The organism is Klebsiella electrica (assembly GCF_006711645.1).
In the GTDB taxonomy this organism is placed as follows: Bacteria; Pseudomonadota; Gammaproteobacteria; order Enterobacterales; family Enterobacteriaceae; genus Klebsiella; species Klebsiella electrica.
This window is the reverse complement of sequence record NZ_CP041247.1, coordinates 4,468,074-4,525,744: the sequence shown is the minus strand read 5'-3', so window position 1 is coordinate 4,525,744 and position 57,671 is coordinate 4,468,074. Positions and strand designations below refer to the sequence as shown.

General features: G+C 56.2%; 51 protein-coding genes, 2 pseudogenes and 1 other annotated feature (2 of these 54 cut by a window edge). Of the genes and pseudogenes, 41 read left to right on the top strand and 12 right to left on the bottom strand.

What is annotated here, in order from left to right:
- From Electrica_RS21580 to deoD, 6 genes are all read left to right on the top strand, one after another.
- On the top strand, positions 1-652 hold the 3' portion of the coding sequence (locus Electrica_RS21580) for a patatin-like phospholipase family protein (protein ID WP_100682647.1). The gene continues 422 nt to the left of window position 1, outside the view; the window shows 652 of its 1,074 coding nt (coding positions 423-1,074); its start codon lies beyond the left edge, outside the window; the stop codon is at positions 650-652.
- Positions 649-1,428 (top strand): TatD family hydrolase, encoded by a 780-nt coding sequence (locus Electrica_RS21575; protein ID WP_100682646.1) that lies wholly within the window; start codon positions 649-651, stop codon positions 1,426-1,428. Before Electrica_RS21580 ends, Electrica_RS21575 begins: the two co-directional genes overlap by 4 nt.
- A 494-nt stretch (positions 1,429-1,922) precedes the next feature.
- Entirely contained in the window at positions 1,923-2,702 is a 780-nt protein-coding gene (gene deoC / locus Electrica_RS21570; protein WP_131049520.1) for a deoxyribose-phosphate aldolase, read from the top strand.
- A gap of 156 nt (positions 2,703-2,858) precedes the next feature.
- Positions 2,859-4,181 (top strand): thymidine phosphorylase, encoded by a 1,323-nt coding sequence (deoA, locus tag Electrica_RS21565; RefSeq protein ID WP_141965353.1) that lies wholly within the window; start codon positions 2,859-2,861, stop codon positions 4,179-4,181.
- Positions 4,182-4,233: 52 nt separating this feature from the next.
- On the top strand, positions 4,234-5,457 hold the full coding sequence (gene deoB / locus Electrica_RS21560) for a phosphopentomutase (RefSeq protein WP_131049522.1): 1,224 nt from the start codon (positions 4,234-4,236) through the stop codon (positions 5,455-5,457).
- A 105-nt stretch (positions 5,458-5,562) separates the two neighbouring features.
- Positions 5,563-6,282 carry a purine-nucleoside phosphorylase gene (gene deoD, locus Electrica_RS21555; RefSeq protein WP_100682665.1) on the top strand — a complete coding sequence of 240 codons (720 nt, stop codon included), beginning with the start codon at positions 5,563-5,565 and terminating at the stop codon, positions 6,280-6,282.
- A 130-nt stretch (positions 6,283-6,412) separates the two neighbouring features.
- On the opposite strand, the gene lplA is transcribed toward deoD, so the two are convergent.
- Together lplA and Electrica_RS21545 are read right to left on the bottom strand one after the other, a co-directional pair.
- The gene (gene lplA, locus Electrica_RS21550; protein ID WP_141965352.1) at positions 6,413-7,429 is read right to left on the bottom strand and encodes a lipoate--protein ligase LplA; all 1,017 of its coding nucleotides are present in this window, start codon (positions 7,427-7,429) and stop codon (positions 6,413-6,415) included.
- 11 nt (positions 7,430-7,440) lie between these two features.
- Positions 7,441-8,082 (bottom strand): YtjB family periplasmic protein, encoded by a 642-nt coding sequence (locus tag Electrica_RS21545; RefSeq protein WP_131049524.1) that lies wholly within the window; start codon positions 8,080-8,082, stop codon positions 7,441-7,443.
- 103 nt (positions 8,083-8,185) lie between these two features.
- Here Electrica_RS21545 and serB point away from each other — a divergent pair, with 103 nt between their 5' ends.
- The 3 genes from serB to nadR all read left to right on the top strand — a co-directional run bounded on the left by serB (position 8,186) and on the right by nadR (position 11,923).
- A complete protein-coding gene (serB, locus tag Electrica_RS21540) occupies positions 8,186-9,157 on the top strand; it encodes a phosphoserine phosphatase (protein WP_131049525.1) in 972 nt (323 codons plus the stop codon).
- A 10-nt stretch (positions 9,158-9,167) separates the two neighbouring features.
- On the top strand, positions 9,168-10,550 hold the full coding sequence (radA, locus tag Electrica_RS21535; protein WP_004857671.1) for a DNA repair protein RadA: 1,383 nt from the start codon (positions 9,168-9,170) through the stop codon (positions 10,548-10,550).
- 140 nt (positions 10,551-10,690) lie between these two features.
- Complete coding sequence (nadR, locus tag Electrica_RS21530) at positions 10,691-11,923, top strand: multifunctional transcriptional regulator/nicotinamide-nucleotide adenylyltransferase/ribosylnicotinamide kinase NadR (protein ID WP_100682638.1); 1,233 nt, start codon at positions 10,691-10,693, stop codon at positions 11,921-11,923.
- Positions 11,924-12,024: 101 nt separating this feature from the next.
- Here nadR and ettA read toward each other — a convergent pair whose 3' ends face one another.
- Positions 12,025-13,692 (bottom strand): energy-dependent translational throttle protein EttA, encoded by a 1,668-nt coding sequence (ettA, locus tag Electrica_RS21525; RefSeq protein ID WP_141965351.1) that lies wholly within the window; start codon positions 13,690-13,692, stop codon positions 12,025-12,027.
- 233 nt (positions 13,693-13,925) lie between these two features.
- Here ettA and sltY point away from each other — a divergent pair, with 233 nt between their 5' ends.
- Together sltY and trpR are read left to right on the top strand one after the other, a co-directional pair.
- Positions 13,926-15,863: a murein transglycosylase gene (gene sltY / locus Electrica_RS21520; protein ID WP_141965350.1), complete on the top strand. Its 1,938-nt coding sequence runs from the start codon at positions 13,926-13,928 to the stop codon at positions 15,861-15,863.
- A 153-nt stretch (positions 15,864-16,016) separates the two neighbouring features.
- Positions 16,017-16,343, top strand: coding sequence for a trp operon repressor (gene trpR, locus Electrica_RS21515; RefSeq protein WP_015585187.1), 327 nt, complete (start codon positions 16,017-16,019; stop codon positions 16,341-16,343).
- On the opposite strand, the gene yjjX is transcribed toward trpR, so the two are convergent.
- The gene (gene yjjX, locus Electrica_RS21510; RefSeq protein ID WP_131049527.1) at positions 16,330-16,845 is read right to left on the bottom strand and encodes an inosine/xanthosine triphosphatase; all 516 of its coding nucleotides are present in this window, start codon (positions 16,843-16,845) and stop codon (positions 16,330-16,332) included. The two genes, trpR and yjjX, sit on opposite strands and share 14 nt — an antisense overlap.
- 113 nt (positions 16,846-16,958) lie before the next feature.
- Between yjjX and gpmB the strand changes: the two genes are divergently transcribed.
- Positions 16,959-17,606 carry a 2,3-diphosphoglycerate-dependent phosphoglycerate mutase GpmB gene (gene gpmB, locus Electrica_RS21505; RefSeq protein ID WP_141965349.1) on the top strand — a complete coding sequence of 216 codons (648 nt, stop codon included), beginning with the start codon at positions 16,959-16,961 and terminating at the stop codon, positions 17,604-17,606.
- Here gpmB and robA read toward each other — a convergent pair.
- Positions 17,603-18,472, bottom strand: a complete 870-nt coding sequence (gene robA, locus Electrica_RS21500) for an MDR efflux pump AcrAB transcriptional activator RobA (RefSeq protein WP_131049528.1) — start codon at positions 18,470-18,472, stop codon at positions 17,603-17,605. The genes gpmB and robA overlap by 4 nt on opposite strands.
- 211 nt (positions 18,473-18,683) lie before the next feature.
- Between robA and creA the strand changes: the two genes are divergently transcribed.
- Positions 18,684-19,157, top strand: a complete 474-nt coding sequence (gene creA / locus Electrica_RS21495; protein WP_004857687.1) for a protein CreA — start codon at positions 18,684-18,686, stop codon at positions 19,155-19,157.
- A gap of 86 nt (positions 19,158-19,243) precedes the next feature.
- Here creA and arcA read toward each other — a convergent pair whose 3' ends face one another.
- Positions 19,244-19,960, bottom strand: a complete 717-nt coding sequence (gene arcA, locus Electrica_RS21490) for a two-component system response regulator ArcA (protein ID WP_100682632.1) — start codon at positions 19,958-19,960, stop codon at positions 19,244-19,246.
- Between the two features lie 95 nt (positions 19,961-20,055).
- Between arcA and yjjY the strand changes: the two genes are divergently transcribed.
- From yjjY to Electrica_RS21455, 7 genes are all read left to right on the top strand, one after another.
- Positions 20,056-20,196 (top strand): YjjY family protein, encoded by a 141-nt coding sequence (gene yjjY / locus Electrica_RS21485; protein WP_049268126.1) that lies wholly within the window; start codon positions 20,056-20,058, stop codon positions 20,194-20,196.
- Positions 20,197-20,591: 395 nt separating this feature from the next.
- Positions 20,592-21,278, top strand: a complete 687-nt coding sequence (locus Electrica_RS21480; RefSeq protein ID WP_141965348.1) for a tRNA/rRNA methyltransferase — start codon at positions 20,592-20,594, stop codon at positions 21,276-21,278.
- Positions 21,279-21,490: 212 nt separating this feature from the next.
- On the top strand, positions 21,491-21,559 hold the full coding sequence (thrL, locus tag Electrica_RS21475; RefSeq protein WP_071824685.1) for a thr operon leader peptide: 69 nt from the start codon (positions 21,491-21,493) through the stop codon (positions 21,557-21,559).
- Positions 21,498-21,615: a sequence feature (Thr leader region), on the top strand. (Overlaps the previous gene by 62 nt.)
- Positions 21,616-21,640: 25 nt before the next feature.
- Positions 21,641-24,103, top strand: a complete 2,463-nt coding sequence (gene thrA, locus Electrica_RS21470; RefSeq protein WP_141965347.1) for a bifunctional aspartate kinase/homoserine dehydrogenase I — start codon at positions 21,641-21,643, stop codon at positions 24,101-24,103.
- A gap of 1 nt (position 24,104) precedes the next feature.
- The gene (gene thrB / locus Electrica_RS21465) at positions 24,105-25,034 is read left to right on the top strand and encodes a homoserine kinase (RefSeq protein WP_131049531.1); all 930 of its coding nucleotides are present in this window, start codon (positions 24,105-24,107) and stop codon (positions 25,032-25,034) included.
- A 3-nt stretch (positions 25,035-25,037) separates the two neighbouring features.
- Positions 25,038-26,324, top strand: coding sequence for a threonine synthase (thrC, locus tag Electrica_RS21460; protein ID WP_100682628.1), 1,287 nt, complete (start codon positions 25,038-25,040; stop codon positions 26,322-26,324).
- 225 nt (positions 26,325-26,549) lie between these two features.
- Positions 26,550-26,831: a DUF2502 domain-containing protein gene (locus Electrica_RS21455; protein WP_100682627.1), complete on the top strand. Its 282-nt coding sequence runs from the start codon at positions 26,550-26,552 to the stop codon at positions 26,829-26,831.
- Positions 26,832-26,872: 41 nt separating this feature from the next.
- Here Electrica_RS21455 and yaaA read toward each other — a convergent pair whose 3' ends face one another.
- A complete protein-coding gene (yaaA, locus tag Electrica_RS21450; protein ID WP_141965346.1) occupies positions 26,873-27,649 on the bottom strand; it encodes a peroxide stress protein YaaA in 777 nt (258 codons plus the stop codon).
- Positions 27,650-27,726: 77 nt separating this feature from the next.
- Positions 27,727-29,157 carry an alanine/glycine:cation symporter family protein gene (locus Electrica_RS21445; RefSeq protein ID WP_141965345.1) on the bottom strand — a complete coding sequence of 477 codons (1,431 nt, stop codon included), beginning with the start codon at positions 29,155-29,157 and terminating at the stop codon, positions 27,727-27,729.
- A 203-nt stretch (positions 29,158-29,360) separates the two neighbouring features.
- On the opposite strand from Electrica_RS21445, the gene tal reads away from it, so the two are divergent.
- The 3 genes from tal (at position 29,361) to Electrica_RS21430 (ending at position 32,443) form a co-directional block, all read left to right on the top strand.
- A complete protein-coding gene (gene tal / locus Electrica_RS21440; protein ID WP_141965344.1) occupies positions 29,361-30,314 on the top strand; it encodes a transaldolase in 954 nt (317 codons plus the stop codon).
- 110 nt (positions 30,315-30,424) lie between these two features.
- Positions 30,425-31,012, top strand: coding sequence for a molybdopterin adenylyltransferase (gene mog, locus Electrica_RS21435; protein WP_100682623.1), 588 nt, complete (start codon positions 30,425-30,427; stop codon positions 31,010-31,012).
- 120 nt (positions 31,013-31,132) lie between these two features.
- A complete protein-coding gene (locus tag Electrica_RS21430) occupies positions 31,133-32,443 on the top strand; it encodes an MFS transporter (RefSeq protein ID WP_100682622.1) in 1,311 nt (436 codons plus the stop codon).
- Between the two features lie 47 nt (positions 32,444-32,490).
- Here Electrica_RS21430 and satP read toward each other — a convergent pair whose 3' ends face one another.
- Positions 32,491-33,057, bottom strand: a complete 567-nt coding sequence (satP, locus tag Electrica_RS21425; RefSeq protein WP_100682621.1) for an acetate uptake transporter — start codon at positions 33,055-33,057, stop codon at positions 32,491-32,493.
- A 440-nt stretch (positions 33,058-33,497) separates the two neighbouring features.
- Here satP and dnaK point away from each other — a divergent pair, with 440 nt between their 5' ends.
- The 4 genes from dnaK to nhaR all read left to right on the top strand — a co-directional run bounded on the left by dnaK (position 33,498) and on the right by nhaR (position 38,985).
- A complete protein-coding gene (gene dnaK, locus Electrica_RS21420; RefSeq protein WP_004857708.1) occupies positions 33,498-35,414 on the top strand; it encodes a molecular chaperone DnaK in 1,917 nt (638 codons plus the stop codon).
- An 87-nt stretch (positions 35,415-35,501) separates the two neighbouring features.
- Positions 35,502-36,635 (top strand): molecular chaperone DnaJ, encoded by a 1,134-nt coding sequence (gene dnaJ, locus Electrica_RS21415; protein WP_100682620.1) that lies wholly within the window; start codon positions 35,502-35,504, stop codon positions 36,633-36,635.
- 222 nt (positions 36,636-36,857) lie between these two features.
- A complete protein-coding gene (gene nhaA / locus Electrica_RS21410; RefSeq protein ID WP_141965343.1) occupies positions 36,858-38,033 on the top strand; it encodes a Na+/H+ antiporter NhaA in 1,176 nt (391 codons plus the stop codon).
- A gap of 52 nt (positions 38,034-38,085) precedes the next feature.
- Entirely contained in the window at positions 38,086-38,985 is a 900-nt protein-coding gene (gene nhaR / locus Electrica_RS21405; RefSeq protein WP_100682618.1) for a transcriptional activator NhaR, read from the top strand.
- Between the two features lie 62 nt (positions 38,986-39,047).
- Here nhaR and rpsT read toward each other — a convergent pair whose 3' ends face one another.
- Complete coding sequence (gene rpsT / locus Electrica_RS21400; protein ID WP_003018940.1) at positions 39,048-39,311, bottom strand: 30S ribosomal protein S20; 264 nt, start codon at positions 39,309-39,311, stop codon at positions 39,048-39,050.
- Between the two features lie 330 nt (positions 39,312-39,641).
- Between rpsT and ribF the strand changes: the two genes are divergently transcribed.
- The 6 genes from ribF to rihC all read left to right on the top strand — a co-directional run bounded on the left by ribF (position 39,642) and on the right by rihC (position 46,442).
- Positions 39,642-40,580 carry a bifunctional riboflavin kinase/FAD synthetase gene (ribF, locus tag Electrica_RS21390; RefSeq protein WP_100682617.1) on the top strand — a complete coding sequence of 313 codons (939 nt, stop codon included), beginning with the start codon at positions 39,642-39,644 and terminating at the stop codon, positions 40,578-40,580.
- Positions 40,581-40,624: 44 nt separating this feature from the next.
- Positions 40,625-43,441: an isoleucine--tRNA ligase gene (gene ileS / locus Electrica_RS21385; protein ID WP_100682664.1), complete on the top strand. Its 2,817-nt coding sequence runs from the start codon at positions 40,625-40,627 to the stop codon at positions 43,439-43,441.
- A complete protein-coding gene (lspA, locus tag Electrica_RS21380; protein ID WP_100682616.1) occupies positions 43,441-43,941 on the top strand; it encodes a signal peptidase II in 501 nt (166 codons plus the stop codon). The genes ileS and lspA overlap by 1 nt, the downstream gene beginning before the upstream one ends.
- A gap of 118 nt (positions 43,942-44,059) precedes the next feature.
- On the top strand, positions 44,060-44,509 hold the full coding sequence (gene fkpB / locus Electrica_RS21375) for an FKBP-type peptidyl-prolyl cis-trans isomerase (protein WP_100682663.1): 450 nt from the start codon (positions 44,060-44,062) through the stop codon (positions 44,507-44,509).
- Between the two features lies 1 nt (position 44,510).
- Positions 44,511-45,461 carry a 4-hydroxy-3-methylbut-2-enyl diphosphate reductase gene (gene ispH / locus Electrica_RS21370; protein WP_032689538.1) on the top strand — a complete coding sequence of 317 codons (951 nt, stop codon included), beginning with the start codon at positions 44,511-44,513 and terminating at the stop codon, positions 45,459-45,461.
- Between the two features lie 66 nt (positions 45,462-45,527).
- Positions 45,528-46,442 carry a ribonucleoside hydrolase RihC gene (rihC, locus tag Electrica_RS21365; protein WP_141965342.1) on the top strand — a complete coding sequence of 305 codons (915 nt, stop codon included), beginning with the start codon at positions 45,528-45,530 and terminating at the stop codon, positions 46,440-46,442.
- Here the strand turns inward: rihC and Electrica_RS21360 are convergent.
- Positions 46,403-46,714 (bottom strand): annotated as a pseudogene (locus Electrica_RS21360) (LysR substrate-binding domain-containing protein); the annotation flags it as partial. The gene rihC and the pseudogene Electrica_RS21360 overlap by 40 nt on opposite strands.
- Positions 46,715-46,781: 67 nt before the next feature.
- Between Electrica_RS21360 and Electrica_RS21355 the strand changes: the two are divergent.
- A complete protein-coding gene (locus Electrica_RS21355) occupies positions 46,782-47,786 on the top strand; it encodes an IS110-like element IS5075 family transposase (RefSeq protein WP_000427614.1) in 1,005 nt (334 codons plus the stop codon).
- A 243-nt stretch (positions 47,787-48,029) separates the two neighbouring features.
- Here Electrica_RS21355 and Electrica_RS21350 read toward each other — a convergent pair.
- Positions 48,030-48,677, bottom strand: a pseudogene (locus Electrica_RS21350) (LysR family transcriptional regulator); the annotation flags it as partial.
- Positions 48,678-48,769: 92 nt separating this feature from the next.
- Here Electrica_RS21350 and Electrica_RS21345 point away from each other — a divergent pair.
- From Electrica_RS21345 to kefC, 7 genes are all read left to right on the top strand, one after another.
- Positions 48,770-49,399, top strand: coding sequence for an alanyl-tRNA editing protein (locus Electrica_RS21345; protein WP_141965341.1), 630 nt, complete (start codon positions 48,770-48,772; stop codon positions 49,397-49,399).
- 261 nt (positions 49,400-49,660) lie between these two features.
- Positions 49,661-50,482: a 4-hydroxy-tetrahydrodipicolinate reductase gene (gene dapB / locus Electrica_RS21340; protein ID WP_004857752.1), complete on the top strand. Its 822-nt coding sequence runs from the start codon at positions 49,661-49,663 to the stop codon at positions 50,480-50,482.
- A 458-nt stretch (positions 50,483-50,940) separates the two neighbouring features.
- Positions 50,941-52,089: a glutamine-hydrolyzing carbamoyl-phosphate synthase small subunit gene (gene carA, locus Electrica_RS21335; protein WP_100682611.1), complete on the top strand. Its 1,149-nt coding sequence runs from the start codon at positions 50,941-50,943 to the stop codon at positions 52,087-52,089.
- Positions 52,090-52,105: 16 nt separating this feature from the next.
- Positions 52,106-55,330: a carbamoyl-phosphate synthase large subunit gene (carB, locus tag Electrica_RS21330; RefSeq protein WP_131049209.1), complete on the top strand. Its 3,225-nt coding sequence runs from the start codon at positions 52,106-52,108 to the stop codon at positions 55,328-55,330.
- 170 nt (positions 55,331-55,500) lie between these two features.
- A complete protein-coding gene (locus Electrica_RS21325; RefSeq protein WP_100682609.1) occupies positions 55,501-55,734 on the top strand; it encodes a YgdI/YgdR family lipoprotein in 234 nt (77 codons plus the stop codon).
- Between the two features lie 217 nt (positions 55,735-55,951).
- Complete coding sequence (kefF, locus tag Electrica_RS21320; RefSeq protein WP_131049210.1) at positions 55,952-56,482, top strand: glutathione-regulated potassium-efflux system oxidoreductase KefF; 531 nt, start codon at positions 55,952-55,954, stop codon at positions 56,480-56,482.
- On the top strand, positions 56,475-57,671 hold the 5' portion of the coding sequence (gene kefC, locus Electrica_RS21315; RefSeq protein ID WP_141965340.1) for a glutathione-regulated potassium-efflux system protein KefC. 669 nt of this gene lie beyond the right edge of the window; only the first 1,197 of its 1,866 coding nucleotides appear in the window; the start codon lies at positions 56,475-56,477; the stop codon falls past the right edge of the window. Before kefF ends, kefC begins: the two co-directional genes overlap by 8 nt.

The following is a 57,671-nucleotide window of genomic DNA, read 5'->3' as shown; positions in this document are numbered from 1 at the left end:
CGATGATTATACGCCAGACTATTTTGCTCCCACCCAGGCCACGTGGCTCGATCTGATCCGCGCCTCCAGCGCGATCCCCGGTTTTTATCGCAGCGGCGTCATGCTGGACGGCATCAGCTATCTGGATGGCGGCGTCAGCGATGCGATTCCCGTGCAGGAGGCGGCCCGACGCGGGGCGCAAACCATCGTGGTTATCCGCACGGTGCCTTCGCAGATGTTCTATACCCCCCAGTGGTTTAAGCGAATGGAGCGTTGGCTGGGGGAAAGCAGTCTGCAGCCGTTTGTGAACCTGGTCCAGCACCACGAGGCCACCTATCGCACGACCCAACAGTTTATTGAGAAGCCGCCGGGTAAGCTGCGAATCCTGGAAATCTATCCGCAGAAACCGCTGAAAAGCATGGCGCTGGGAAGCCGTTTACCGGCGCTGCTGGAGGACTACAAGACCGGGCGGCAGTGCGGGCGTTATTTCCTCGCGACGGTCGGCAAGCTGCTGGCCGACCGTCCGCCGCTGGTGCGTCATTTGCCGCGTGTCGCGCAGCCCGCCTCGGTCGTGGTGCCGGCGGCTTCCGTCGCCAACGATTCTCACCCGGCGACCTTTGTGACCGCCCCGCAGGCCAATGACGCCCACTTTGATAACGAGGATCTGGCATGACGTGGCCGTTTATCGATACGCATTGTCATTTTGATTTTCCGCCCTTCGCTGACCATGCGGCCGACAGTCTTGCCCGGGCGGCGCAAGCCGGCGTCACGCAGATAATTGTTCCGGCCATTGAAGCGGAAAATTTCCCCCGCGTATTAGCGCTGGCGGAGCAGCATGCGGCGCTTTATGCCGCCGTGGGACTGCATCCCATTGTGATTGAACGGCATGATGAGCGCAGCCTTGAGCTGCTGGAAGCGTGCCTGCGCCAACGCCACCGGAAGCTGGTCGCCGTGGGGGAGACGGGGCTCGATCTGTATCGTGACGATCCGCAGTTTGAGCGCCAGCAGGTCATGCTGGAGGCACAGCTGCGGCTGGCGAAGCGTTACGATCTGCCGGTGATTCTGCACTCCCGACGCACTCACGATACGCTGGCGATGCTGTTGAAAAAACATGCGCTGCCGAGAACCGGCGTGGTGCATGGTTTTGCGGGAAGCCTGCAGCAGGCGGAACGCTTTGTGCAGTCAGGATATAAAATTGGCGTCGGCGGGACCATAACCTACCCGCGAGCCAGCAAAACGCGTGATGTGATGGCGCGTCTGCCGCTATCGGCGCTGCTGCTGGAAACGGATGCGCCGGATATGCCGCTCAATGGTTTTCAGGGGCAACCAAATCGGCCAGAACAGGTGGCCCGTGTCTTTGCCTCGTTATGTGAACTGCGGCAGGAACCTGCGGATGTTATTGCGAATGCGTTGATACACAATACGAAAGCGTTGTTCTATACCCTGTGACACGGCTGGCGTAGCGCACTCTCAGCGATGTCGCTCGGGCGTCAGCCGCGACTAAGACGTTGCGGCATCATCGTGGGCTGACTGCCTTATGACCTGGATATCCTCTCTTCTGAACCCCTTCTTGTCATAATGTTATAATTCCATCATTTTTAACTTTCATTGAATTTGTTATTTTTCAATTTATTATGTTTGAAATTTTATTTTTAGCACAAAATGCACCCGCTTTAATCGAGAGGTTTTGTGTTTTTATGTTATTATTCTAACACTCTCTCGCATCTGAGGATTCTGATTATGCTTAAAGTAAACCAGGCGTTCTGAAGCGTAATACTGCACCTTGAAAGGTGATAAGGATCACATTTCAGCTATGCAAATTCCAGGTGAGTTTTCATTAACTGTGATGAATGTCGAAGTGTAACGGCGAGGTGATGTTACAATAGTAACAGACTCGCAAGGTGAGAAACTATTGAACCGGCAATAAGCCGTCGGAGTGAGAAATGACTGATTTATCTACAAGCAGCCTGCGCGCGTTGAAACTGATGGACCTGACTACGCTGAACGACGATGACACCAATGAAAAGGTGATCGCTCTGTGCCATCAGGCAAAAACGCCGGTAGGCAATACCGCGGCCATCTGCATCTATCCGCGTTTTATCCCGATCGCTCGTAAGACGCTGAACGCGCAAGGCACCCCGGATATCCGTATCGCCACGGTGACCAACTTCCCGCATGGTAACGATGATATCGCTATCGCGCTGGCGGAAACCCGTGCGGCCATCGCTTACGGCGCGGATGACGTTGACGTGGTATTCCCGTACCGCGCGCTGATCGCAGGTAACGAGCAGGTCGGATTCGATCTGGTGAAAGCCTGTAAAGAGGCCTGCGCGGCGGCCAACGTGCTGTTGAAAGTGATAATCGAAACCGGTGAGCTGAAAGAAGAAGCGTTAATTCGTAAAGCTTCTGAAATTTCTATTAAAGCCGGGGCGGATTTTATCAAAACCTCGACCGGTAAAGTCCCGGTAAACGCGACGCCGGAAAGTGCACGTATCATGCTGGAAGTGATCCGCGATATGGGCGTGCAGAATACCGTTGGCTTTAAGCCTGCGGGCGGCGTCCGCAGCGCTGAAGATGCACAGCAGTTCCTCGCTATTGCCGACGAAATGTTCGGCGCCGACTGGGCGGATTCTCGCCACTATCGTTTTGGCGCCTCCAGCCTGCTGGCAAGTCTGCTGAAAGCGCTGGGTCACGGCGACGGTAAGAGCGCCAGCAGCTACTAAGGCGTAACGGCGACAAAACCGTAGCCCGGATGAGGCGCAGCTGCGCCGATTCCGGGAAATCCCCGGCGTCGCGACGCCCGGCCGGGCTACAGGATCTTAGCGCGGGCGCAGATTGCGCCGCCCGCCGAATTTGACCTTATTCCTCAGGAGGTTACCTTGTTTCTCGCCCAGGAAATTATTCGTAAAAAACGTGATGGCCATGCGCTGAGCGATGACGAAATTCGCTTTTTCATCAACGGGATCCGCGATAACACCGTTTCTGAAGGGCAGATCGCGGCGCTGGCGATGACCATCTTTTTCCACGATATGTCTATGCCAGAACGCGTCTCGCTAACTATGGCAATGCGGGATTCAGGAACCGTTCTGGACTGGAAAAGCCTCAATTTGAACGGCCCGATTGTCGATAAACACTCTACCGGCGGCGTGGGCGATGTGACTTCGCTGATGCTTGGCCCGATGGTTGCCGCCTGCGGCGGCTATGTGCCGATGATCTCCGGGCGCGGTCTCGGTCATACCGGCGGCACCCTCGACAAACTGGAAGCCATTCCAGGTTTCGATATCTTCCCGGATGACACCCGTTTCCGCGACATTATTAAAGATGTTGGCGTCGCCATCATTGGGCAGACTAGTTCGCTGGCCCCTGCCGACAAACGTTTCTATGCCACCCGCGATATTACCGCGACGGTGGATTCCATCCCGCTCATCACCGCCTCGATTCTGGCGAAAAAACTGGCCGAAGGCCTGGATGCGCTGGTGATGGACGTCAAAGTAGGCAGCGGCGCCTTTATGCCGACCTACGAACTCTCCGCAGCGCTTGCCGAAGCGATCGTTGGCGTTTCCAACGGCGCCGGCGTGCGGACTACCGCGCTGCTGACCGATATGAACCAGGTGCTGGCATCCAGCGCCGGTAATGCCGTCGAAGTCCGTGAAGCGGTCCGCTTCCTGACCGGCGAATACCGTAATCCGCGTCTGTTTGATGTGACCATGGCGCTGTGCGCCGAAATGCTGATTTCCGGCAAGCTGGCCGAGGATGACGCCGACGCGCGGGCGAAACTGCAGGCGGTGCTGGACAACGGCAAAGCGGCGGAACTCTTTGGCCGGATGGTCGCCGCGCAAAAAGGGCCGACCGATTTCGTCGAGAACTACGATAACTATCTGCCCACGGCCATGCTGAGCAAAGCGGTCTTCGCTGATGGCGAAGGATTTGTCGCGGAAATGGACACTCGTGCGCTGGGGATGGCGGTGGTGTCGATGGGCGGCGGTCGTCGCCAGGCATCCGACCCGATTGACTACAGCGTCGGCTTTACCGACATGGCGCGCCTGGGCGACAGCGTTGACGGGCAGCGTCCGCTCGCGGTTATCCACGCCAAAGACGAAACCAGCTGGCAGGAAGCGGCGAAAGCCGTCAAAGCGGCAATTAAACTGAACGATAAGGCGCCGAAAGAAACCCCGACGGTCTATCGCCGAATCACCGAATAACGGTATACTGATCTGATCGCTTTTTTGCAGCGCAAAAGGTACGGAGAATAATATGAAACGTGCATTTATTATGGTGCTGGACTCTTTCGGCATCGGTGCGACTGAAGATGCCGCTCGCTTTGGCGACGTCGGCTCAGACACGATGGGCCACATTGCTGAAGCCTGCGCTAAGGGCGAGGCTGACCACGGCCGCAAAGGCCCGCTGAATTTGCCTAACCTGACCCGTCTGGGTCTGGTGAAAGCGCATGAAGGCTCTACCGGTAAAATTGCCGCCGGTATGGACGGTAATGCGGAAGTCATTGGCGCCTATGCCTGGGCGCATGAGCTCTCTTCCGGTAAAGATACGCCGTCCGGCCACTGGGAAATCGCCGGGGTGCCAGTTCTGTTCGAATGGGGCTACTTCAGTGACCATCAGAACAGCTTCCCGCAGGAGCTGCTGGATAAACTGGTTAAACGCGCGAATCTGCCGGGCTATCTCGGCAACTGCCACTCCTCCGGGACGGTGATTCTGGATGAGCTTGGCGAAGAGCATATGAAAACCGGCAAGCCGATTTTCTATACTTCCGCTGACTCCGTGTTCCAGATTGCCTGCCACGAAGAGACCTTTGGTCTGGATAAACTCTACGCGCTGTGCGAAATCGCGCGTGAAGAACTGACTGAAGGTGGTTATAACATTGGCCGCGTTATCGCGCGTCCGTTTGTGGGTGATAAACCGGGTCACTTCCAGCGTACCGGCAACCGTCACGATCTGGCCGTTGAACCGCCAGCGCCGACCGTATTGCAAAAGCTGGTTGACGAAAAAGATGGCCACGTGGTTTCCGTCGGGAAAATCGCCGATATCTATGCCAACTGCGGGATCACGAAAAAAGTGAAAGCGACCGGCCTGGATGCGCTGTTTGACGCGACCATCAAAGAGATGAAAGAAGCGGGTGATAAGACCATCGTTTTCACTAACTTCGTGGACTTCGACTCTTCCTGGGGCCACCGTCGCGATATCGCCGGTTATGCTGCGGGTCTGGAACTGTTCGACCGTCGTCTGCCGGAACTGATGGCGCTGGTGGGTGAAGATGACATTCTGATCCTGACCGCTGACCACGGCTGTGATCCGAGCTGGCAGGGCACTGACCACACGCGTGAGCACATCCCGGTCCTGGTCTACGGCCCGAAAGTTAAACCGGGCTCGCTGGGCCACCGTGAAACCTTCGCCGATATCGGCCAGACGCTGGCGAAATATTTTGGTACGTCCGACATGGAATATGGCAAGGCCATGTTCTGATGTCATTGCCGGGTGGCGGCTGCGCCTTACCCGGCCTACAAAACCGTAGGCGCGGATCGCTGCGCGCCACCGGGCAAAAAAAATTCAAATGAAAAGGAACTGAAGATGGCAACTCCTCATATTAATGCAGAAATGGGTGATTTCGCTGACGTCGTGTTGATGCCGGGCGACCCGCTGCGCGCGAAGCACATCGCGGAAACTTTCCTTGAAGACGTGCGCGAAGTGAACAACGTGCGCGGTATGCTGGGCTTTACCGGCACCTATAAAGGCCGCCAGATCTCCGTCATGGGTCACGGCATGGGTATCCCGTCCTGCTCCATCTACACCAAAGAGCTGATCACCGATTTCGGTGTGAAGAAGATTATCCGCGTGGGTTCCTGCGGTGCGGTACGTGCGGATGTGAAACTGCGTGATGTGGTGATTGGCATGGGCGCGTGCACCGACTCCAAAGTCAACCGTCTGCGTTTTAAAGATCACGATTTTGCTGCGATCGCTGACTTCGATATGGTGCGTAACGCGGTGGATGCCGCGAAAGCGCTGGGCGTTGATGCCCGCGTTGGTAACATCTTCTCCGCAGACCTGTTCTATACGCCGGATCCGTCCATGTTCGACGTGATGGAAAAATACGGCATCCTGGGCGTGGAAATGGAAGCCGCCGGTATCTATGGCGTAGCGGCGGAGTTCGGGGCGAAAGCGCTGACTATTTGCACCGTATCCGATCATATTCGTACGCATGAGCAGACGACTGCGGCTGAGCGTCAGACGACGTTCAACGATATGATCAAAATCGCGCTGGAATCCGTTCTGCTGGGCGATAAAGCGTAAACGTTGCATTGCCCGGTGGCGCTGCGCTTACCGGGCCTACTAAACTGAGCGGAATCTGTACACATTCACGTGCTGAGCGGGGCAGAATTTGTAGGCCGGATAAGGCGTAGCCGCCATCCGGCTTTTTTCATCAGCGCACCGCGCCGGCAATCCACGCCGACAGCTCCCGCAGCTCTCTCTCCTGCTCCGGGAAATCGACTAATAATCCTTCACAGATCTGCTGCAGCATGTCAGCCCGATACGGGCAGCCCTGCAATCGCGTAGCCAGCGCCTCCAGCGGTGCCGGATTCAGGCTATCGGTAAAGACCTGCGTACGGGTGATATGCCCTTTCTCAACGTCGAAGTGCAGCTCCACGCCGCCCCAGACAAAGCGCTCATCCAGCAGGTGGGAGAAGGCCGGCGCCTGACCAAAATTCCATGCCCAGCTGCTCTGGCGGGCGAAGGTTTCGGCAAAGTTCGGCAGATCCGGCGTCTTATCGGGTGAAATCACTTCCGCGGCGACGCGCTCGCCGTAGTAGGCGAAAAAGGCTTCTTCAATCGCTGAGCAGACCTGCTGGTGCGTAATACCCGGCAGCAGCTCAACCAGGTTGGCCACACGGCCGCGTACCGAGGTGATGCCTTTCGCCTGCAGCTTCTTTTTATCCGGATTGAGATAGTTTGCCAGACGACTTAAATCGGCATTCAACAGCAGCGTGCCGTGGTGAAAACCGCGGTCAAGGGTTTCGCGATAGGCCGAACCGGAGATTTTACGATCGCCTTCGGCAGTGTTAACGACCAGGTCATTGCGCCCGGATGCTTCCGCGGTGACGCCCAGCGCCGCCAGCGCCGCCAGCACAATCCGCGTGGAGACGGTCTTATCGTACTCGGGTTTCCCCGCCATGAAGGTAAAACAGGTGTTCCCGAGGTCGTGAAATACCGCGCCGCCGCCGCTGCTGCGGCGGGCCAGGCGGACGTTATCCTCTTCCATCCGGCGGGTGTTGCACTCTTTCCACGGGTTTTGCGCCCGGCCAATGACCACCGTGTCGGCATTGCGCCACAGGAACAGCACGCGCTGGGTGGCGGGCATCTGGCGGAAAATACACTCTTCAACCGCGAGGTTGAACCACGGGTCCGTGGAGTCTGAGAGCAGCAGGCGTAGCGTCGACATCAGCGATTTCCTTATTCTGATTCATCTTTATCTTCGTCCTGCACCGGCTTATTGGCGGTGAGCAGGAAGGGCGATTGCTGCCAGCGGGTGCGCTTGCCCTGCAGCAGCGTGCGGGTCAGCACTACGCCGATAGCCAGCGACAGCAGCAGCATTAGACGTAAAATATTGGTGGTATTATCCACCTGTTGCGCCTCGGTGGCTAACGTATGGGTATCCAGCGTCAGGCGCAGGTAGCCAAGCGGCCCGTTTTTACCCTGAATCGGCTCCACGATTTGCTGATTGAAGTAGCCGCCCGCTTTTTTGCCGTCCAGCGCCAGCCTGTCGCGCACATTGACCCCTTCGCCCGAGCGGGCGACCAGATCGCCCTGGTCGTCATAGACTCCGGCATCGAGGACCCGGCTCTGGCGGGTGAGCCGCTCCAGCAGCTCACCGATCCGTTTTTCATCGGGCGTCTCGCTGCGCATCATTGGCGCCAGATTCAGCGTAACCTGCTGCGCAAGGGTGCGAGCCAGTTCTTCTAACTGCGGATTACGTTGCTTTTGGCTGTTCTGGCTGAACCACGACGCTCCCTGCATCAGGGCAACGAGAAGCGCGAGGCAGATAAGAACAATGACGGCGCGATGCAGTCGGAATTTCAGTTTTGCGCGTACCATATTCCACCTTTAATATTTACAGCTTAATGTTGCCAGAAGCGCTGGTTACAAGGTAGCCTCATGCGTTATTTTCCTGGCCTGAATAAAGAAATGTGGAGCCGTAATGCCAAACAGTTTGACCTGGTGCGATCTGCCCGAAGATGTTTCCCTGTGGCCTGGATTACCGCTTTCGTTGAGCGGTGATGAGGTCATGCCGCTGGATTATCATGCCGGACGCAGCGGCTGGCTGCTCTACGGGCGCGGCCTTGATAAACGCCGGCTGACGGACTGGCAGCGTGAGCTGGGGGCGGCGCTGGTTATCGTTGCCGCCTGGGTTGTCGAAGATTATCAGGTTATTCGTCTGGCGGGCTCTCTGACGCTGCGGGCAACCCGACTGGCGCACGAAGCGGGGCTGGATGTCGCTCCGCTGGGGAAAATTCCGCATCTGCGCACGCCCGGGCTGCTGGTGATGGATATGGATTCTACGGCGATTCAAATCGAGTGCATTGACGAAATCGCCAAACTGGCCGGCACCGGCGAAATGGTGTCGGAAGTGACTGAACGCGCGATGCGCGGCGAGCTGGATTTCACCGCCAGCCTGCGTCAGCGGGTGGCGACGTTGAAAGATGCCGATGCCAGTATTCTGCTGCAGGTGCGTGAATCGCTGCCGCTGATGCCGGGGCTGGCGCAGCTGGTGCTGAAGCTGGAGACGCTGGGCTGGAAAGTCGCGATTGCCTCCGGCGGGTTTACCTTCTTCGCCGAATACCTGCGCGACAAGCTGCATCTTGACGCCGTGGTCGCCAATGAGCTGGAGATTATGGACGGCAAGCTGACCGGGAACGTCATCGGCGATATTGTCGATGCCAAATATAAAGCCGCCACGCTGAGAAAACTGGCGGAAAAATATGCAATCCCGCCGGCACAGACCGTGGCAATCGGCGATGGCGCCAACGATCTACCGATGATCAAAGCGGCGGGACTGGGGATCGCGTATCATGCTAAGCCAAAAGTGAATGAGCAGGCGGAAGTCACCATCCGTCACGCTGACCTGATGGGGGTCTTCTGTATTCTCTCCGGCAGCATGAATCAAAAGTAAGAGGTAACACGTGGCGAAAGCTCCAAAACGCGCATTTGTCTGTAATGAATGTGGTGCGGATTACCCGCGCTGGCAGGGGCAGTGCAGCGCCTGTCATGCCTGGAATACCATCACCGAGGTGCGTATTGCCGCTTCGCCGCAGGTGGCGAGAAACGAGCGTCTGACGGGCTACGCCGGGAATGCCGGCGCGTCGAAGGTGCAAAAACTGTCGGAGATCAGCCTTGAGGCGCTACCGCGTTTCTCCACCGGTTTTAAAGAGTTTGACCGCGTGCTCGGCGGTGGCGTGGTGCCGGGCAGCGCCATTCTGATTGGCGGCAGTCCGGGGGCAGGTAAATCGACGCTGCTGCTGCAGACGCTGTGCCGACTGTCGGAAAACATGAAAACGCTGTACGTTACCGGGGAAGAGTCGTTGCAGCAGGTGGCGATGCGCGCGCACCGCCTGGGGCTGCCGACCGCTAACCTCAATATGCTCTCCGAAACCAGCATTGAGCAAATTTGCCAGATAGCCGATGACGAAAAACCGCAGCTGATGGTTATCGACTCGATCCAGGTGATGCATATGGCCGATGTGCAGTCGTCGCCGGGCAGCGTCGCTCAGGTACGCGAAACGGCGGCTTATCTGACGCGCTTTGCCAAAACGCGCGACGTGGCGATCATTATGGTCGGCCATGTGACCAAAGATGGCTCGCTGGCCGGACCGAAGGTGCTGGAGCACTGTATCGACTGTTCGGTGCTGCTGGATGGCGACGCCGATTCTCGCTTTCGGACCCTGCGCAGCCATAAAAACCGCTTTGGCGCGGTGAATGAGCTGGGGGTATTCGCGATGACCGAGCAGGGGCTGCGTGAAATCAGCAACCCTTCGGCGATTTTTCTCAGCCGCGGCGATGAAGTGACTTCCGGCAGCTCGGTGATGGTGGTCTGGGAAGGCACCCGTCCTCTGCTGGTGGAGATTCAGGCGCTGGTCGATCATTCCATGATGTCTAACCCGCGTCGCGTTGCGGTCGGGCTGGAGCAGAACCGTCTGGCGATTCTGCTGGCGGTGCTGCATCGTCACGGCGGCCTGCAGATGGCCGATCAGGATGTCTTTGTTAACGTCGTGGGCGGGGTGAAGGTGGCGGAAACCAGCGCCGACCTGGCGCTGCTGCTGGCGATGGTTTCCAGCCTGCGCGATCGTCCGCTGCCGCACGATCTGGTGGTATTTGGTGAAGTGGGGCTGTCCGGCGAAATCCGTCCGGTGCCCAGCGGCCAGGAGCGCATTTCCGAGGCGGCGAAACATGGTTTTCGTCGCGCCATCGTCCCGGCGGCCAACGTGCCGAAAAAAGCACCGGAAGGGATGCAAATCTTTGGTGTGAAAAAGCTTTCCGACGCGCTAAGCGTGTTTGACGACTTATAATTAAATACCCGCCGCCTGTCCGGCGGCAGAGGGCTGGCGGCGTAGGGCCGTATGAACGGCTGAATTGTCCCGGTTTATCGCCGTCTGCCGCCCGCAACCAACAGGGTATTTCTTCAGTTTTGCTAAAGCAGGAGGCTCTCGTGTCATCTTTCGACTATCTCAAAACCGCGATTAAGCAAAAGGGCTGTACGCTGCAACAGGTCGCGGAAGCCAGCGGAATGACCAAAGGCTATTTGAGCCAGCTGCTGAATGCCAAAATCAAAAGCCCAAGCGCGCAGAAGCTGGAAGCCCTGCACCGTTTTCTTGGCCTGGAATTCCCGCGTCGGCAAAAGAGCGTCGGCGTGGTATTTGGTAAGTTTTATCCGCTGCATACCGGGCATATCTATTTGATTCAGCGCGCCTGTAGCCAGGTGGACGAGCTGCATATCATTATGGGCTATGACGATCCCCGGGATCGCCAGCTGTTTGAAGACAGCGCGATGTCGCAGCAGCCGACGGTGCCAGATCGCCTGCGCTGGCTGCTACAAACCTTCAAATATCAGAAAAACATCCGCATTCATGCGTTTAATGAAGAGGGGATGGAACCTTATCCCCACGGCTGGGACGTGTGGAGCCGCGGGATCCGCGCATTTATGAGCGATAAAGGGATTCAGCCGAACTGGATCTACACCTCGGAAGAGGCCGATGCGCAGCAATATCTGCAGCATCTGGGGATCGAAACCGTGCTTATCGATCCGAAACGGACCTTTATGAGCATCAGCGGTGGGCAGATTCGTGAAAACCCGTTCCGCTACTGGGAGTACATCCCGACGGAAGTGAAACCGTTTTTCGTACGTACGGTGGCCATTCTGGGCGGCGAATCGAGCGGGAAATCGACGCTGGTCAATAAGCTCGCGAACATCTTTAACACCACCAGCGCCTGGGAGTATGGTCGTGATTACGTCTTCTCGCACCTCGGCGGCGATGAGATGGCGCTGCAGTATTCCGATTATGACAAAATTGCACTGGGCCACGCGCAGTATATTGATTTCGCGGTTAAATATGCCAATAAGGTGGCGTTTATCGACACCGATTTCGTCAGCACCCAGGCATTTTGCCTGAAGTATGAAGGGCGCGAACATCCCTTTGTTCAGGCGCTGATCGACGAGTACCGTTTTGACCTGGTGATTCTGCTGGAGAACAATACCCCGTGGGTCGCCGATGGCTTACGGAGTCTCGGGAGCTCGGTGGATCGCAAGGAGTTCCAGACGCTGCTGGTGTCGCTGCTCAAAGCCAATGAGATTGATTTTGTGCATGTGAAAGAGTCGGATTACGACATGCGCTTCCTGCGCTGCGTTGAGCTGGTCAAACAGCTGATGGGTGAACCGGGCTAAGCACATTCAGGGGCGTTCTGGCGCTTAGCATAAAAAAACGGATGGCCTGGGCCATCCGTTTTTCGTCATCCCGAAACCACCTCCTGGGAGGTGGCGATGGATTACTTCGCAATACGCTTGTACTTGATACGTTTTGGCTCCAGCGCATCGGCGCCGAGGGTGCGTTTCTTGTACTCTTCGTACTCGGTGAAGTTACCTTCGAAGAATTCGACTTTACCTTCATCCTGGTAATCCAGAATATGGGTCGCGATACGGTCGAGGAACCAACGGTCGTGCGAGATAACCATCGCGCAGCCCGGGAACTCCAGCAGGGCGTTTTCTAACGCGCGCAGGGTTTCGATATCCAGGTCGTTGGTTGGTTCATCGAGCAGCAGCACGTTACCGCCAACCTGCAGCAGCTTCGCGAGGTGCAGACGACCGCGTTCACCGCCGGAGAGTTCGCCCACGCGTTTACCCTGGTCGACGCCTTTAAAGTTAAAGCGACCGACGTAGGCGCGGCTAGGCATTTCGGTGTTGCCGATCTTCATGATATCCAGCCCGCCGGAGACTTCTTCCCAGACGGTTTTGCTGTTATCCATCGCGTCGCGGAACTGATCGACGGAAGCCAGCTTCACGGTTTCACCCAGGGTGATGGAACCGGCATCTGGCTGTTCCTGACCGGACATCATGCGGAACAGGGTCGATTTACCGGCGCCGTTAGGGCCGATAATCCCGACGATGGCCCCTTTCGGTACCGAGAAGGTCAGATCGTCAATCAGTACGCGGTCGCCGTAAGACTTACGCAGGTTGCTGACTTCAACAACTTTATCTCCCAGACGGGCTCCAGGCGGAATAAACAGTTCGTTGGTTTCGTTACGCTTCTGGTATTCGACGTTGTTAAGCTCTTCAAAGCGCGCCAGACGGGCTTTGCCCTTCGACTGACGGCCTTTCGCGCCCTGACGTACCCACTCCAGCTCTTTCTCAATGGATTTACGGCGCGCCGCTTCCTGAGAGGCTTCCTGCGCCAGACGCTGATCTTTCTGCTCCAGCCAGGAGGAGTAGTTGCCTTCCCACGGAATCCCTTCGCCGCGGTCCAGTTCGAGGATCCAGCCGGCCACGTTATCAAGGAAGTAACGGTCGTGGGTAATCGCCACCACGGTCCCTTCGAAGTCATGCAGGAAGCGCTCCAGCCAGGCCACGGATTCAGCATCCAGGTGGTTGGTCGGTTCGTCGAGCAGCAGCATGTCTGGTTTTTCCAGCAGCAGGCGGCACAGCGCCACGCGGCGGCGTTCCCCCCCGGACAGGTTGGCGATTTTCACCTCCCAGTCCGGCAGACGCAGGGCATCGGCCGCACGTTCCAGCTGCACGTTCAGGTTATGGCCGTCGTGAGCCTGAATGATCTCTTCGAACTTGCCCTGCTGCGCCGCGAGTTTATCGAAGTCGGCATCTGGCTCAGCGTATTTGGCATACACCTCATCCAGGCCTTTCAGCGCGTTAACCACTTCGGCTACCGCTTCTTCTACCGACTCACGTACGGTCTGCTCCGGGTTCAGCTGCGGCTCCTGCGGCAGATAGCCAATTTTCAGGCCAGGCTGCGGGCGGGCTTCACCTTCGATGTCGGTATCAATGCCGGCCATAATACGTAACAGGGTAGATTTACCGGCGCCGTTCAGACCGAGAACGCCGATCTTCGCGCCAGGGAAGAAGCTCAGGGAGATATTTTTCAAAATATGACGTTTCGGCGGAACCACTTTGCCGACACGATGCATGGTATAAACGAATTGAGCCACGGTGGACTTCGCCTCTTTTATTTTGATGAATAGTTTTCAAAGGCGAAGTGTAGCCTTTTTCACGCGTTAAGCCCAGCGAGGCGATGGGATTCACAGAAGAGTAAAAAAATGTCCAGGACGTGGCACGTTTGGCGTTGTCTGGTTAGCATATCTATAGCGACACCGGGACATTTAAAAAGCGGCATGATGCTGCTCAGATGTAGTGAGATGTACTTTTAACAGAGGAAGAGCTTGTGGAAAAAGCCAAAACGATGGCATGGCGTCTTCTGGCGGCCAGCGCGAGTTTGCTGACGCTCAGCCAGCTGGCGCATGCGGATTCACTGGATGAACAGCGCAGTCGCTACGCTCAAATTAAGCAGGCATGGGATAGCCGGCAGATGTCCGTTGTCGAACAGCTCATGCCTACGCTGACCACCTATCCGCTGTACCCCTATCTGCAGTACCGGCAGATCACTGACGATCTGATGAACCAGCCGGCGCTGGTGGTGAAAAACTTCATTGAAGCGAATCCGACGCTGCCGCCGGCGCGTACCCTGAAATCGCGCTTTGTTAATGAGCTGGCGCGCCGTACCGACTGGAGCGGACTGCTGGCGTTCAGCCCGGAAAAACCCGCCACCACCGAAGCGCAATGTAATTACTACTACGCGAAGCTGAGCGTGGGCCAGGCGCAGGAGGCCTGGGACGGCGCGAAAACGCTGTGGCTGACCGGCAAGAGCCAGCCAAATGCCTGTGACGCGCTGTTTAGCGCCTGGCGCGATTCCGGTAAGCAGGATCCGCTGGCCTGGCTTGAGCGTATTCGCCTGGCCATGAAGGCGGGCAACACCGCGTTGGTCAACGTGCTGGCCCAGCAGATGCCGCCTGAATATCAGACGATTTCGTCAGCGGTTGTGGCGCTGGCTAACGATCCGAACACCGTCATGACCTTTGCCCGCACCACCGGCGCGACGGATTTTACCCGCCAGATGGCGGCGGTGGCCTTCGCCAGCGTGGCGCGCCAGGATGTCGAAAACGCCCGGCTGATGATTCCGTCGCTGGTGCAGGCGCAGAAGCTCAATGAAGACCAAACCCAGGAGTTGCGGGATATTGTTGCCTGGCGCCTGATGGGCAACGATGTGACCGAAGAGCAGGCTATCTGGCGCGATGACGCGATTATGCGTTCGCAATCCACCGCGTTAGTGGAGCGCCGGGTGCGGATGGCGCTGGGAGCGGGGGATCGCCACGGGCTGAATACCTGGCTGGCCCGTCTGCCGATGGAAGCGAAAGAGAAAGATGAGTGGCGCTACTGGCAGGCGGATCTGCTGCTGGAGCGCGGGCGCGATGACGAAGCGAAAGCGATTCTCCGTTCGTTGATGCAGCAGCGTGGTTTCTACCCGATGATTGCCGCCCAGCGTCTGGGAGAGGATTTCACCTTCCGGATCGATAAGGCGCCAGCGAATCTCGATCCTGCGCTGACCTCCGGGCCGGAAATGGCCCGGGTACGCGAGCTGATGTACTGGAATATGGACAATACCGCTCGCAGCGAATGGGCAAATCTGGTGACCAGCCGGACGAAAGATCAGCAGGCGCAGCTGGCGCGCTATGCATTCAACCAGCACTGGTGGGATCTCAGCGTCCAGGCGACCATCGCCGGGAAGCTGTGGGACCAGCTGGAGGAACGTTTCCCGCTGGCCTACAACGATCTCTTCGCGCGCTATATCAGCGGTAAAGCTATCCCGCAGAGCTATGCGATGGCGATTGCTCGCCAGGAGAGCGCATGGAACCCGAAAGTTCGCTCTCCGGTTGGCGCCAGCGGCCTGATGCAAATCATGCCGGGGACGGCGACCCATACGGTGAGTATGTTCAGTATCCCAGGCTACAGCAGTCCGTCGCAGCTGCTGGATCCCGAGACCAATATCAATATCGGCACCAGCTATCTGCAGTATGTTTATCAGCAGTTTGGCAATAACCGCATCTATGCTTCCGCGGCCTACAATGCAGGCCCTGGGCGGGTTCGAACCTGGCAGGGCAATAGCGCAGGGCGAATTGATGCGGTGGCGTTTATCGAGAGTATTCCGTTCTCGGAAACGCGGGGTTACGTGAAGAACGTGCTCTCCTACGATGCCTATTATCGTTACTTTATGGGGCAGAAAGCAGCAATGCTCAGCGATGCGGAGTGGCAGCAGCGGTACTAATCTCCGGCGGATTACGCGTGACAAAACGGGCCAGCCACTGCGCTGTTGCGCGAAATCCATAGAGTATTGCCCGGAGTATGTTATGCTTTGTACTCGTTAATGAGTACATCAGACAGGCGGCCCTGGTCGCCTGTCGCAACATGGCGGCGTAACATGACCCAACAATCCCCTTATTCAGCGGCTGTAGCCGAACAGCGTCATCAGGAATGGCTTCGCTTTGTGGCGTTACTCCAGCAGGCGTACGCCGACGATCTGCATCTGCCATTGCTGCAATTAATGCTGACGCCAGACGAGCGCGAGGCGCTGGGCACGCGCGTGCGGATCATTGAAGAGTTGCTGCGTGGCGAGATGAGCCAGCGCGAGCTGAAAAGTGAACTCGGCGCCGGGATTGCCACCATTACCCGTGGCTCTAACAGTCTGAAATCCGCGCCGCCCGAGCTGCGACAGTGGCTGGAACAGGCGTTGCTTAACGGTAAATAAGGTTATGGAACGGGCTTAATGCCAGTACCACCGCCTGGTGGTAGACGCTGCTGCGCGTGAGCTTCCCGGCGGTAAAGACGCCGATAGCCCCTTCTTTACGACCAATTTCATCAATGCCGGTATGCTGCGACATCACCGGCCCTAATGCTTCGCCGGCACGTACTTTTTCCAGAATCACCGCCGGTAGCGGCAGCGTCGCCGAGCGCGCTTCGCCGCGCTGATGACGATCCTCAATCACTATCCAGCTAAAGGTGCTGTCGTCGTCGATCCCGGCCTCAATGGCGACCCAGAAGTCGGCATTTGGCTGCACGGCGCGCGCATTGGCGACCCTGTTTCGTGCGCCAGCGCGCGTTTCCTCGTTACCAAACGGCTGTTCCGGCACACCACTCTCGACGGCGACGGACTCAATGTGGCAGGATCCTTCGCCGAAGATCTCGTTAAAAGCCTGTAGAATTGCCTGAATTTTGGCGGGATTAGTGGTAGCTGAGACAACATGGTGCATAATCAAACAACTCAGAATAAATTTACGTCATCGCAGTATACTCCAAATCGTTTTCGTTGCCGCGCGCGACGCCGGCAGCCGAAATTGTGAAGAGCACAGAACGGAAAAATAGCATGTTACAGGTACACCTTGTTCGCCATGGCGAAACGCAGTGGAACGCCGAGCGGCGCATTCAGGGCCAGTCAGACAGCCCGTTAACGCCTCACGGCGAGCTCCAGGCCTGGCAGGTCGGCGAACGCGCCAGAACGCTGGGCATTACGCATATCATTGCCAGCGATTTGGGGCGTACGCGCCGGACGGCAGAGATTATCGCGGAAGCCTGCGCCTGCGATGTCATCCTTGATTCACGGCTGCGTGAGCTGGATATGGGGATTCTTGAGAAACGCCATATCGACTCGCTGAGCGAGGAGGAAGAAGAGTGGCGTCGTCGGTTGGTTGATGGCACCCCGGATGGCCGTATCCCGCAGGGAGAATCGATGCTGGAGCTGAGCGAGCGTATGCACGCGGCGCTGGCGTCCTGCCTGGAACTGCCTGCCGGAAGCCGGCCGCTGCTGGTGAGCCACGGTATTGCGCTGGGCTGTCTGGTCAGTACGATTCTGGGGCTGCCGGCACATGCGGAACGCCGCCTGCGTCTGCGTAACTGCTCGATTTCACGCGTTGATTATCAGCAGAGTCTGTGGCTGGCATCGGGCTGGGTGGTGGAAACCGCGGGAGATGTGTCGCATCTTGACGCCCCCGCTCTGGATGAACTGCAGCGTTAACGACGAATCGGGATCAGGTATTCGCAACGCAGCTGAATCGGCGTGGCTTGATCCCGGCTATTATCCTCAGGGAAGAAGCGTTCGATATCCAGACCTTTGCGGCGGGTCAGGTTCAGCATTGGCATGCAGGTGCCATACACCGTCAGGATAAACTCCTGCAGCCCGCTTGCTAAGCCTTCATAAGCGAACATCACGTACTCGCCACCTTCCAGAGTGATCGGCTGGGAGTTGTGCAGGTGGCCGTTAGCCATCTCCGGCGTCAGCGCAGTGGTGTAGAAGACCTCTTGCTCGTCATCTTTCTCGAGGCTTGGACGCGGTTCGTGCAGACCGTACAGCGTGGGCGGAATCGACGGCGAATTGCCGAGGAAATCACGCCAGAACTGAACGCGCATCTGGTTACGAAAGTCGGAGATTTCCTCCAGCTTACAGGTGTAGCTTTGGGTGATGCCGATCAGTTGGGTATTGCTCAGGGTGACGAACTCATACTGCGGCATCGTGAATTCGCCGAGGCGCAGCGGGGGACGCATCCCGTAAGAGCTCCAGTCAGGAGAGCGGCGATACAGCGCCGGCGTTAACGAAAACTGCTTTTTAAACGCGCGGGTGAAGGTCTGCTGCGAGTCAAAACGATACTGGAGCGCGATGTCGAGAATCGGGCGGGCGGTCAGGCGCAGGGCGACCGCTGATTTTGATAAACGGCGAGCGCGAATATAGGCACCGATGGCTTGGCCGGTTACGTCTTTAAACATTCTTTGCAAATGCCACTTGGAATAACCCGCCTTGGCTGCCACATTATCTAGTGAGAGCGGTTGATCCAGGTGACCTTCCAGCCAGCTAAGGAGATCGCGAATAATCCCTGCTTGATCCATAAAATGTCCTCATCCTTAAACTCAGGTGCCTGCTTACTAAGGTAGCGGATAATAGCATTTTTTGATGTTTTAGCATTCAGTGTTTTTTTTGCCTGTAAATGCGATTTGTCAGCAGGCGTTTTAGCTGTTTTGGTAACGCGGTGATCTATAAACCTTTTTCCGCTGAGTCTGGAATCATCACTTAGCTAAATTTTAATAAAATGGTAATAATATGAAATACAAGAGGTTAGTTGCGGGGCTGCTTTTACTGGCGGGATGTCAGGTTGCGCAGGCGGAACAAATTGGTTCCGTAGATACCGTATTCAAATTCTTTGGCCCGGATCATAAAATCGTCGTTGAGGCCTTTGACGATCCGGATGTTCAGAACGTGACGTGCTATATCAGCCGGGCGAAAACCGGTGGGATTAAGGGCGGTCTGGGCCTGGCGGAAGATACGTCAGATGCGGCGATTTCTTGCCAGCAGGTGGGGCCTATCGAACTGAACGATAAAATCAAAAACGGTAAGTCACAGGGCGACGTGGTTTTCCAGAAACGTACCTCGCTGGTGTTTAAAAAGCTGCAGGTGGTCCGTTTTTACGATAGCAAACGTAATGCGCTGATCTATCTGAGCTATTCGGATAAAGTCGTCGACGGTTCACCGAAGAATGCGCTCAGCGCCGTGCCAATCATGCCGTGGAATAAATAACGCGGCGCCTCGTGGCATCTGATTTGCACATAAAAAAACGGCGCATTAAGCGCCGTTTTTACGTTGCGGGAGCAGGAAAACGACTGTTATTCCTGCAGGTCGCCGCAGAAGCGATAACCTTCGCCGTGAATCGTGGCGATGATTTCCGGTGTATCCGGAGTCGACTCAAAATGCTTACGAATGCGACGGATGGTCACGTCAACGGTACGGTCGTGCGGCTTAAGCTCACGGCCGGTCATTTTCTTCAGCAGTTCAGCACGTGACTGGATCTTGCCCGGGTTCTCGCAGAAGTGCAGCATCGCGCGGAATTCACTGCGCGGCAGCTTGTACTGCTCACCGTTTGGGCTGACCAGCGAACGGCTATTGATATCCAGTTCCCAGCCGTTGAACTTATAGCTTTCTACGCTGCGACGCTCTTCGCTTATGGTACCCAGATTCATGGTACGGGAGAGGAGGTTGCGTGCGCGAATGGTCAGTTCACGGGGGTTAAACGGTTTAGTGATATAGTCATCAGCGCCGATTTCGAGGCCCAGAATCTTATCAACTTCGTTATCGCGGCCGGTAAGGAACATCAGCGCGACGTCAGCCTGTTCGCGCAGTTCACGCGCTAACAGAAGACCATTTTTACCTGGCAGGTTGATATCCATGATCACCAGGTTGATATCATTTTCAGACAGGATCTGATGCATTTCCGCGCCATCGGTCGCTTCGAACACATCATAACCTTCTGCTTCGAAAATACTTTTTAACGTGTTGCGTGTTACCAACTCGTCTTCAACGATAAGAATGTGCGGGGTCTGCATGTTTGCTACCTAAATTGCCAACTAAATCGAAACAGGAAGTACCAAAGTCCCTGACCTGCCTGGTACATGTCGCAAATTAACATGTCCGGCGTAACATGACTAAAGTACGTAATTGCGTTCTTGATGCACTTTCCATCAACGTCAACAACATCATTAGCTTGGTCGTGGGTACTTTCCCTCTGGACCCGACGGTGTCAAAAACGGCTGTCATCCTAACCATTTTAACAGCAATATAACAGGCTAAGAGAGGCTGAACACCCCATAAAACTACGCTTCGTTGACATATATCAAATTCAATTGTAGCACGTTAACAGTCTTGTGAAATCATTGTATTGAAATGCTATTTATCGTCACAAATCTTACACCGCTCAAATGGTTGCGCTGGTAAATTGATAAACACGTTGAATCCAACGATCGTTCAGCGCGGTTTCGATAAATATCATTGGCAAACATATGGATAAATGCGTTCTGTTAACATACTCCGCCCCATGGTCCGTTGGAAACAGTTTAGGCTTTTTTATGGGGAATAATGCGCAATTTTAGTGATTTTTGTTGCAGATTTGTAAATTTTCGCCGCGTAAAATGGGGATAGTTTCATTTTCGCCGCGTGAGAGAGTAGAAGAGAGCCACCATGCATGTATCGATTGTATTAGTCGCCCCGGCGAGGGCAGAAAACGTTGGCGCGGCGGCACGCGCGATGAAAACCATGGGTTTTCGCGATCTGCGTATCGTTGATAGCGATGCCCATCTTCAGCCTGCGGCGCGATGGGTTGCGCATGGTTCCGGAGATATTCTCGATAATATAAACACTTATCCAACGCTGGAACAGGCGCTGCATGACGTCGACTTTACCGTCGCCACAACGGCCCGCAGCCGGGCGCGTTTCCATTACTACGCCACGCCGCAGCAACTGCTGCCGCTGATGGCGGAGAAAGCCGCGTGGATGAACCACGCGGCGCTGGTCTTTGGGCGGGAAGATTCCGGGCTGACTAACGAAGAGCTGGCTCTTGCCGATGTGCTGACAGGTGTGCCGATGGTGGCCGACTATCCTTCGCTTAACTTAGGGCAGTCGGTGATGGTCTACTGCTATCAATTGAGCGCTTTGGTTCAGCAGACGCCGTCAGTTTCTGCCAGCGTCGATGAAAATCAGCTGCAGGCATTGCGTCTGCGGACGCTCGATTTATTGACCCGCCTGGGCGTGTCTGAAGACGTCAAACTGACCGACTGGCTCCAGCAGCGAATTGGGCTTTTAGAGCAGCGAGACACGGCAATGTTGCACCGGTTGCTGCACGATATTGAAAAAAACCTGCCAGATTAAAGTTCTGCTATAAGTTTTAAATATGGTTATATCTGCCAGTATCAAGCGCTGCATATCGCAAATTCAGGTGAATTGTCAGATCATTGTGGCGCATTGACCCGATACGGCGAAGTGGGTGAAATGTAAAAATTCGTTGACTTAAACCGGCAGATACTTTAACCAATATAGGCACAGGACACAGACAGATAAAAATTACAGAGTACACAACATCCATGAAACGCATCAGCATGATGACAACCATTATCACCATCACCATTACCACAGGTAACGGTGCGGGCTGACGCGTACAGGAAAGACAGAAAAAAGCCCGCACCTGAACAGTGCGGGCTTTTTTTTCGACAAAAAATCTAGGGGTAACAACCATGCGCGTGTTGAAGTTCGGCGGTACATCAGTGGCAAATGCAGAACGTTTTCTGCGGGTTGCCGATATTCTGGAGAGCAATGCCAGGCAGGGGCAGGTAGCAACCGTCCTGTCTGCCCCGGCGAAAATTACCAACCATCTGGTCGCGATGATTGAAAAAACCATCGGTGGCCAGGACGCGCTCACCAATATCTCCGACGCTGAACGCATTTTTGCTGAACTGCTGCAGGGCCTCGCCGACGCGCAACCGGGGTTCCCGCTGGTGCGGCTGAAAGCCTTCGTCGCGCAAGAGTTTGCCCAGATTAAACATGTGCTGCATGGTATCAGCCTGCTTGGTCAGTGCCCCGATAGCGTCAACGCCGCGTTGATTTGCCGCGGCGAGAAGCTGTCTATCGCCGTGATGGCGGGCCTGCTGGAAGCTCGCGGCCACAAAGTTAGTGTGATTAACCCCGTCGAAAAACTGCTGGCCGTTGGCCATTATCTCGAATCCACCGTCGATATCGCTGAATCGACCCGCCGCATTGCCGCCAGCCAGATTCCGGCCGACCATATGGTGCTGATGGCCGGGTTTACCGCCGGTAACGAAAAAGGGGAGCTGGTGGTGCTGGGGCGCAATGGCTCTGACTACTCTGCCGCCGTGCTGGCCGCCTGCCTGCGCGCCGACTGTTGTGAAATCTGGACCGATGTCGATGGGGTATATACCTGCGACCCGCGTCAGGTTCCCGATGCGCGTCTGCTGAAGTCGATGTCATATCAGGAAGCGATGGAGCTCTCCTACTTCGGGGCTAAAGTTCTGCATCCGCGCACCATTGCCCCTATCGCTCAGTTCCAGATTCCCTGCCTGATTAAAAATACCGGTAATCCGCAGGCACCAGGTACGCTGATCGGCGCCAGCCTTGATGAAGATGGTCTGCCGGTCAAAGGCATTTCTAACCTCAATAATATGGCGATGTTTAACGTCTCTGGTCCGGGGATGAAAGGCATGGTCGGTATGGCCGCCCGCGTGTTTGCCACCATGTCCCGCGCCGGGATTTCAGTGGTCCTGATCACCCAGTCCTCTTCTGAATACAGCATCAGCTTCTGCGTACCGCAAAGCGACTGCGCGCGCGCAAAACGGGTGATGGAAGAAGAGTTCTACCTGGAGCTGAAAGAGGGCCAGCTGGAGCCGCTGTCGATCATGGATCGTCTGGCGATTATCTCCGTGGTGGGCGACGGTATGCGCACGCTGCGCGGGATCTCGGCGAAGTTCTTCGCCGCGCTGGCTCGCGCGAATATCAATATTGTGGCGATTGCCCAGGGCTCTTCCGAGCGTTCTATTTCCGTGGTGGTCAGCAATGATGATGCGACCACCGGGGTGCGCGTGACCCACCAGATGCTGTTCAACACCGATCAGGTGATTGAAGTCTTTGTTATCGGCGTCGGCGGCGTCGGCGGCGCGCTGATTGAACAGATTAAGCGTCAGCAGGGCTGGCTGAAGAACAAACATATCGACCTGCGCGTCTGCGGCGTGGCGAATTCACAGGCCCTGCTGACTAACGTGCACGGGCTGAATCTCGAAAACTGGCGCGCGGAACTGGCCGAAGCGAAAGAGTCGCTGAACCTGGGCCGCCTGATTCGCCTGGTCAAAGAGTACCATCTGCTGAACCCGGTTATCGTCGACTGTACTTCCAGTCAGGCGGTCGCCGATCAGTACGCCGATTTCCTGCGCGAAGGTTTCCACGTGGTGACGCCGAACAAAAAGGCCAATACCTCCTCGCTGGATTACTACCATCAGCTGCGTCATGCCGCCAGCAGCTCGCGCCGCAAATTCCTCTACGACACCAACGTTGGCGCCGGTCTGCCGGTGATTGAAAACCTGCAAAACCTGCTGAATGCCGGCGATGAGCTGCTGCACTTCTCCGGTATTCTTTCTGGCTCTCTGTCGTTTATTTTCGGTAAGCTGGATGAGGGCATGAATCTCTCCGAAGCAACAACCCTGGCGCGCGAGATGGGGTATACCGAACCGGATCCGCGCGACGATCTTTCTGGCGTCGATGTTGCGCGTAAGCTGCTGATTCTGGCCCGTGAAACCGGCCGTGAGCTGGAGCTGTCCGATATTGTCGTCGAACCGGTATTGCCTGCACAATTTGATGCCAGCGGCGACGTTGAGAGCTTTATGGCGCGCTTGCCTTCGCTGGATGACGAGTTTGCTTCCCGGGTTGCTCAGGCGCGTGATGAAGGTAAAGTCTTGCGTTACGTCGGTAACATCGAAGAGGATGGGACCTGTCGCGTGAAAATTTCCGCTGTTGACGGTAACGATCCGCTGTTCAAAGTGAAAAATGGCGAAAACGCCCTGGCCTTTTACAGCCATTATTATCAGCCGCTGCCGCTGGTGCTGCGCGGCTATGGTGCAGGTAACGACGTCACGGCGGCCGGTGTGTTTGCTGACCTGTTGCGCACCCTGTCATGGAAGTTAGGAGTTTAAGATGGTCAAAGTATATGCCCCGGCTTCCAGTGCCAATATGAGCGTCGGGTTTGATGTGCTGGGCGCGGCGGTGACGCCGGTTGATGGCACTTTGCTGGGAGACAACGTTTCGGTTGCGGCGGCGGACAGCTTCAGCCTGCAAAACGTCGGCCGCTTTGCCAGCAAGCTGCCCTCTGCGCCGCAGGAGAACATTGTTTACCAGTGCTGGGAGCGTTTTTGCCAGGAGATCGGCAAAAAAGTTCCGGTGTCGATGGTGCTGGAAAAAAACATGCCGATTGGTTCTGGCCTCGGCTCCAGCGCCTGCTCTGTCGTCGCCGCGCTGGTGGCGATGAATGAATTCTGCGGTAAGCCTCTGAATGAGACGCGTATGCTGGCGCTGATGGGGGAGATGGAAGGGCGTATTTCCGGCAGTATCCACTATGACAACGTCGCGCCTTGTTACCTGGGCGGCATGCAGCTGATGATTGAAGAGAATGGCATTATCAGCCAGCAGGTACCGGGGTTTGACGAATGGCTGTGGGTGCTGGCTTATCCGGGCATTAAAGTGTCGACGGCGGAAGCACGTGCCATCCTCCCGGCGCAGTATCGCCGCCAGGACTGTATCGCTCACGGTCGTCACCTGGCGGGCTTTATTCATGCCTGCTACACCCGCCAGCCGCAGCTGGCAGCGAAATTGATGAAAGATGTGATTGCCGAACCGTATCGCACTAAACTGCTGCCGGGCTTCAGTGAAGCGCGTCAGGCGACGATGGAGATCGGTGCGCAGGCGTGCGGTATCTCTGGCTCCGGCCCGACGCTGTTTGCCCTGTGCGATAAGCCGGAAACCGCGCAGCGCGTTGCGGACTGGCTGGGCACGCATTATCTGCAGAATCAGGAAGGCTTCGTTCATATTTGCCGGCTGGATACGGCGGGCGCACGAGTAGTGGGATAACCAATGAAACTCTATAATTTAAAAGATCATAACGAACAGGTCAGCTTTGCGCAGGCCGTTACGCAGGGGCTTGGCAAGCAACAGGGGCTGTTCTTTCCGCACGATCTGCCGGAATTTAGCCTGACTGAAATTGACGACATGCTGGAGATGGATTTGGCCTCCCGCAGCGCCAGAATTCTGTCGGCTTTTATTGGCGACGAGATCCCGCAGGAGATCCTCAAAGAGCGTATCGCCGCCGCTTTCACCTTCCCGGCTCCGGTCAGTAAGGTGCAGGATGATGTCGGCTGTCTGGAGCTGTTCCACGGCCCGACGCTGGCGTTTAAGGATTTCGGCGGTCGCTTTATGGCGCAGATGCTGACCCACATTGCCGGCGATAAACCGGTGACGATTCTGACCGCTACCTCCGGTGATACCGGCGCGGCGGTTGCACATGCGTTTTACGGCCTGCCGAATGTCAAAGTCGTTATTCTGTATCCGCGCGGCAAGATCAGCCCGCTGCAGGAAAAACTGTTCTGCACCCTGGGCGGCAACATTGAAACCGTGGCGATAGATGGCGATTTCGATGCCTGCCAGGCGCTGGTGAAACAGGCCTTTGACGATGAAGAGCTGAAGGTCGCTCTGGGCCTGAACTCCGCGAACTCCATCAATATCAGCCGTCTGCTGGCGCAGATTTGCTACTACTTCGAAGCGGTGGCCCAACTGCCGCAGGAAGCCCGCAACCAGCTGGTCATTTCCGTGCCGAGCGGTAACTTTGGCGATCTGACCGCTGGTCTGCTGGCGAAGTCTTTAGGTCTGCCGATTAAGCGCTTTATTGCCGCCACCAACGCCAATGACACCGTGCCGCGCTTCCTGCAGGACGGCAACTGGGCGCCGAAAGCGACTCAGGCGACGCTGTCTAACGCCATGGACGTCAGCCAGCCGAACAACTGGCCGCGCGTGGAAGAGCTGTTCCGTCGCAAAGTCTGGCGCCTGAACGAGCTGGGCTATGCGGCCGTCGACGATGAAACCACCAAACAGGCGATGCGTGAGCTGAAAGCCATTGGCTACACCTCAGAGCCGCATGCGGCTATCGCCTGGCGCGCGCTGCGCGACCAGCTGCAGCCGGGCGAATACGGTCTGTTCCTCGGTACCGCGCACCCGGCGAAGTTCAAGGAGAGCGTAGAAGAGATCCTCCAGCAGACGCTGCCGCTGCCGAAAGAGCTGGCCGATCGCGCCGACCTGCCGCTGCTGTCGCATAATCTGCCGGCGGATTTCGCCGCGCTGCGCCAACTGATGATGGGCAAAGCATAAGGGCCTTTTATCGCCGTATGATGTTCTCAGGCCGGGCCTTTGCGCCCGGCTTTTTTATTGGTGAAAATGGAGAAACTATGCAGAAAAAAAGCAGGGAAAATGGGTGAATGACCAATAAATGCCAGGCATCAGAGATTAGGATTGCGGAGAATAACCCGCGCTGTCGCTCAGGGGTAATCTTTGATTATCGCCCCCATGCGGGGACTGTTAATGAAGGGGAAACCGATGTCAACGCTGAAGTCTGTGATCCTTGCGCTTTCGATGTCGCTGGTGGCTCCCGCTGTGGTTCACGCATCGGAGATCACGCTGGTGCCGGCAGTCAAACTGCAAATTGGCGATCGCGACAATTACGGTAACTACTGGGACGGCGGCCGCTGGCGCGACCACGAATGGTGGGGTCGTCATTACGACTGGCGCGATAACCACTGGCGCGCGCATGACGAGCATCGCCATGATCATCATGATGACCGCGATCGTGGCCCGGATCGTGACTGGCGCCATCACTAAGTCTTCCGTCCCGGTCGCCGTGAGGGCGGCCGGGAAGGGGATTAGCGTTCGTGGCGTTTAAAGACCATCTCATCTTTCTTGTCGGAGGCTTCGGCGTCGAAGAAATAGCCTTCGCTGTTGAAGCGGGTTAGCTGTTCAGGCCGGGTTAAACGGTTCTCAATGATATAACGGCTCATTAACCCGCGCGCCTTTTTGGCATAGAAACTGATCACTTTAAACTGGCCGTTTTTCTCATCGAGGAACACGGGCTTAATGATTTTACCTTGTAACTGTTTTGTCTTCACCGAGCGGAAGTATTCATCAGAAGCCAGGTTAATCACGATATCGTCTCCCTGAGCCTTCAGCGCCTGGTTCAGTTTATCGGTAATCACCTCTCCCCAGAACTGGTAGAGATCTTTGCCTTTGCTATTCTCCAGCTTAATGCCCATTTCCAGACGATAGGGTTGCATCAGATCCAGCGGACGCAGCACGCCGTAGAGGCCGGAAAGCATACGCAAATGCTGCTGGGCAAAATCGAAATCGTCTTCGCTGAGGGTTTCCGCCTGCAGTCCGGTATAAACGTCGCCTTTAAACGCCAGAATGGCCTGGCGCGCATTTTGCGGCGTGAAGTCCGGGTGCCAGTCATGAAAGCGGGTGGCGTTCAGGTCTGCCAGCTTATCGCTGATGCTCATCAATTTGCCGATCTGCGGCGCTGAGAGCCGACGCGCGACGCCGATCAGCTCCTGGGAATATTCCAGCAGTTCAGGCTGGCTGTAGCGTGCTGTGGCCAGCGGACTTTGGTAGTCGAGTGTTTTGGCAGGTGAAATAAGAATCAGCATATCCGGTCCTTGCAGGGGATTTTCCGTGACTTTAACAAAAAAAGAGCGCGCTGGGATCGATAGCTGCGATTGCCGCGTTATTCACGCGGCAGCTCATCCCAGGCTCCAGGTGCCAGCTGCTGGTTAATTTCCGGGTAGCGCGTGGCGTCAAACGTCGGCCTCACGCCCAGCCGCCGCTGGCTAAGATAATCAGTGGCCAGAATCCGCACCGTAGGCGACAGCAGTAAAATGGCGGTCAGGTTAGTGATGGCCATCAGCGCCATGATGGTATCCGCCAGCTGCCAGACAACCGGCAAACCGATCAGCGCGCCGGTGATGACCATCACCAGGGTGAGGATCCGCAGCGCCCAGATATACCGGGGGCCATTAATACGCAGAAATATCAGGTTATTTTCAGCATAGATGTAGTTTGCGACGATAGAGCTGAAGGCGAAGAGCAGCACGATGATCGCCACGAATCCCGCCCCCCAGCTGCCAACCAGCGAGGTCATGGCATGCTGAATATTCTGGATGCCATTCGCGGCATCTTCCGCATCGTCTTGTGGCGCCAGCATGATAATGACCGCGCTGGCGGTACAGATGACGATGGTATCGATGAGGACGCCAATCATTTGCACGATCCCCTGCGCCGCCGGGTGCGGGGGCCAGGAAGCCGCTGCCGCCGCGGCGTTAGGGGTTGACCCCATTCCCGCTTCATTTGAGAACATGCCGCGCTGAAAACCGCTGGTGATTGCCTGGCTGATGGTATAGCCCACTGCGCCGGCGGCGGCTTCCTGCCAGCCGAACGCACTGCGGAAAATGGCCTCGAAAATGGCCGGCAGTGCCGTAATGTGCCAGAGGCCAATCAGCAGGCTGGTGGCTATCCAAAGCAGAGCCATCAGCGGCACAATCCACTGCATTAACTTCGCCACGCTCCGCAACCCTCGGACGATAACCAGCAGGGTCATCAGCGCCAGCGCGCAGCCGGTCACAATGGCGGGAAGGTTAAAGGCATAGGCCATCGCGTGCGCGATGGAGTTGGCCTGCACGGTGTTGAAAATCACTCCATAGGCCAGCAGGAGCAGGATAGAAAACACGATGCCCATCCAGCGCATGCCCAGACCCCGGGACATGTACCAGGCCGGGCCTCCGCGGAATTGCCCGTGGGCATCGCGCTCTTTGTAGAGCTGGGCAAGAGAACATTCGGCAAAGCTGCTGGCCATGCCGAGCAGCGCGGAAACCCACATCCAGAAGACGGCACCGGGCCCGCCGGCAGAGATAGCCAGCGCGACGCCAACCAGGTTGCCGCTGCCCACGCGCGCCGCGAGGCTGGTGCACAGGGCCTGGAAAGAGGTTAAGCCGCCGGGCTGGGGCTGGAGGCTTTTTTTTAGACTTTTCCCAAACTGGCGAACATAACGAAACTGAATGAATTTTGTTCGCCAGGTAAACCAGATGCCGGCGCCCAGTAACAGATAAATCATGACTGAGCCCCAGAGTATTTCATTGATAAAAGAGAAAAAATCAGGCATTAACCGTCCTCTTGTCCATGCCGGAACGCTAGTGTAAGCGCTACCAATTCAGTGACAATCCCTTAGCATTCAGCGAATTAATTCATCGAGTTTATCACACTCTGCGGTCTTGCATGGTCCACAGTTGCGCTGAACATGCAGCGTGTTATCATCTTGGAAGACCGGTTACATCCCCTTAACTGCTGTTTAAGAGAAACACTATCATGACGGATAAATTGACTTCTCTGCGTCAGTACACCACTGTCGTAGCTGATACCGGAGATATTGCGGCAATGAAGCTGTATCAGCCTCAGGATGCCACGACTAACCCTTCTTTGATTCTCGGCGCGGCTCAGATTCCTGAGTACCGCAAGCTGATTGATGACGCTGTCGAGTGGGCCCGCGGCCAGAGCAGCGATCGCGCTCAGCAGATTATCGATGCTTCCGATAAGCTGGCAGTGAACATTGGTCTCGAAATTCTTAAGCTGATTCCTGGCCGTATTTCGACCGAAGTTGATGCGCGCCTCTCCTACGACACCCAGGCATCTATCGCCAAAGCGAAACGCATCATCAAACTGTATAACGATGCGGGCATCGGCAACGATCGCATTCTGATTAAACTGGCTTCAACCTGGCAGGGTATTTGCGCCGCCGAGCAGCTGGAAAAAGAAGGCATCAACTGTAACCTGACTCTGCTGTTCTCCTTCGCCCAGGCTCGCGCTTGTGCTGAAGCGGGCGTCTTCCTGATCTCTCCGTTCGTTGGCCGCATCCTCGACTGGTACAAAGCGAACACCGACAAGAAAGAGTACGCGCCGGCTGAAGATCCGGGCGTCGTTTCCGTCAGTGAAATCTATGAGTACTACAAGCAGCACGGTTACGAAACTGTCGTGATGGGCGCAAGCTTCCGTAACGTCGGTGAAATCCTTGAACTGGCTGGCTGTGACCGCCTGACTATCGCTCCGACCCTGCTGAAAGAGCTGGCGGAAAGCGAAGGGGCTATCGAACGTAAACTGGCGTTCAGCGGCGAAGTGAAAGCGCGTCCGGAACGCATCACCGAAGCTCAGTTCCTGTGGCAGCACAACCAGGATCCGATGGCGGTAGACAAACTGGCGGAAGGTATCCGTAAGTTTGCGATCGACCAGGAAAAACTGGAAAAAATGATCGGCGACCTGCTGTAATCATTTGGGCGTGGCCGGGTTCCCGGTCACGCTACTTCTCCTGAACCCTGTCTGTATTGCCTTCCAGCGTGTATCATTCCGTCTAATTGTACTGTCTGAACGGAATAACGATGAATACCTTACGAATCGGCTTAGTTTCCATCTCCGATCGCGCCTCCAGCGGCGTTTATCAGGATAAAGGCATCCCGGCACTTGAAGAGTGGCTGGCGCGTGCGCTGACGACTCCCTTTGAGCTCGAGACCCGTCTGATCCCTGACGAACAGGGGATTATCGAACAAACGCTGTGTGAACTGGTTGACGAGATGGCCTGCCATCTGGTGTTAACTACCGGCGGCACCGGTCCTGCCCGACGCGACGTGACGCCGGATGCAACCCTGGCCATCGCCGACCGTGTGATGCCGGGTTTTGGCGAGCAAATGCGTCAGGTCAGCTTACACTTCGTTCCGACGGCTATCCTTTCTCGTCAGGTTGGCGTTATCCGCAAGCAGGCGCTGATTTTGAATCTGCCGGGCCAGCCGAAAGCCATTCAGGAAACCCTTGAAGGCGTTAAAGATGCTGACGGCAAGGTCCTGGTGCACGGGATCTTCGCGAGTGTACCTTATTGTGTACAGTTGCTTGAAGGGCCTTATGTCGAGACTGCGCCGGAAGTGGTAGCGGCTTTTCGTCCAAAAAGCGCGAGACGCGAAACTTTATCCTGAATTTGATACTTTCCTGACATAACCTGCATTGTCGGTGGTGTGCTGTTTTATTTACGATATAGTGTTTTTTACTTTACACATTGCGTTATAGCACTTACACCTCTGGATGAATAGCTCGTTATGTCACAACATACCCGACCTCTGAATCGACAAGATTATAAAACGCTGACGCTGGCCGCCCTTGGCGGCGCGCTGGAGTTTTATGATTTCATTATCTTTGTCTTCTTCGCCGCCGTCGTTGGCGACCTGTTCTTCCCGGCGGACATCCCGGAATGGCTGCGTCAGGTGCAGACCTTCGGCATCTTTGCTGCGGGCTATCTGGCGCGTCCATTGGGCGGCATCATCATGGCCCACTTCGGCGATCTGGTCGGGCGCAAGAAGATGTTCACCCTGAGCATTCTGCTGATGGCCCTGCCGACGCTGGCGATTGGCCTGCTGCCGACCTACGCATCAATAGGTCTTGTCGCGCCGCTGCTGCTGTTGCTGATGCGCATTCTGCAGGGGGCGGCTATCGGAGGAGAAGTTCCCGGCGCCTGGGTTTTTGTCGCCGAACACGTGCCGGAAAAACGCATTGGTATCGCCTGCGGCACTCTCACTGCCGGCCTGACGGTTGGCATTCTGCTGGGCTCGGTGGTCGCGACGCTGATCAATACCAGCCTGACGCCGCAGGGGATCCTCGACGGCGGCTGGCGTATTCCCTTCCTGTTAGGCGGCGTATTTGGCCTGGTAGCCATGTATTTGCGTCGTTGGCTGCAGGAGACGCCGATATTTCTCGAAATGCAGCAGCGTAAGGCGCTAGCGCAGGAGCTGCCGGTCAAATCGGTGGTGCTGAAGCACCAGAAAGCAGTGGTAGTTTCCATGTTGCTGACCTGGCTGTTATCCGCCGGCATAGTGGTGGTTATCCTGATGTCGCCGGTCTGGCTACAAAAACACTACGGTTTTGCCCCGGCAACGACCCTGCAGGCCAACAGCATTGCCACCATTATGCTGTGCATCGGCTGTCTGCTGGCAGGGCTGGCGGCGGATCGTTTTGGCGCCAGCCGCACGTTCATCGTCGGCAGCGTGCTGCTGGCGGTCTCCAGCTGGGCGTTCTATCACCTTTCCGGCAGCAGTCCCGGGCAGCTGTTCCTGCTGTATGGTGCGGTGGGGTTGTGCGTCGGGGTCGTGGGCGCCGTGCCTTACGTCATGGTGCGCGCTTTCCCGGCAGAAGTTCGCTTTACCGGCATTTCCTTCTCGTACAACGTCTCTTACGCCATTTTTGGCGGCCTGACGCCGATTGCCGTGACTATGCTCATGGGGGTTTCGCCGATGGCTCCGGCGTGGTACGTGCTGGCGCTTTCATTGCTGGGGCTGGGATTAGGGATCTGGCTGCGCCAGGGGATGAACCGCGAGGTGGCCGCCGCAGAGGGGGAATTGCAGCGCTTGCCGTAACGTTCCGCAAGCAATCCCCTCGTCCGTCAGAACGAGGGGATTGTTGATCAATGCGGTGCGCCGATCGGCAGTACGGTGCGACCAAACTGTTCGTTCAGTACTTCACCCATCGCCAGATAAATAGCGCTACCGCCGCAGACTAAACCAATCCAGCCCGCGATTTTCACCAGACCTTCGTTATCGGCGAGGTGGCCGATTGCCAGCAGCGCAAACAGGACGGTCAAACTGAGGAACACGAATTGCAACATTCGTGCGGCTTTCAGGGTGCCGAAGAACATAAACAACGTGAAGACTCCCCACAGACCGAGGTACATGCCGAGGAAGTGCGCATCAGGCTTTTCCGCCAGGCCCATTTTCGGCATGAGAAGAATAGCGACCAACGTCAGCCAGAAGGCGCCGTAGGACGTAAAAGCGGTTAAACCAAAGGTATTACCTTTTTTAAATTCCAGCAGGCCTGCGAAAATCTGCGCAATGCCGCCGTAAAAAATGCCCATCGCCAGGATAGCTACATCAAACGCGAACAGGCCGCTATTTGCCAGGTTAAGCAGAATAGTGGTCATGCCGAAGCCCATAAGGCCCAGCGGTGCCGGATTAGCCAACTTAGTGTTGCCCATAATTCCTCAGAATAATGATTAGAAAGGGAAGCATTACCCCACCACTCGTGGACGGGGCGCGGCATCATAATGAGGCGCAGGGTAACTGTCTATGATCTGGCGAGGTATTTTTCGCCAATTTACGCAGGCGAGGAGAGATGGTGTGCGTTCGCTACCGGTAAACGGGGACGCAAGCGCCCGGCGGGACAGGTGTTATCGATAAAAGCCGCTTTATTACCGGTTTATTCAGTCGGCCTTCCTTATTTCTCCCTTTATCCGGCAAGAAAGTGAAAAATTTTTTTGCTTGCCCCCTTGAGGAAGCGATGGGCGACCCCATCTTGTAGTCAACCGCAGTGAATGAACCTGAAAAAAATGATGTCTGGGCAGTTGAAACCATCGGTTTCGCCCTTATTACAGGTTCACAACCACATGTTGATCGAATTTTTAGTGGAGACGTTTAGATGGGTAAAATTATTGGTATCGACCTGGGTACTACCAACTCTTGTGTAGCGATTATGGATGGCACTACTGCACGTGTGCTGGAGAACGCCGAAGGCGATCGCACCACGCCTTCTATCATTGCTTATACCCAGGATGGTGAAACTCTGGTTGGTCAGCCGGCTAAACGTCAGGCAGTGACAAACCCGCAAAACACCCTGTTTGCGATTAAACGCCTGATTGGTCGCCGCTTCCAGGACGAAGAAGTTCAGCGTGACGTATCCATCATGCCGTACAAAATCATCGGCGCCGACAACGGCGACGCATGGCTTGATGTGAAAGGTCAGAAAATGGCACCGCCGCAGATTTCTGCTGAAGTGCTGAAAAAAATGAAGAAAACGGCGGAAGATTACCTGGGTGAGCCGGTAACTGAAGCGGTTATCACCGTACCTGCATACTTCAACGATGCTCAGCGTCAGGCAACGAAAGATGCCGGCCGTATCGCAGGTCTGGAAGTCAAACGTATCATCAACGAACCGACCGCCGCTGCGCTGGCTTACGGTCTGGATAAAGAAGTCGGCAACCGTACTATCGCGGTTTACGACCTCGGTGGTGGTACCTTCGATATCTCGATTATCGAAATCGACGAAGTTGACGGCGAAAAAACCTTCGAAGTTCTGGCAACCAACGGTGATACCCACCTGGGTGGTGAAGACTTCGACAGCCGTATGATCAACTACCTCGTTGATGAGTTTAAGAAAGATCAGGGCATTGACCTGCGTAACGATCCGCTGGCCATGCAGCGCCTGAAAGAAGCGGCTGAAAAAGCGAAAATCGAGCTTTCTTCCGCTCAGCAGACCGACGTGAACCTGCCGTACATCACCGCAGATGCCACCGGTCCGAAACATATGAACATCAAAGTGACGCGTGCGAAACTGGAAAGCCTGGTTGAAGATCTGGTTAACCGTTCTATCGAGCCGCTGAAAGTTGCGCTGCAGGACGCTGGCCTGTCGGTATCTGACATCCAGGACGTTATCCTGGTCGGCGGTCAGACCCGTATGCCAATGGTGCAGAAGAAAGTGGCTGAGTTCTTTGGTAAAGAGCCGCGTAAAGACGTTAACCCGGATGAAGCTGTAGCGATCGGTGCTGCGGTTCAGGGCGGTGTACTGACTGGTGAAGTTAAAGACGTTCTGCTGCTGGACGTTACCCCGCTGTCGCTGGGTATCGAAACCATGGGCGGCGTGATGACGGCGCTGATCAACAAAAACACCACAATCCCGACCAAACACAGCCAGGTGTTCTCTACTGCAGAAGACAACCAGTCTGCGGTGACCATCCACGTGATTCAGGGCGAGCGTAAACGCGCCTCCGATAACAAATCACTGGGTCAGTTCAACCTGGATGGGATTAACCCGGCGCCGCGCGGTATGCCGCAGATCGAAGTCACCTTCGACATCGATGCTGATGGTATCCTGCACGTGTCCGCGAAAGACAAAAACAGCGGTAAAGAGCAGAAAATCACCATTAAAGCGTCTTCCGGTCTGAACGAAGAAGAAATCGCCAAAATGGTCCGCGATGCGGAAGCGAACGCTGAATCTGACCGTAAGTTCGAAGAACTGGTTCAGACCCGCAACCAGGGCGACCATCTGCTGCACAGCACGCGTAAGCAGGTTGAAGAAGCAGGCGACAAACTGCCGGCTGACGACAAGACTGCCATCGAGTCTGCGCTGACCGCACTGGAAACGTCGCTGAAAGGTGAAGACAAAGCGGATATCGAAGCGAAAATGCAGGCGCTGGCCCAGGCTTCCCAGAAGCTGATGGAAATCGCTCAGCAGCAGCATGCTCAGCAACAGGCTGGCGGCGCTGAAGCTTCCGAAAGCAACGCGAAAGACGACGATGTCGTTGACGCCGAGTTTGAAGAAGTGAAAGACAAAAAATAATCGCCCTTTGAACGGGTAAAACACTGGCACGGGCGAAGAGGTTTCCTCTCCGCCCGTGCACGCATGTTAAGGGGCTGAAAAACACCAATGGCAAAGCAAGATTATTACGAGATTTTGGGCGTTTCCAAAACAGCGGAAGAGCGTGAAATCAAAAAGGCTTACAAGCGCCTGGCGATGAAATACCACCCGGACCGTAACCAGGGTGATAAAGAAGCCGAAGCGAAGTTTAAAGAAATTAAAGAAGCGTATGAAATCCTGACTGATGACCAGAAGCGTGCGGCCTACGATCAGTACGGCCACGCTGCCTTTGAACAAGGTGGCATGGGCGGCGGCGGTGGTTTTGGCGGCGGCGCTGATTTCAGCGATATCTTTGGCGATGTGTTTGGCGATATCTTCGGCGGCGGTCGTGGCCGTCAGCGCGCGGCGCGCGGCGCTGACCTGCGCTACAACATGGACCTGACGCTGGAAGAAGCCGTTCGCGGCGTGACCAAAGAGATTCGCATTCCGACGCTGGAAGAGTGTGACGTCTGCCACGGTAGCGGTGCGAAAGCCGGTAGCAAACCGCAAACCTGTCCAACCTGTCACGGTGCCGGTCAGGTGCAGATGCGCCAGGGTTTCTTCGCCGTTCAGCAAACCTGTCCGCATTGCCAGGGACGCGGTACGCTGATTAAAGATCCGTGCAACAAATGCCACGGTCACGGTCGCGTCGAGAAGACCAAAACTCTGTCGGTCAAAATTCCGGCGGGCGTGGATACTGGCGATCGTATTCGTCTGTCAGGCGAAGGCGAAGCGGGCGAGCACGGCGCTCCGGCGGGCGATCTGTACGTTCAGGTCCAGGTTAAGCAGCACGCTATCTTTGAGCGTGAAGGCAACAACCTGTACTGCGAAGTGCCGATCAACTTCACTATGGCTGCCCTCGGCGGCGAGATTGAAGTCCCGACGCTGGATGGCCGCGTCAATCTGAAAGTGCCTGGCGAAACGCAGACCGGTAAGCTGTTCCGCATGCGTGGCAAAGGCGTGAAATCCGTACGCGGCGGCGCGCAGGGCGATCTGCTGTGCCGGGTGGTGGTTGAAACGCCGGTAGGACTTAATGAAAAACAGAAACAGCTGCTGAAGGAGCTTCAGGAAAGTTTTGGCGGCCCGACGGGTGAGAAAAACAGCCCGCGCTCTAAAAGTTTCTTTGATGGCGTGAAGAAATTCTTCGACGACCTGACGCGCTAATCTCCTGCGATTCTGAAAAGCCACTTTATTGTTAAAGTGGCTTTTTTGTTTCCAGCCGCTATCTGTTAATGATGGCTGAATCCCTCCGGTCAGCGTCGCGCTTTACTGTCAGCCTTATATCGTAAAAACCGAGTAATAATGCAATAATAATCTTATTTTTTCGAAGTGTTATGGCGGCTAGAATAGTTTCATCGATGAATTAGGCTTACAGAGAGAGTAACAGTGAAACATCTGCAGCGTTTTTTTAGTAGCGATGCTTCAGGAGGCATTATCCTCATTTTCGCGGCCGCGTTGGCTATGGTATTGGCTAATACTGGCGTGACCAGCGGTCTTTACCATTCCTTTCTGGACACCCCCGTTCAGCTGCGTGTTGGCGCGTTAGAAATCAATAAGAACATACTGCTGTGGATTAACGATGCGCTGATGGCGGTCTTCTTCTTGCTGATTGGCCTCGAAGTAAAGCGCGAGATGATTCAGGGGGCGCTGGCCAGCCGTCGTCAGGCCGTTTTCCCGGTGCTGGCCGCCTTAGGTGGGATGATTGTCCCGGCGCTGATCTATCTGGCGTTCAATGCTCAGGATCCGATCACCCGCGAGGGGTGGGCGATTCCGGCGGCGACCGATATCGCCTTTGCCCTGGGAGTGCTGGCGCTGCTGGGCAGCCGCGTGCCGCCAGCTCTGAAAATCTTTCTGATGGCGCTGGCGATTATCGACGACCTGGGCGCCATTATCATCATTGCCCTGTTTTATACCAGCGACCTTTCCATATTGTCGCTGGGCGTGGCGGCAGGGGCGATGGCCGTGCTGGTCGCGCTCAATCTTTGCGGCGTCCGACGCACCGGTATCTATATCCTGGTCGGCGCGGTGCTATGGATTGCGGTGTTGAAATCCGGGGTGCATGCGACCTTAGCCGGGGTGATTGTTGGCTTTATTATCCCGCTGAAGGAGCAGGGCGGTAAATCCCCGGCTAAGCAGCTTGAGCATGTCCTGCATCCGTGGGTGGCTTACCTGATTCTGCCGCTTTTCGCCTTCGCTAACGCCGGCGTGTCGCTGCAAGGGGTGACGATTGAAGGGCTGACGTCACTGCTGCCGCTGGGGATTATCGCCGGGCTGTTTGTCGGCAAGCCGCTGGGTATCAGCCTGTTCTGCTGGCTGGCGTTAAAACTGAAATGGGCATCGCTGCCGGAAGGGACGACCAGCAAGCAGATTATGGCGGTCGGCATTCTGTGTGGGATTGGCTTCACGATGTCGATTTTCATCGCCAGTCTGGCCTTCAGCAGCGTTAATCCTGGCTTAATCAACTGGGCTAAGCTTGGCATTCTGACCGGCTCGGTACTGTCAGCCATCAGCGGATATCTGCTGCTACGCAAGCGCATAACGGTTCCCGCCCACCTGGCGTAATACTTTCGGAGAGCCGGCAGAGGTTCTCCAGGACATTATCAGGGAGAGAAGCATGTCGCATATTAATTACAACCATCTGTATTACTTCTGGCACGTTTATAAAGAAGGTTCTGTTGTCGGCGCGGCGGAGGCCTTGTTCCTGACGCCGCAGACCATTACCGGGCAGATCAAAGCGCTTGAAGAGCGTTTGCAGGGGAAATTGTTTAAACGCAAGGGGAGGGGGCTGGAGCCGAGCGAACTGGGCGAGCTGGTATTCCGCTACGCGGACCGCATGTTCACGTTGAGCCAGGAGATGCTCGATATTGTGAACTACCGCAAAGAGTCTAACCTGCTGTTCGATGTCGGCGTTGCCGACGCATTGTCGAAAAGACTGGTGAGCGGGGTGCTGGATGCGGCGGTCGTGGATAATGAACAGATTCACCTGCGCTGCTTTGAGTCGACCCACGAAATGCTGCTGGAGCAGCTCAGCCAGCACAAGCTTGATATGATCATCTCTGACTGCCCCATCGATTCCACCCAGCAGGAAGGGCTGTTCTCCGTGCGTATCGGCGAGTGCAGCGTGAGTTTCTGGTGCATGAACCCGCCGCCGGAAAAGCCGTTTCCCGCCTGTCTGGAGGAACGTCGTCTGCTGATCCCCGGTCGTCGTTCGATGCTGGGACGCAAACTTCTGAACTGGTTCAATTCGCAGGGGCTGAAGGTGGAGATTCTCGGCGAGTTTGACGATGCGGCGCTGATGAAGGCGTTCGGTGCGGCGCACAATGCGATTTTTGTCGCGCCGACGCTTTACGCGCATGATTTCTATCAGGATGAGACGATTATTGAGATCGGCCGGATGGAGAATGTGATGGAGGAGTATCACGCCATTTTTGCTGAAAGAATGATTCAGCATCCGGCGGTGCAACGGATTTGCAATCGCGACTATTCGTCACTCTTCGCGACGCCGCAGGCGTAACTCGCAGACATAAAAAAACCCGCTTTCGCGGGTTTTTTTACAAAGCGATAACAAGCAGGCGATTAAGCCAGTTTGTTGATCTGAGCGGTCAGGTTTGCTTTATGACGCGCAGCTTTGTTTTTGTGGATCAGACCTTTAGCAGCCTGACGGTCCACGATCGGTTGCATTTCGTTAAATGCTTTCAGTGCAGTAGCTTTGTCGCCAGCTTCGATAGCTGCGTATACTTTCTTGATGAAAGTACGCATCATAGAGCGACGGCTAGCGTTGTGCTTGCGGGCCTTTTCAGACTGAACGGCGCGCTTCTTAGCTGATTTGATATTAGCCAAGGTCCAACTCCCAAATGTGTTCTATATGGACAATTCAAAGGCCGAGGAATATGCCCGTTTAGCCTTCTTTTGTCAATGGATTTGTGCAAATAAGCGCCGCTTAAAACAACGACGCTTTATTACGTAGTGATGGCGCAAGATTCTACCAGCTTGTTGCTGGCGAATACAGCCTTTCCACCATAAAAATCGCTGGGCGAGGGGAGTTTTTGCCGCATTCCCGCGCTGAGTTGATGAATTACCGGGATCTTTCGGTTAAGAGGTGCAATCGCTGGTTAACGTCGTCAGTTGTACAAGGTATACTCGGACGATTTTCACTGTTTTGAGCCAGACATGAAGCTGATACGCGGCATACATAATCTCAGTCAGGCGCCGCACGGGTGCGTGCTGACCATTGGTAATTTTGACGGTGTGCATCGCGGGCATCAGGCGCTGTTGCAGCGTTTGCGCGCCGAGGGCCGCCAGCGTGGTTTACCGGTGGTGGTGATGATTTTCGAACCACAGCCGCTGGAGCTGTTTGCCGCCGATAAGGCGCCAGCCCGTTTGACGCGTCTGCGCGAAAAGCTGAGCTATCTGGCTGAAAGCGGCGTCGACTATGTGCTGTGCGTGCGCTTTGACCGCCGCTTCGCCGCCCTGACCGCCCAGGATTTTATCAGCGAACTGCTGGTGCGCCGTTTAGGCGTGCAGTTTCTCGCGGTGGGGGACGATTTCCGCTTTGGCGCTGGCCGCCAGGGGGATTTCTTGTTATTACAGAAAGCTGGTGCGGAATATGGTTTTGACGTGACCAGCACCCAAACTTTCTGCGAAGGCGGCGTGCGCATCAGCAGTACAGCGGTGCGCCAGGCGCTGGCGGACGACGACCTTGTGCAGGCGGAAAATCTGCTGGGCCATCCCTTTACGATCTCCGGACGCGTGGTCCACGGCGATGAGCTGGGGCGCACTATTGGTTTTCCGACGGCGAATTTACCGCTACGTCGTCAGGTTTCCCCGGTAAAAGGGGTCTATGCGGTGGAAGTGACAGGACTGGGCGACAAACCGTTGGTGGGCGTCGCCAACATTGGCACCCGTCCAACGGTTGCTGGCGTTCGCCAACAGCTGGAAGTGCATCTGCTGGACGTTGTAATGGACCTTTATGGTCGCCATATAGATGTAATACTGCGTAAAAAAATACGTAATGAGCAGCGATTTGCGTCGCTCGATGAGCTAAAAGCGCAAATTGCACGTGATGAGTTAACGGCCCGCGAGTTCTTTGGGCAGGCCAGGCAGGCATAAGTCTGTTGGTGTTTATCAAACCGAAATACGGAACCGAGAATCTGATGAGTGACTATAAATCGACCCTGAATTTGCCGGAAACAGGGTTCCCGATGCGTGGCGATCTCGCCAAGCGCGAACCGGGAATGCTGGCGCGTTGGACCGATGATGACCTGTACGGCATCATCCGGGCAGCGAAAAAAGGCAAAAAAACCTTCATTCTGCATGATGGCCCTCCTTATGCGAATGGCAGCATTCATATTGGTCACTCGGTTAACAAGATTCTGAAAGACATTATTGTGAAGTCCAAAGGACTGACGGGCTATGACTCGCCTTACGTTCCGGGTTGGGACTGCCACGGTCTGCCGATCGAACTGAAAGTGGAGCAGGAATATGGCAAGCCGGGTGAGAAATTCACCGCTGCTGAATTCCGCGCCAAGTGCCGCGAATATGCTGCGACCCAGGTTGACGGTCAGCGTAAAGACTTTATCCGCTTGGGCGTGCTGGGCGACTGGTCGCGTCCGTACCTGACCATGGACTTCAAAACAGAAGCCAACATCATCCGTGCGCTGGGTAAAATCATCGGAAACGGCCACCTGCACAAAGGCGCGAAGCCGGTGCACTGGTGCGTCGACTGCCGTTCTGCGCTGGCTGAAGCGGAAGTCGAGTATTACGACAAAACGTCTCCTTCTATCGACGTGGCCTTCCACGCGGTAGACCAAGCCGCCGTGCTGGCGAAATTCGGCGTTGCCGACGTCGCCGGTCCGCTATCCCTGGTCATCTGGACCACTACCCCGTGGACCCTGCCAGCCAACCGCGCCATCTCCCTGTCGCCGGAATTCGACTATGCGCTGGTGCAGGTTGATGGTCAGGCGCTGATTCTGGCGAAAGATCTGGTTGAAAGCGTAATGAAACGCGCGGGTATTGCTGACTACACTATCCTGGCGGTGGTGAACGGCGCGGAACTGGAGCTGATGCGCTTTAAGCATCCGTTCCTCGACTTCGATGTGCCGGCAATCCTCGGCGATCACGTTACCCTCGATGCGGGTACCGGCGCGGTCCATACCGCCGGCGGTCACGGTCCGGACGACTACACTATCAGCCAGAAATACGGCCTGGAAATTGCCAACCCGGTTGGCCCGGACGGTTCCTACCTGCCAGGCACCTACCCGGCGCTGGACGGCATCAACGTCTTTAAAGCCAACGATATTATCGTTGAGATGCTGCGTGACAGCGGCGCGCTGCTGCACGTTGAAAAGATGCAGCATAGCTATCCGTGCTGCTGGCGCCACAAGTCGCCTATTATCTTCCGTGCCACCCCGCAGTGGTTCGTCAGCATGGATCAGAAAGGCCTGCGCGCGCAGTCGCTGAAAGAGATCAAAGGCGTGCAGTGGATCCCGGACTGGGGCCAGGCGCGTATCGAATCGATGGTTGCCAACCGTCCTGACTGGTGTATCTCCCGCCAGCGTACCTGGGGCGTACCGATGTCTCTGTTTGTGCACAAAGAGACGCAGGAACTGCACCCGAACACCCTGGAGCTGATGGAAGAAGTGGCGAAGCGCGTCGAAGTGGACGGCATTCAGGCGTGGTGGGATCTCGACTCCCGCGACATCCTGGGCGCTGACGCTGACAGCTACGAGAAAGTGCCGGATACCCTGGACGTGTGGTTCGACTCCGGGTCTACCCACTCTTCCGTGGTTGACGTACGCCCGGAATTTTCCGGTCACGCCGCCGATATGTATCTGGAAGGTTCTGATCAGCACCGCGGCTGGTTTATGTCCTCGCTGATGATCTCCACGGCGATGAAGGGCAAAGCGCCGTATCGCCAGGTTCTGACCCACGGTTTCACCGTCGACGGTCAGGGCCGCAAAATGTCCAAGTCTATCGGTAATACCGTTAGCCCGCAGGACGTGATGAACAAGCTGGGCGCCGATATTCTGCGTCTGTGGGTGGCATCTACCGATTACACCGGCGAAATGGCGGTCTCCGACGAGATCCTCAAACGCGCTGCCGACAGCTATCGTCGTATCCGTAACACCGCGCGCTTCCTGCTGGCGAACCTGAATGGTTTCGATCCGGCGAAAGACATGGTCAAACCGGAAGAGATGGTGGTGCTCGATCGCTGGGCGGTCGGCTGCGCGCAGGCGGCGCAGGAAGATATCCTGAAAGCCTACGAATCCTACGACTTCCACGAAGTGGTGCAGCGCCTGATGCGCTTCTGCTCCATCGAAATGGGCTCGTTCTATCTCGACATCATCAAAGACCGCCAGTACACCGCGAAAGCGGAAAGCCGGGCGCGTCGCAGTTGCCAGACCGCGCTGTTCCACATCGTGGAAGCGCTGGTTCGCTGGATGGCGCCGATCATGTCCTTCACCGCAGACGAAATCTGGGGCTACCTGCCGGGTTCCCGCGAGAAATACGTCTTCACCGGGGAGTGGTATGAAGGTCTGTTCGGCCTGGCCGACGACGAAGCGATGAACGACGACTTCTGGGACAAGCTGCTGCAGGTGCGCGGCGAAGTCAACAAGGTCATCGAGCAGGCGCGCGCCGACAAACTGGTAGGCGGCTCTCTGGAAGCGGCGGTCACGCTGTATGCCGATGACGCTCTGGCCGCGAAGCTCAACGCGCTGGGCAGCGAATTACGATTTGTCCTGTTGACCTCCGGGGCGACGGTTGCCGATCATGCGCAGGCGCCGGCCGATGCCTGGCAGAGTGAACTGCTGAAAGGTCTGAAAGTCGCGTTGAGTAAAGCCGAGGGCGAGAAATGCCCGCGTTGCTGGCACTACACCAGCGATGTCGGCAAGGTGGCGGAACACGCGGAAATCTGCGGTCGCTGTGTCAGCAACGTCGCCGGTGACGGCGAAAAACGTAAGTTTGCCTGATGAGTAAATCTGTCTGTTCAACGGGGCTACGCTGGCTTTGGGTCGTCGTCGCCGTGCTGATTATTGACCTGGGCAGTAAATTCCTGATCCTCCAGAACTTTGCTCTGGGGGAGACGGTAGCGCTGTTCCCGTCGCTTAATCTGCATTATGCGCGTAACTATGGCGCGGCTTTTAGCTTCCTTGCCGATAGCGGCGGCTGGCAGCGCTGGTTCTTTGCCGGCATTGCCATCGGGATCTGCGTGATTCTGGCGGTCTTGATGTATCGCTCAAAAGCCACGCAAAAGCTGAACAACATTGCCTACGCGCTGATTATCGGCGGCGCGCTGGGGAACTTGTTTGATCGGTTATGGCATGGTTTTGTCGTCGATATGATTGATTTCTACGTCGGGGACTGGCATTTCGCCACCTTCAACCTGGCCGATAGCGCAATTTGCATCGGCGCGGCGCTGATTGTGCTGGAAGGCTTCCTGCCAAAACCTGCGGCGAAAGAGCCGGTGTAAATGTCAATGCCGGGTGGCGCTGCGCTTACCCGGCCTACAGAATTTGTGCCCTTCCGTAGGCCCGGTAAGCGTAGCGTCACCGGGCAAACAGGCGGGCCAAAACAAGCGAGCAATTTGCATGTCTAAATCCGTACAGAGCAACAGCGCGATCCTCGTTGACTTCACGCTGAAACTGGATGATGGCTCAACGGCTGAATCCACCCGCAATAACGGCAAGCCTGCCCTGTTTCGCCTTGGCGACACCTCCCTGTCTGAAGGTCTTGAACAACAGCTTCTGGGTCTGAAAGAGGGGGAGAAAAAGGTCTTTTCGCTGGAGCCCGATGCTGCGTTTGGCATCCCAAGCCCGGATCTTATCCAGTACTTTTCCCGTCGTGAATTTATCGACGCGGGCGAGCCGGAAATCGGCGCGATTATGCTCTTTACCGCAATGGATGGCAGCGAAATGCCCGGCGTGATTCGTGAAGTGAACGGCGATTCGATCACCGTTGATTTCAACCATCCGCTGGCCGGGCGCACCGTCCATTTTGATATTGAAGTGCTGGAAATCGATCCGGCGCTGGAGGAGTGAAATGCAGATCCTGTTGGCTAACCCGCGCGGCTTTTGCGCTGGCGTTGACCGCGCTATCAGCATTGTTGAAAACGCGCTGACGCTCTACGGCGCGCCGATCTATGTGCGTCATGAAGTGGTGCATAACCGCTATGTGGTCGATAGCCTGCGTAAGCGCGGCGCCATTTTTATCGAACAGATTAGCGAAGTGCCTGACGGCGCGATCCTGATTTTCTCCGCGCACGGCGTGTCCCAGGCGGTGCGTAATGAAGCGAAAAACCGCGATCTGACGGTCTTCGACGCGACCTGTCCGCTGGTGACCAAAGTGCATATGGAAGTCGCCCGCGCCAGCCGTCGTGGCGAAGAGTCGATCCTGATTGGCCATGCCGGTCACCCGGAAGTGGAAGGGACGATGGGCCAGTACAGCAACCCGGAAGGGGGAATGTATCTGGTGGAGTCGCCCGATGATGTCTGGAAGCTGGAGGTGAAAAACGACGCCCGGCTGTCATTTATGACGCAGACAACCCTCTCGGTAGATGACACTTCGGATGTGATCGACGCGCTACGTGAGCGCTTCCCGAAAATCGTCGGGCCGCGTAAAGACGATATCTGTTATGCCACCACTAACCGTCAGGAAGCGGTTCGCGCGCTGGCGGAGCAGGCCGATGTTGTGCTGGTGGTGGGGTCGAAAAACTCCTCTAACTCCAACCGTCTGGCTGAACTCGCTCAGCGGATGGGGAAAGCGGCCTATCTGATTGACGATGCGACGGATATTCAGGAAGCATGGGTCAAAGAGGCCGCGTGCGTTGGCGTGACCGCAGGCGCATCAGCCCCGGATATCCTGGTGCAGAACGTGATCGCGCGTCTGCAGGCGCTGGGCGGCGGAGAAGCCGTTCCGCTGGAAGGGCGTGAAGAGAATATTGTTTTCGAAGTACCGAAAGAGCTGCGGGTTGATGTCCGTGAAGTAGACTAAGTTCTTTCGCCAGCGGATGTGAGAAGATGCCAGACTTAACGTCTGGCATTTTTTTTGGGAGAGACGATGCGCTTACCGATCATTCTTGATACCGATCCCGGCATTGACGACGCAGCGGCGATCGCCGCCGCGCTGTTTGCCCCCGAGCTCGATCTGCAGCTGATGACGACGGTGGCGGGGAACGTGTCGGTGGAAAAAACCACCCGCAACGCCCTGCAACTGCTGCATTTCTGGCAGGCGAAGGTGCCGCTGGCTCAAGGGGCGTCAATGCCACTATTGCGTCCGCTGCGCGATGCGGCCTCCGTGCACGGTGAATCCGGCATGGAAGGGTATGATTTTGTCGAGCATGACTGCCAGCCGTTGCCGAAACCGGCCTTTCAGGCCATTCGCGACGCGCTGATGCATGCTCAGGAGCCGATTACGCTGGTGGCGATTGGTCCGTTGACCAATATTGCGCTGCTCCTGACGCAGTATCCGGAATGCCGCTTTAATATTCGCCGGCTGGTGATCATGGGCGGTTCCGCCGGGCGCGGTAACTTCACGCCCAATGCGGAGTTCAATATTGCTATCGATCCGGAAGCCGCGGCCAGCGTGTTTCGCAGCGGTCTGGAGATCGTGATGTGCGGTCTCGACGTGACCAACCGGGCAATGCTGACGCCGGAGTACCTCGCCACGCTGCCTGCGCTGAACAAAACCGGAAAGATGCTCCACGCGCTGTTCAGCCATTATCGCAGCGGCAGTATGAGCAGCGGGCTACGTATGCATGACCTGTGTGCCATCGCGTGGCTGGTGCGCCCTGAGCTGTTTACCCTGCAACCGTGCTTTGTGGCGGTGGAAACGCAGGGGACCTGGACCGCCGGCACCACCGTCGTCGATATCGAAGGGCGGCTCGGGCAGCCGGCGAACGCGAGCGTTGCGCTGGAACTGGATGTGGACGGTTTTCAGCGCTGGGTGGCGGAAGTATTGTCTCTGGCGCCGTAAGCGGCCTGGCGGCCGTCAATTTTCTCGCTCAGATAATCAATCATGGCCCGCATTCTGGCGGGCATATGTTTATTGCCCGACCACAGCAGCCACAGCTGCCCGCTATAGCTACTGATAAACTCCCATTGCGCCAGGACCTGCACGATATCGCCCTGGGCCAGCGCGTCGCGAGCGGTAAACAGCGGCAGGCTGCCGATACCTAAATGTTGCTGCACCGCATCAAGGCGCACGGCAGTATGGTTGGCGGCGTAGCGTCCGTGAGTCTGGATAGTTAATGAGATGGTCACTCCCTCCTTCCCAGTACTATGCTGAGGACAGGCTTTCATTCGGAGAACCATCATGGAAAACATTGCGCTTATTGGTATCGATCTGGGTAAGAACTCTTTCCATATTCATTGTCAGGATCATCGTGGGAAGGCCGTTTACCGTAAAAAATTCACCCGACCAAAGCTAATCGAATTTCTGGCGACATGCCCGGCAACAACCATCGCGATGGAAGCCTGTGGCGGTTCTCACTTTATGGCACGCAAGCTGGCAGAGTTAGGGCATTTTCCAAAGCTGATATCACCGCAATTTGTCCGCCCATTCGTTAAAAGCAACAAAAATGACTTCGTTGATGCTGAAGCTATCTGTGAAGCAGCATCACGTCCATCTATGCGTTTCGTGCAGCCCAGAACCGAATCTCAGCAGGCAATGCGAGCTCTGCATCGTGTCCGTGAATCCCTGGTTCAGGATAAGGTGAAAACAACTAATCAGATGCATGCTTTTCTGCTGGAATTTGGTATCAGCGTTCCGCGAGGTGCTGCCGTTATTAGTCGACTGAGTACCCTTCTTGAGGACAGTAGTTTGCCTCTTTATCTCAGCCAGTTACTGCTGAAATTACAACAGCATTATCACTATCTTGTTGAGCAGATTAAAGATCTGGAATCTCAGTTGAAACGAAAGTTGGACGAAGATGAGGTTGGACAGCGCTTGCTGAGTATTCCCTGCGTTGGAACGCTGACTGCCAGTACTATTTCAACTGAGATTGGCGACGGGAAGCAGTACGCCAGCAGCCGTGACTTTGCGGCGGCAACAGGGCTGGTACCCCGACAGTACAGCACGGGAGGTCGGACGACATTGTTAGGGATTAGCAAGCGGGGCAACAAAAAGATCCGAACTTTGTTGGTTCAGTGTGCCAGGGTATTCATACAAAAACTGGAACACCAGTCTGGCAAGTTGGCCGACTGGGTCAGGGAGTTGTTGTGTCGGAAAAGCAACTTTGTCGTCACCTGTGCTCTGGCAAACAAGCTGGCCAGAATAGCCTGGGCACTGACGGCGCGACAGCAAACTTACGAAGCATAAAGGCAGAAATACACCAGTTTAAACAATCATTCATCTGGTTTTGCGAATACTGATATTGATGATACTAACGGCCCACCGGCCTGTTGAGGAACCTGTAAAACGGAAAGGCTCATTGAAGCCGTATATTTTCTGGAGGTTCATCAGGCGCGGAACTCATCGAGGCGCGGGAATAAAATCCCATTCAGACGCCGGATAGATTCAAGCAAGCCAACTTGTCGTCAAAATCGGTGTTGCAAAAACGGGAGTGACCATAGATTCCGTTTTACCCGCCCGGCGGAATTTCCAGCGTGAGTCGGCCGGTGTTTCGCCCAGGCTGATACAGCTGTGGCCCCGCAGCTCCGCCGGCGTTTGCGGCGTGCCGTGCCGCTGTAAATAGTCCGGTGTGGCGCAGATCACGTGCGTTACCGGCATCAGCGGTTTGCCGTGCAGTCCGGGAGAGGGGCTGTGGGTAATACGCAGCGCCAGATCAATACCATCATCAATCAGATCCAGATAGCGGTCCTCGAGCCGCAGACAGACGTCCACGCCGGGATGACGGGTGAGAAATTCCGCCATTAACGGATGAATCACAAAATGCCCGACGGCTTTTGGCACGCTGAGGGTCAGCTTCCCCTGCGCCACCTCCTGGCTACTGCTGGCGGAATCCATCGCCTGACGAGCCGATTCCAGCATCTCCTGTGCGTGCACATACACCGTTTTTCCGGCATCGCTCAGGCGCAATTTGCGCGTGCTGCGGTGCAGCAGCTTACAGCCCATTTCGTGTTCCAGCCGCGAGACGCTGCGGCTGATCGCCGAAGGCGTTGCCCCGGAAAGGCGGGCGACGGCAGAAAAACTGCCCTGGTCGACAATTTGCACAAACAGGGCAAGGTCGGGGAGTAAATTGAGATTCATTTGTGCTCTTGAGGCAAAAGTGCATTGATTAATGGCGGGATTATCGCCACGGATAATATCAATATACTGTCCTGACTAAGCGGAGGACAACCATGACTGAACGTCTTTATTACACTTGCGATGAGACCGAGGCGCGAGCCCAGGTCGTGCATTGCCTGACTGAGGCCGATGGCCGTTACGCCATTGAGTTGAACCAGACCCTGTTTCATCCGCAGGGCGGCGGACAGCCAGCCGATCGCGGCTGGATTGGCGGTATTGCTGTTGAAGGTGTCGTGACGCGAGGTGACCGCGTTATGCACATTATCGCTCAACCGCTGCCGCCTGGAGAGGTGGCAATTCGGGTGGATGAAGCCGCCCGGCGCCTGCATTCGCGGCTGCACTCCGCGGGGCATCTGATAGGCCTGGCGGGCGAACGCGCTGGCTGGCGGCCTGTCAAGGCGCACCACTGGCCTGGAGAAGGGCGGATAACGTTCACCGCTATCGGCTCCGCCATCATGCCGGAGGCCAGCGCGCTTCTGGCGACGATTGCCGGCTGGCAAGCAGAAGATCTGCCGCGGCATCTGACTTTTGAGGATGGGCTGCGTCAGGTCGGATTTGGCTCATTACCGGCCTATCCCTGCGGCGGCACGCATGTTGCCAGCCTGTCTGAAGTGGGGAGCGTGACAATCGCCGAGGTGAAAATCAAAAAAGGACAGCTGATCGTGAATTATACCCTCGCGTGAACCGGGGCGCGATTTAACGTACCTGGTTTCGATGAGAGGCGCGAAGCGGCGCAGGATCCGAGTATCCTGCGCTTTTCGTCGTGGAATGTGTGGGATGGAACCCATGAGAAAGGCCTGATATTGATGCCAGCGTATAGTTTTTACTGATATCGAACGCCGTTTGTCATAAATTTCTAATTATCGGTGTTTTAGAGTAGCGGCTCAGCGATGGGCTGGTTAATCTGGAAACAATTTACGTTAAGTTAACAAAAGAGAATAGCTATGCATGATGCACAAATCCGCGTGGCCATCGCAGGCGCGGGCGGCCGGATGGGACGCCAGTTAATTCAGGCCGTACAGCAGATGGATGGCGTGGCGCTGGGCGCTGCGCTGGAGCGCGAAGGTTCTTCCCTCCTGGGTAGCGATGCCGGTGAGCTCGCCGGTGCCGGTAAAGCCGGTGTCGCGGTGCAAAGCAGTCTTGCGGCAGTCAAAGATGATTTTGATGTGCTGATCGATTTTACCCGCCCGGAAGGTACGTTAAACCACCTTGCTTTCTGCCGCGAACACGGTAAAGGGATGGTGATTGGCACCACCGGTTTTGATGAGGCGGGGAAACAGGCCATTCGCGATGCGGCGCAGGACATTGCCATCGTTTTCGCGGCCAACTTCAGCGTCGGCGTCAACGTGCTGTTAAAGCTGCTGGAAAAAGCGGCGAAGGTGATGGGTGACTACACCGATATTGAGATTATTGAGGCGCACCACCGCCATAAAGTGGACGCGCCGTCGGGCACCGCTCTGGCGATGGGCGAGGCGATTGCCGGTGCGCTGAACAAAGATCTGAAGGATTGTGCGGTCTATAGCCGTGAAGGTCATACCGGCGAACGCGTCCCGGGGACCATTGGCTTTGCTACCGTGCGCGCCGGGGATATCGTTGGCGAACATACCGCAATGTTTGCCGACATCGGCGAGCGTATTGAAATCAGCCACAAGGCTTCCAGCCGGATGACTTTTGCCAATGGTGCCGTTCGTTCTGCATTGTGGTTGAAAGATAAGAAATCAGGCCTTTTCGACATGCGTGATGTGCTTGATCTCAATGCTTTATAAGTTTTATTACCCATCGTGATGTGGTTATTGCATTCAATATGTAATTGATTGCAAAGGGCAATGTTTTATTGCCCTTTTTATTTTTTAGCATTTCATCAGTTTTAATTGATAAAGTGAGCATAATATTATCTTATCCTTTCTTTTTTTGTTGTGTCTTTGTGAATTTTGACCATATGGTCTATTTTTTTGTTGTTGCACGCGTTGTTTTGCAATCTTCCTGCTCCGCAAGCGTTTTCCCTGAATAGTTTGTTGATCTTTTTGCCTGCTAACGCAGGGCTGAGAGGTCAGTGACGTGAAAAGAGATAAAAAATATCGGCTTTAAGTTGACTTTTACCCGACATCTCTCCAGAATGCCGCCGTTTGCCAGAAATCCATAGGTAAGCAAATTTGCATTGATTCATGTCACGCACATGCATTAATATGCAAATAAAGTGAGTGAATATTCTCTGGAGGGTGTTTTGATTAAGTCAGCGCTATTGGTTCTGGAAGACGGAACCCAGTTTCACGGTCGGGCCATCGGGGCAACGGGCACGGCGGTTGGGGAAGTCGTTTTCAATACTTCAATGACCGGTTATCAAGAAATCCTCACTGATCCTTCCTATTCCCGCCAAATTGTCACTCTTACTTATCCCCATATTGGTAATGTCGGCACCAACGACAGCGATGAAGAATCTTCTCAGGTACATGCGCAGGGCCTGGTCATTCGCGACCTGCCGCTGATTGCCAGCAATTTCCGCAATACCGAAGACCTCTCTTCTTACCTGAAGCGCCATAACATCGTGGCGATTGCCGATATCGATACCCGTAAGCTGACGCGTTTGCTGCGTGAAAAAGGCGCACAGAACGGCTGCATCATCGTAGGTGATAACCTGGATGCGCAGCTGGCGCTGGAAAAAGCCAAAGCATTCCCTGGCCTGAACGGGATGGACCTGGCGAAAGAAGTCACCACTTCAGAAACCTACAGCTGGACGCAAGGGAGCTGGACGCTGGCAGGCGACCTGCCGGAAGCGAAGGCGGAGAGCGAGCTGCCGTTCCACGTTGTGGCCTACGATTTTGGCGCCAAACGCAACATTCTGCGCATGCTGGTTGACCGCGGCTGCCGCCTGACGGTCGTACCGGCGCAAACCTCTGCTGAAGAGGTGCTGAAGATGAATCCGGACGGTATCTTCCTGTCCAACGGCCCTGGCGACCCGGCGCCGTGCGATTACGCCATTACCGCGATTGAGAAATTCCTTGAGACCGATATTCCGGTATTCGGCATCTGCCTCGGCCATCAGCTGCTGGCGCTGGCGAGCGGTGCGAAGACCGTTAAGATGAAGTTCGGCCACCACGGCGGCAACCACCCGGTTAAAGATATCGATAATAATGTGGTGATGATTACCGCCCAGAACCACGGTTTTGCGGTCGACGAAGTCTCCATGCCGGCAAACCTGCGCGTGACCCACAAGTCGCTGTTCGATGGGACGCTGCAGGGCATCCACCGCACTGACAAACCGGCGTTTAGTTTCCAGGGCCACCCGGAAGCGAGCCCAGGTCCGCACGATGCCGCGCCGTTGTTCGACCATTTCATTGAGTTAATTGAGCAGTACCGCCAGTCCGCGAAATAATCAGGAGAAAAAAGCCATGCCAAAACGTACAGATATAAAAAGCATCCTGATTCTTGGCGCTGGCCCGATCGTTATCGGCCAGGCTTGTGAATTTGACTACTCTGGCGCTCAGGCCTGTAAGGCCCTGCGTGAAGAAGGTTACCGCGTCATTCTGGTGAACTCGAACCCGGCCACCATCATGACCGACCCGGAAATGGCCGATGCGACCTATATTGAGCCGATCCACTGGGAAGTGGTACGCAAAATCATCGAAAAAGAGCGTCCGGATGCGGTGCTGCCGACCATGGGCGGCCAGACCGCGCTGAACTGCGCGCTGGAGCTGGAGCGTCAGGGCGTGCTGGCTGAATTCGGCGTCACCATGATCGGCGCTACCGCCGATGCGATTGATAAAGCGGAAGACCGCCGTCGTTTCGATGTGGCGATGAAGAAAATTGGTCTGGATACCGCGCGTTCCGGGATTGCGCACACCATGGAAGAAGCGCTGGCGGTGGCCGCTGACGTGGGCTATCCGTGTATCATTCGTCCCTCCTTCACCATGGGCGGCACCGGCGGCGGTATCGCTTATAACCGCGAAGAGTTCGAAGAAATTTGTACCCGCGGTCTGGATCTCTCGCCGACCAACGAGCTGCTGATTGATGAATCGCTGATCGGCTGGAAAGAGTACGAAATGGAAGTGGTGCGCGATAAGAACGATAACTGCATCATCGTCTGCTCGATTGAAAACTTCGATGCAATGGGCATCCACACCGGTGACTCCATCACCGTGGCACCGGCGCAAACCCTGACCGATAAAGAATATCAGGTGATGCGTAACGCTTCGATGGCGGTGCTGCGCGAAATTGGCGTGGAAACAGGGGGATCTAACGTTCAGTTCTCGGTTAACCCGAAAGACGGCCGCCTGATTGTTATCGAAATGAACCCGCGCGTATCACGCTCCTCTGCGCTGGCATCGAAAGCGACCGGCTTCCCGATTGCCAAAGTGGCGGCCAAGCTGGCGGTGGGCTATACCCTGGATGAGCTGATGAACGACATCACCGGCGGTCGTACGCCGGCCTCGTTCGAACCGTCTATCGACTACGTCGTCACCAAGATTCCCCGCTTCAACTTTGAAAAATTCGCCGGCAGCAACGACCGCCTGACTACTCAGATGAAATCCGTTGGCGAAGTGATGGCGATTGGCCGCACCCAGCAGGAATCTCTGCAAAAAGCGCTGCGCGGCCTGGAAGTGGGCGCCACCGGCTTCGACCCGAAAGTGAGCCTCGATGACCCGGAAGCGCTGACCAAAATTCGCCGTGAGCTGAAAGATGCTGGTGCCGAGCGTATCTGGTATATCGCCGATGCGTTCCGCGCGGGCCTCTCCGTCGATGGCGTCTTCAACCTGACCAACATCGACCGCTGGTTCCTGGTGCAAATTGAAGAGCTGGTTCGCCTGGAAGAGAAAGTGGCTGACCTCGGCATTACCGGCCTTACTCCGGAGTTTCTGCGTCAGTTGAAGCGTAAAGGCTTTGCCGACGCGCGTCTGGCTAAGCTGGCGGGCGTTCGTGAAGGCGAAATCCGCAAGCTGCGCGATCAGTACAACCTGCACCCGGTCTACAAGCGCGTGGATACCTGCGCGGCGGAGTTCGCGACCGACACCGCCTATATGTACTCCACCTATGACGACGAGTGCGAAGCGAACCCGTCCGTCGACCGCGATAAGATTATGGTTCTCGGCGGCGGTCCAAACCGTATCGGCCAGGGCATCGAATTTGACTACTGCTGCGTACACGCTTCGCTGGCGCTGCGTGAAGACGGTTACGAGACCATTATGGTCAACTGTAACCCGGAAACCGTCTCTACCGATTATGACACCTCCGATCGTCTGTACTTTGAGCCGGTGACCCTCGAAGACGTGCTGGAAATCGTCCGTATCGAGAAGCCGAAAGGCGTTATCGTCCAGTACGGCGGCCAGACGCCGCTGAAACTGGCGCGCGCGCTGGAAGCGGCTGGCGTACCGGTTATCGGCACCAGCCCGGATGCGATTGACCGCGCGGAAGACCGCGAGCGTTTCCAGCAGGCGGTTGACCGTCTGAAGCTGAAACAGCCGGCCAACGCCACCGTTACGGCTATCGAGCAGGCGGTAGAGAAAGCGAAAGAGATTGGCTACCCGCTGGTGGTTCGCCCGTCGTACGTCCTCGGCGGCCGGGCGATGGAAATCGTCTACGACGAAGCCGACCTGCGTCGCTACTTCCAGACCGCGGTCAGCGTCTCTAACGATGCGCCGGTTCTGCTGGACCGTTTCCTTGACGATGCGGTCGAAGTAGACGTTGACGCCATCTGCGACGGCGAAATGGTGCTGATTGGCGGCATCATGGAGCACATCGAGCAGGCGGGAGTGCACTCGGGCGACTCCGCATGTTCTCTGCCGGCTTACACCCTGAGCAAGGAAATTCAGGATGTGATGCGCGAGCAGGTACAGAAGCTGGCCTTCGAACTGCAGGTCCGTGGCCTGATGAACGTCCAGTTCGCGGTGAAGAACAACGAAGTGTATCTGATTGAAGTGAACCCGCGTGCGGCGCGTACCGTTCCGTTCGTCTCGAAAGCCACCGGTATCCCGCTGGCCAAAGTCGCGGCGCGCGTGATGGCTGGTCAGACTCTGGCACAGCAGGGCGTGACCAAAGAGATTATCCCGCCGTACTACTCGGTGAAAGAAGTGGTGCTGCCGTTCAACAAATTCCCGGGCGTTGACCCGCTGTTAGGGCCAGAAATGCGCTCTACCGGGGAAGTGATGGGCGTGGGCCGTACTTTCGCGGAAGCGTTCGCTAAAGCGCAGCTGGGCAGCAGCTCAACGATGAAAAAACAGGGGCGCGCGCTGCTCTCCGTTCGCGAAGGCGACAAAGAGCGTGTCGTCGACCTGGCGGCGAAACTGCTGAAGTTCGGTTTCGAGCTGGATGCGACTCACGGCACCGCGATTGTACTGGGGGAAGCGGGTATCAACCCACGTCTGGTGAACAAGGTGCATGAAGGTCGTCCGCACATTCAGGACCGTATCAAGAATGGCGAATACACCTACATCATCAACACCACCGAAGGTCGTCAGGCGATTGAAGACTCCAAGCTGATTCGCCGCAGCGCCCTGCAGTACAAAGTGCATTACGACACCACCCTGAACGGCGGTTTCGCGACGGCGATGGCGCTCAACGCCAACGCCATCGAGAAAGTGACCTCGGTTCAGGAAATGCACGCGCAAATTAAAAAGTAAGCCGCCTCGTTAACATCGGGTCGCGGAACAACAAGGGCTGACGAGAAATCGTCGGCCCTTTTTTTATCCGCGCCATCTTCGGAGAGTTCTGCTTTTCGCTGCCCGTTCAGTGAGGCTAACTATAGTTAGCAGCATAACGATATCAATTGACGGCAAGACAGGAGGATACAATGCGGAACAAAATTCTGATGGCATCCGCGCTGGCGGCGACGGCAATGTTGTTTGTGGCGGGCTGTTCATCGAACCAGGCGCTGAAAACGACCGACGGTAGAACGATCGTGACTGATGGCAAGCCCCATGTGGATGATGACACCGGCATGGTGTCGTACAAAAATGCGCAAACCGGTCGGACCGAACAGATCAATCGCGATCAGGTGAAGTCGATGGACGAGCTGGATAACTAAGGTTGTCCGGGGCCCCGCGAAGGATCTCGTGGGCCTCCTTCAACGGCCCATCCGGCGCGATCGGCAGACCTTTGTTGCCGGCACCGCTTAAGGTATCGCTAATCATGCCGCGAAATGCCTGAAGCGGGTTGAGATAAAAGCAGGTTGTGATTGTAAGCGCTTCGATTAACTGACTACACTCTTGCTGATTACAACGAGAGTTAACGCAGGCTAATCAATGATTCTGATAATTTATGCCCATCCCTATCCGCAGCACTCGCATGCGAATAAGCGGATGCTTGAGCAGGCAAGGACGCTGGATGGCGTAGAAATACGCTCCCTCTATCAACTTTACCCCGACTTTAATATCGACGTCGCCGCCGAACAGGCGGCGCTGGCGCGAGCCGAGCTGATTATCTGGCAGCATCCGATGCAGTGGTACAGCGTGCCGCCGCTAATGAAACTGTGGATGGATAAGGTGCTGTCGCACGGCTGGGCCTACGGACATAACGGCATCGCCCTGCGCGGCAAATCGCTGATGTGGGCGGTGACCACCGGCGGCGGCGAGAGTCACTTTGATATCGGCGCGTTTCCCGGGTTTGATGTGCTTTCCCAGCCGCTACAGGCGACCGGCCTGTACTGTGGTATGAGGTGGCTGCCGCCTTTCGCCATGCACTGCACCTTTATCTGCGACGATGAAACCCTTCAGGCGCAGGCGCGCCGCTACCGACAACGCCTTATCGAATGGCAGGAGACGCATTATGGATAGCCATACGCTTATACAGGCGCTGATTTATCTGGGGTCCGCCGCGCTGATTGTGCCGATCGCCGTGCGTCTCGGTTTGGGCTCGGTGCTTGGCTATCTGATTGCCGGCTGTATCATCGGGCCGTGGGGGCTGAGGCTGGTGACCGACGCTGAGGCGATTTTGCACTTTGCCGAAATCGGCGTGGTGCTGATGCTGTTTGTTATTGGTCTGGAGCTCGACCCGCAGCGCCTGTGGAAGCTGCGCGCGTCGGTGTTTGGCGGCGGCGCTTTGCAGATGGTGGTGTGCGGTGTACTGATTGGCCTGTTCTGCATGCTGCTGGGGATGCGCTGGCAGGTAGCGGAACTGATCGGCATGACGCTGGCGCTGTCGTCGACGGCGATCGCCATGCAGGCGATGAACGAACGTAATCTGACGGTCTCGCAGATGGGGCGGAGCGCATTTGCCGTCCTGCTGTTTCAGGATATCGCGGCGATCCCGCTGGTGGCGATGATCCCGCTGCTGGCCGCCAGCGGTGGTTCCACGACGCTGGCGGCGTTTGCCTTGTCGGCGCTCAAGGTGGCAGGCGCGCTGGCCCTGGTGGTGGCGTTGGGGCGCTATGTGACCCGTCCGGTGCTGCGCTTCGTGGCCCGTTCCGGTCTGCGCGAAGTGTTCAGCGCCGTGGCCCTGTTCCTGGTCTTTGGCTTTGGCCTGTTGCTGGAGGAGGTCGGGCTGTCGATGGCGATGGGGGCCTTCCTCGCCGGCGTGCTGCTGGCGAGCTCGGAATATCGCCACGCGCTGGAAAGCGACATTGAACCGTTTAAGGGGCTGCTGCTGGGGCTGTTCTTCATCGGCGTCGGGATGTCGATTGATTTCGGTACCCTGATGAGCCATCCGCTGCGCATTCTGGTTTTACTGGTCGGTTTCCTGATTATCAAAGGCGCCATGCTGTGGTTGATTGCGAAGCCGCTCGGAGTGCCGCGCGCTCAGCGCCGCTGGTTTGCGGTTCTGCTGGGGCAGGGGAGCGAATTTGCCTTCGTGGTATTTGGCGCGGCGCAGATGGCCGACGTACTGGATAGCGACTGGGCGAAAGCGTTGACCCTGGCGGTGGCGCTGTCAATGGCGGCAACGCCGATCCTGCTGGTGCTGTTGACCCGCCTGGAGAAGTCGTCCAGCGGCGAAGAACGCGAAGCGGATGAGATTGATGAAGAGCAG

Bases quoted from the DNA above. Each gene is read 5' to 3' on its own strand.
- Electrica_RS21575 (WP_100682646.1), top strand. From the start codon at position 649: ATGACGTGGCCGTTTATCGATACGCATTGTCATTTTGATTTTCCGCCC.
- deoC (WP_131049520.1), top strand. From the start codon at position 1,923: ATGACTGATTTATCTACAAGCAGCCTGCGCGCGTTGAAACTGATGGAC.
- deoB (WP_131049522.1), top strand. From the start codon at position 4,234: ATGAAACGTGCATTTATTATGGTGCTGGACTCTTTCGGCATCGGTGCG.
- deoD (WP_100682665.1), top strand. From the start codon at position 5,563: ATGGCAACTCCTCATATTAATGCAGAAATGGGTGATTTCGCTGACGTC.
- lplA (WP_141965352.1), bottom strand. From the start codon at position 7,429: ATGTCGACGCTACGCCTGCTGCTCTCAGACTCCACGGACCCGTGGTTC.
- Electrica_RS21545 (WP_131049524.1), bottom strand. From the start codon at position 8,082: ATGGTACGCGCAAAACTGAAATTCCGACTGCATCGCGCCGTCATTGTT.
- serB (WP_131049525.1), top strand. From the start codon at position 8,186: ATGCCAAACAGTTTGACCTGGTGCGATCTGCCCGAAGATGTTTCCCTG.
- trpR (WP_015585187.1), top strand. From the start codon at position 16,017: ATGACCCAACAATCCCCTTATTCAGCGGCTGTAGCCGAACAGCGTCAT.
- yjjX (WP_131049527.1), bottom strand. From the start codon at position 16,845: ATGCACCATGTTGTCTCAGCTACCACTAATCCCGCCAAAATTCAGGCA.
- gpmB (WP_141965349.1), top strand. From the start codon at position 16,959: ATGTTACAGGTACACCTTGTTCGCCATGGCGAAACGCAGTGGAACGCC.
- robA (WP_131049528.1), bottom strand. From the start codon at position 18,472: ATGGATCAAGCAGGGATTATTCGCGATCTCCTTAGCTGGCTGGAAGGT.
- creA (WP_004857687.1), top strand. From the start codon at position 18,684: ATGAAATACAAGAGGTTAGTTGCGGGGCTGCTTTTACTGGCGGGATGT.
- arcA (WP_100682632.1), bottom strand. From the start codon at position 19,960: ATGCAGACCCCGCACATTCTTATCGTTGAAGACGAGTTGGTAACACGC.
- yjjY (WP_049268126.1), top strand. From the start codon at position 20,056: ATGACTAAAGTACGTAATTGCGTTCTTGATGCACTTTCCATCAACGTC.
- Electrica_RS21480 (WP_141965348.1), top strand. From the start codon at position 20,592: ATGCATGTATCGATTGTATTAGTCGCCCCGGCGAGGGCAGAAAACGTT.
- thrA (WP_141965347.1), top strand. From the start codon at position 21,641: ATGCGCGTGTTGAAGTTCGGCGGTACATCAGTGGCAAATGCAGAACGT.
- thrB (WP_131049531.1), top strand. From the start codon at position 24,105: ATGGTCAAAGTATATGCCCCGGCTTCCAGTGCCAATATGAGCGTCGGG.
- thrC (WP_100682628.1), top strand. From the start codon at position 25,038: ATGAAACTCTATAATTTAAAAGATCATAACGAACAGGTCAGCTTTGCG.
- Electrica_RS21455 (WP_100682627.1), top strand. From the start codon at position 26,550: ATGTCAACGCTGAAGTCTGTGATCCTTGCGCTTTCGATGTCGCTGGTG.
- yaaA (WP_141965346.1), bottom strand. From the start codon at position 27,649: ATGCTGATTCTTATTTCACCTGCCAAAACACTCGACTACCAAAGTCCG.
- Electrica_RS21445 (WP_141965345.1), bottom strand. From the start codon at position 29,157: ATGCCTGATTTTTTCTCTTTTATCAATGAAATACTCTGGGGCTCAGTC.
- tal (WP_141965344.1), top strand. From the start codon at position 29,361: ATGACGGATAAATTGACTTCTCTGCGTCAGTACACCACTGTCGTAGCT.
- mog (WP_100682623.1), top strand. From the start codon at position 30,425: ATGAATACCTTACGAATCGGCTTAGTTTCCATCTCCGATCGCGCCTCC.
- Electrica_RS21430 (WP_100682622.1), top strand. From the start codon at position 31,133: ATGTCACAACATACCCGACCTCTGAATCGACAAGATTATAAAACGCTG.
- satP (WP_100682621.1), bottom strand. From the start codon at position 33,057: ATGGGCAACACTAAGTTGGCTAATCCGGCACCGCTGGGCCTTATGGGC.
- dnaK (WP_004857708.1), top strand. From the start codon at position 33,498: ATGGGTAAAATTATTGGTATCGACCTGGGTACTACCAACTCTTGTGTA.
- dnaJ (WP_100682620.1), top strand. From the start codon at position 35,502: ATGGCAAAGCAAGATTATTACGAGATTTTGGGCGTTTCCAAAACAGCG.
- nhaR (WP_100682618.1), top strand. From the start codon at position 38,086: ATGTCGCATATTAATTACAACCATCTGTATTACTTCTGGCACGTTTAT.
- ribF (WP_100682617.1), top strand. From the start codon at position 39,642: ATGAAGCTGATACGCGGCATACATAATCTCAGTCAGGCGCCGCACGGG.
- ileS (WP_100682664.1), top strand. From the start codon at position 40,625: ATGAGTGACTATAAATCGACCCTGAATTTGCCGGAAACAGGGTTCCCG.
- lspA (WP_100682616.1), top strand. From the start codon at position 43,441: ATGAGTAAATCTGTCTGTTCAACGGGGCTACGCTGGCTTTGGGTCGTC.
- fkpB (WP_100682663.1), top strand. From the start codon at position 44,060: ATGTCTAAATCCGTACAGAGCAACAGCGCGATCCTCGTTGACTTCACG.
- ispH (WP_032689538.1), top strand. From the start codon at position 44,511: ATGCAGATCCTGTTGGCTAACCCGCGCGGCTTTTGCGCTGGCGTTGAC.
- rihC (WP_141965342.1), top strand. From the start codon at position 45,528: ATGCGCTTACCGATCATTCTTGATACCGATCCCGGCATTGACGACGCA.
- Electrica_RS21355 (WP_000427614.1), top strand. From the start codon at position 46,782: ATGGAAAACATTGCGCTTATTGGTATCGATCTGGGTAAGAACTCTTTC.
- Electrica_RS21345 (WP_141965341.1), top strand. From the start codon at position 48,770: ATGACTGAACGTCTTTATTACACTTGCGATGAGACCGAGGCGCGAGCC.
- dapB (WP_004857752.1), top strand. From the start codon at position 49,661: ATGCATGATGCACAAATCCGCGTGGCCATCGCAGGCGCGGGCGGCCGG.
- carB (WP_131049209.1), top strand. From the start codon at position 52,106: ATGCCAAAACGTACAGATATAAAAAGCATCCTGATTCTTGGCGCTGGC.
- Electrica_RS21325 (WP_100682609.1), top strand. From the start codon at position 55,501: ATGCGGAACAAAATTCTGATGGCATCCGCGCTGGCGGCGACGGCAATG.
- kefF (WP_131049210.1), top strand. From the start codon at position 55,952: ATGATTCTGATAATTTATGCCCATCCCTATCCGCAGCACTCGCATGCG.